Below are 53,668 nucleotides of genomic sequence, written 5' to 3'. Positions count from 1 at the left end.
GGCGCGTCCGGCACGGCCCAAGGGAAAGTCACGAAACAACGGTGACGTCCACCCGAAATTTTCCGGCCGTCAATCCTTCGGTGTCGACGGCGATGTACCAATGCCCGTCGGACGGGACTCGAATGTCCAGCTGTCGATTCGTCGCGACCCCGCCGACCATCCGATAAGCACTTCTCCGCCGATAGGATTCCACGTTCTCCGCGCTCAGCAGGCGAACGTTCACCACGGCGTCAAGACGCACGCGCACCACAGCCGCCCGGTGGACCCAACCCAGATCCACCACGACCGGTTCCCACCGCACCATAATCCCCACCGCGACGATTCATCACGCACCAGAGTCCACCCCGGAAAACGCCAATACCTTGTGCGTGTCGATCGCCATCGAATGTCGCGGTGTTACAAAACAAGAAGGGCGAAACAAACGAACCGGAGACGTGGAGTGAGATCGACCTCAGGCGACGTTCTCCGCCGGAAACCGCGCCGGCGTCAGCCCGCCTCACCCGGGAACGCACCCACTCCGTGTTCGACGAGGTCGAAGGCCTGGTCGACCACCGCCACCTGCTCCCGCCGGACCACTTCCGCGTCGTCGCCCGCGATGATCCGGCCCATCGCGTGCGCGAACACCGTCGTGATCGCCGTCGTCAGCAAGCCCGCCACCATCCGGGACCGGAACGCCTCACCCGTCTCCTCGACGAGCACCGAAGCGAACGCGTCCGCGATCTCGCGCTCCTGCTCGTACCACCGCGCCATCAGCGCCGGGCTCGAGGTCAGCACCCACCAGAAGCCCGGGCCACCGGCGATCGCGCCCGAGAGCGGGTGTCCTGTGGCCAGCAGCTCGTGCTGGTGACGACGCAGTGCTTCACACGGCGACACCCCCGCCGGCCGGGACCGCACCACCGCGGTCAGCTCCGCCAGGCGGTCCGCGTGGCGGTCGAGGAACAGGTCCTCCTTGCGCGGGAAGTAGTTGAACACCGTCATCTTCGAGACGCCCGCCGCCTCGGCGATCTCGGCCACGGTCACCTCCTCGAAGCCGCGCTCGACGAACAAGCCTGTGGCCACGTTGGAGATCAGCAGGCGGGTGGCCTGCTTCTTCCGCTCGCGCAGTCCCGGATCCGGCATGCCCAGAGTATAGACCGAACCAAAAGTTCGACTCGGTAAAAGTTTCCGGGCATCATCGGAGCCATGAACAGGGATGTGGTGATCTCCGGGGGCGGACCGGTCGGCTTGATGCTGGCCTGCGAACTGCGGCTGGCGGGCGTGGACGTGCTCGTCGTCGAACGGCTGCCCGAGCCGGACCAGACGATCAAGGCCGGGTCGGTCAACCTGACCACGGCCGAAGCCTTCTACCGGCGGGGGCTGCTGCCCGCAATGGACGAAGTCGTGCGGCAGAACTTCGCGCAGATCCAGAAGTTCCTCGAATCACGCGGCGGAGGTGGGCCCAAGGCCGTCCCGGTGGGGCACTTCGCCGGGATCATGGTCACCTCAGGCGGGGTCGACTTCACCGATCCCGCCTTCCGGGACGTCGGGCCCGCCGCCCGGGTGGTCGTCATCCAGCAGCAGGCCGTCGAGGCGATCCTCGCCGCGCGGGCCGCCGAACTGGGGGTCGAGATCCGGCGCGGTGTCGAGCTCACCGGGTTCGACGCCGACGACGACGGCGTGACCGTGCAGCTCGGCGATGGGGAAACCGTGCGCGCCGGGTGGCTCGCCGGGTGCGACGGGGGACGCAGCCGGGTCCGCAAGCTGGCGGGATTCGAGTTCCCCGGGACCGATCCGGCCATCACCGGGCGGCAGGCGATGGCCGAACTGACCGGCGCCGACGTGCTGCCCGCCGGGTGGCAGCACGGCACCGGCGGCCTCTACGTCGTCGGGCCGGTCCCCGGCCGGTTCCTCACCGTCGAATTCGACGGGCCGCCCGTGGACCGAGACGCGCCGATCACCGCGCAGGAGCTCGAAGACAGCCTCCGGCGGGTGTCCGGGGCGGACATCCGGGTGACGAAGGTCCACAGCGCGACGCGCTTCACCGACAACGCGCGCCAGGCGACCTCCTACCGCCAGGGCCGCGTGCTGCTGGCGGGGGACGCGGCCCACGTGCACTCCCCCTTCGGCGGGCAGGGTCTCAACCTCGGCATCGGCGACGCCGTCAACCTGGGCTGGAAACTCGCCGCCACCATCCACGGCTGGGCCCCCGCCGGCCTGCTCGACACCTACACGACCGAGCGGCACCCGATCGGCGAGTGGGTCCTCGAGTGGACCCGGGCGCAGGTCGCGCTGATGCGCAGCGACGTGCGGACGAAGGCGCTGCGCCAGGTCCTCACCGATCTCCTGCTCACCGGCGACGGCGCGACCTACCTCGCGAAGAAGCTTTCCGGGGTCCTGCACCGGTATCCGATCGACGGCGAGCACGACCTCACCGGCCGCGCCGCGCCCGACTTCGCGTTCGCCGACGGCACCCGGCTCGGCGAGCGTCTCCAGGACGGCAAGGCGCTCCTGCTCGACCTCGCCGACCACGGCGACCTGCGCGAGACGGCGAGCGGCTGGGCCGGCCGGGTCGGGGTGCTGACCGCGAAGTGCGACAGCGAGCCGGCGCTGACGGGCGTGCTGGTCCGGCCGGACGGGCACATCGCCTGGGCGCGCGAGGACGGTTCCACCGCCGGCCTCGACGCGGCGCTGCGCAGGTGGTTCGGCGCACCCGCCTGACGCACGGACCGGGCAGGATGGGCGGGTGACCGGACTCCACCCGCCCATCGAGCCCTACGCCCACGGGCTGCTCGACGTCGGCGACGGGCACCACGTGTACTGGGAGACCTGCGGGAACCCGGACGGCAAACCGGCGGTCGTGCTGCACGGCGGCCCCGGCCAGGGCTGCCCGCCCGGCATGCGGCGGATGTTCGACCCGGCCCGGTATCGCGTCGTGCTGCTCGACCAGCGCGGCTGCGGCCGGAGCCTGCCGCACGCGGCCGACCCCGCGACGTCGCTGCGGCACAACACCACGAACCACCTCGTCGCCGACCTCGAACGGCTGCGGGAGCACCTCGGCATCGAACGCTGGCTGGTGACGGGTGGCTCGTGGGGCACGACGCTCGCGCTGGTCTACGCCGAGCGCTTCCCGCACCGGGTGACGGAGATCGTGGTCAGCGCGATCAGCACCACGCGCCGATCCGAGATCGACTGGCTGTACCGCGGCGCCGGCCGCTTCTTCCCCGAGGCGTGGCAACGCTTCCGCGAGGTTGCCGGGGACGACGACGTCGTTGGCGCCTACGCCCGCCGGCTGGCGGACCCGGCCCGGCGGGACCGCGCCGCCCTCGCGTGGAACGCCTGGGAAGAAACGGTGCTGTCCCTCGAACCGGGTGCTCCGGAAAAGGTCCACAGTGGACCGCCGGACGACGCGCTGCTGGCGTTCACCCGGCTCACCACCCACTACTACGCGCACGCCGGCTGGCTCGAGGAAGGCGCGGTGATCCGCGACGCCGGGCGCCTCGCGGACATCCCCGGCGTGCTGATCCACGGCCGCCTCGACCTCAGCTGCCCGGTCACGACGGCGTGGGAGCTGGCCGAGGCGTGGCCGGGCGCCGAACTGCTCGTCGACGACCGGTCCGGGCACCGGGCGAGCGACGTCCAACGCGCCTGGAAGCTCACCACGTTGGACCGCTTCGCGGGCTGACCGCGGCGCCTAGGTGTTCTGTCCGGGGCGGTTGCGATCGTCGTGACACGTGATCGGACGATCCAGGTCTCGGTCTCCACCGCTGCGCGGTGGGCTGGTCGCGACCGCGACCTGGGCGAAGCCCGCGCGGCCGACCGGTCCGGGCACCGGGCGAGCGACGTCCAACGCGCCTGGAAGCTCACCGCGTTGGACCGCTTCGCGCGCTGACCGCGTGCCCTGTCAGGCCTGGCCCTCCGCGGCCAGCTGCACCGCGACGTCGATGATCATGTCCTCCTGCCCGCCCACCAAGGCGAGCTCGCCGCACCGGCGCAAGATCGCCTGCGCCGGGACGCCGTAGCGCTCCGCCGCGCGCTCGGCGTGCAGCAGGAAGCTCGAGTACACCCCGGCCCAGCCCTGGACGATCGCGTTGCGGTCCATTTTCGGCCAGCGGTGCAGGTACGGGCGGACCACCTCCTCCGCCGCGTCGAGCAGGGCGCCGACGTCGAGGCCCGTGTCGATCTCCAGGCGGTCGAACACCGCCGCCAGGACCTCCGTCGGCGAGTTGCCCGCGCCCGCGCCGAGTGCGCACAGCGATCCGTCGATGTACCGGACGCCCGCCTCGTAAGCCAGGACCGAGTTCGCGACGCCGAGCGAGAGGTTCTGGTGCCCGTGGTAGCCGACCCACGCCGTGTCGCCCACCTCGGCGACCAGGGCTTCGAAGCGGGCGCGGGCCTCGTGCATCAGCAACGCGCCCGCCGAGTCCGTCACGTACGCCGCCTGGCAGCCCGCGTCCACCATGATCCGGGCCTGCTTCGCCAGGTCTTCCGGCGGTGTCCGGTGCGCCATCATCAGGAAGCCGGCCGTCTCCATCCCGAGTTCGCGCGCCAGGCCGAAGTGCTGCGGCGAGACGTCGGCTTCGGTGCAGTGCGTCGCGACCCGGACCATCTCCGCGCCCGCGTCGAACGCGCGCCGCAGGTCTTCGGCCGTGCCGATCCCCGGCACGAGCAGCACCGCGATCTTCGCCTGCTTCGCCTCTTCACGCGCCGCCGAGATCAGCTTGAGCTCGTCGACGGCGGAGAAGCCGTAGGTGAACGACGAGCCGCCGAGGCCGTCGCCGTGGGTCACCTCGATCACCTCGACACCCGCGCGGTCGAGCGCGCGCACCGTGTCCCGGACCTGCTGCTCGGTGAAGCGGTGCGCCATCGCGTGGCTGCCGTCGCGCAGCGTCGTGTCGACGATCCGCACGTCGTGCTTCAGCTCCGGGCGGCGGGTGTCCACTGATTCGTTCGCCAGCTCACTCATGCCGGCACCTCCTGCTTCGCGCGGGCCATCAGCTCGCCCACCCGGGCGGCCGCGGCGGTCATGATGTCCAGGTTCCCGGCGTACTCGGGCAGGTAGTCGCCGTTGCCGCGGACCTCGAGGAAGATGCCGACCCGCGCGTTGCCGTCCCACTCCTCCCGCGCGTCGTCGAACTGCGGGTCCGCCCGCAGCGCGTACCCCGGCACGTACTGGCGGACCTGGTCGACCATCTCGTGGATCGACGCGGTGATCGCCTCGCGGTCGGCGTCGAGGCCGATCGCGCAGAACACCGTGTCCCGCATGATCATCGGCGGCTCGACCGGGTTCAGGATGATGATCGCCTTGCCCCGCCCGGCACCGCCGATCTCGGCCACCGCCTGCGACGTCGTGCGGGTGAACTCGTCGATGTTCGCCCGCGTCCCGGGGCCCGCTCCACGCGAAGCGACCGACGCGACGATCTCGGCGTACGGGACCGCGGTCACCCGGGAAACGGCGTGCACCATCGGGATCGTGGCCTGGCCGCCGCAGGTGATCATCGAGACGTTCGGCGCGTCGAGGTGCGCGCCGAGGTTCACCGGCGGGCACACCATCGGGCCGAGGTGCGCCGGGGTCAGGTCGATCGCCTGGATGCCGGCTTCGGCGTACCTCGGGGCGTTCGCGGCGTGCGCCTTCGCCGACGTCGCCTCGAACACCAGCTGGGGCAGCCGATCCTGGCGCAGCAGCCAGTCGACGCCTTCCGCGGACGCCTCGATCCCCTGGGCCCGGGCGCGCTCGAGGCCGTCGGACTCGACCACGCCGACCATGTAGCCGACTTCGATCACTTCACTGCGTCGCAGCTTCGCCAGCAGATCGGTGCCGATGTTGCCGGGGCCGACGATCGCCGCCATCACAGGAGCCATGTCCCCGACGGTCGCACCGTGGCCGCGGCGAACGACAGTCGGGCGTTCCGTTCACCGGAACGCCCGGTCCGGCGCCGGCCGGCCGGCGCCCTGAATCACCACCGCGGCGAGCAGGGCCGCGACTCCCCCGCAGGTCATCACGGCCGGGACCGACACCGCGTCGGCCACGAAGCCACCGGCCAGCGCGCCGGCGGAGAGCGTGGCCTGGAAGGACGCGGTGAACAGGACGGTGGCGGCTTCGGGTGTGTCCGGCGCGGCGCGGGCGAACCAGGCCTGGGAGTAGACCGGCACCGCGCCGTAGGCCACGCCCCACGCCACGAGGGTCACGAGCGCGCCGATCGGCCCGGTGTGCGGCAGGGCGAAGACCGCCGGCGCGATCACCGCCGCCGCGAGCGCGAAGCCCTTGCCGTGGCGCCCCGCCAGGAAAGTCCCCGCGATCCCGGCGACGCCGTACGCCAGCAGGTAACCGCTGAGCACCTCCGGCCGGACGAGGTCCCGCAGCAGCGGCGTGACGTAGGTGTAGGTGCCGAAGTGGGCGAGGACGACGAGGAAGGTCACCAGTAGTCCACTCCGGACACCACGGCGCCGCAGGAGTCCACTCAGGACGCTCAACCGGGTGGCTTCCGACGGCGGCAAGGGTGGGGTGAGGACGACCAGGGCGATGGCGGTCGCGAGGCTCAGGACGCCCAGGAGGAGGAACGCCGTCCGCCAGCCCGCAAGCTGCCCGACCAGGGTGCCGAGCGGCACGCCCAGCACCGAACCGAGGGGCACCGCGGCGAAGATCACCGACGTCGCTCGCGCGGCGGCGGCCGTCCCGACCAGCCGGGGCGCCAGGCCGGCGCCGAGCGACCAGAAGCCGCCGATGACGACGCCGACGAGGAACCGCCCGGCCAGCAGCACCCCGAACGCGGGCGCGGCGGCGGTGAGGAAGGCGGCGGCCGCGAGCAGGCCCAGGAGGCCGCCCAGCACCAGCCGCCGGTCGACCCGGCCGGCCGCGACGGTGACCACCGGCGCGGCGACGGCGGCGACGAACCCGGGCACGGTCATGGTCCAGCCGGCGGTCCCGGCCGAGACGCCGAACCCGGCCGCGATCGGCGTCAGCAGCCCGATCGGCAGGATCTCGGTCGTGACGATGGCGAAAATCCCGACGGTGACGGCGAAGACGGCCGGCCACCGTGGTGCTGGTGCGTTCATGCGGCCAGTCAACCGGTGGCGGATCGCCGAGGCTGGCAGGTTTGCGACGGCTTGATCGGCGCGCGGGGTCATGGCGGATTTCCGCCGGTTTGATCGACTCCCGGCCGGGGCAATTCCCGGACACACCTGATCGAGGAGGTTGCGATGGCCAAACGGCGTTGGCACTTCATCCCGGAAACGGCTGCGCTGTGCTGGATCTTTCTCGGCGTGGGGGCGGTTTTGCTCCTGTCGAGCATCCTCACCCTGACCGGCACCGAAGGCCGGGCGCCCGTCCCTGCGGTGATCGCGGCGGTGGCCGCGGTGGCCCTGATCGTCCTCTCCGCCGTCGGCCTGGCCCGCCCGAAGCTGCGCGGCCGCTGACCGGCCGGGCCCCGTGGCGGCGCCGGGGCCCGGCCGGAATTCCTTACAGCTCCTGGTGATCCGCGTGCTCGACCCGGGCCTCCGGCACCGGACGGCCGTCACTCACCCGGAAATCGGCCACGTCGTCGAGGACGAACGTCGGCGTGCCCGCCACCTGGTCCGCGCGGCCGTGGTGCACGTCGGCGTCGGTCACGTCCCGCAGGACGTACGCCGGTCGCGTGTCCGGCTTGCCGAACCGCACGTCCACGTTGTCCCAGCTGATTCCCCGGGCGTGCCGGACGAAGAAGCCGTACGCCGGGAGGGTGCCGAACATCGACGGCTCCGGGTACGCGGTTTCCAGCTCCGGCGGGTTTTGCACGGCGTCGCCCGGGGTGAGGCCGCCCGCGAGGTGGTGGCGGATGTTGCTCAGCTTGACGTCTTCGATCGGGTGACCGGGGATCCCGGCGAGGCACGACGGGTAGCGCGGGTCCGCGTCGATCGTCGTGACGTCGCTGATGCTCACCCGGCGCAGGAACCCGACCGGGATCCCCGCCGGCCCGCGCATCCGCGCGCCCAGCCGGAGGAACAGCGGCATCTGGACGTCGCGCATGGTCAGGTTGCTGATCGTGACGTCCTCCAGCCAGCCACCGTCGACCGTCTCCAGCGCCAGGCCGCGGCAGTGCTCGAAGACGACGTTCGAGATCGCGATGTTGCGGAAGCCGCCATTGGATTCGGTGCCGAACTTGACGCGGCCCGTGCGGCCGTACCCCGCGGTCTTGAACGTCCCGCCGACGAGCGTGCCGAGGTCGTAGCCGCTGACGAAGCAGTTGTCGATGGTGACGTTTTCGGTGTCGCGCACCTGGTTCAGCGCGTAGGTGCTCTTCAGCACGATGGCGTCGTCGTTCGGCGAGTTCACCGTGGTGTTGGCGATCCGGACGTTCTTGCAGCAGTCGATGTTGATGCCGTCGCGGTTGGTGTCGATCACCAGGCCGTCGATGCGGAAGTTGTCGACGCCGGTCGGCAGGATGCCGAAGTGCCCGCCGTTGACGATCGTGATGTCGCGGATCGCCACGTTGCGGCACAGCTTGAGCGCGATCGCCTTGTTCCCGTTGAGCGGCGCGGATTCCGCGCTGCCGCCGGCCACCAGGCCCTTGCCGTCGATCTTGCCGGGCCCTTCGATCGTGACGTCCTCGAGGTTCTCGCCCCAGATCAGGCTGTTGTGCCAGTGGCTGTGCCCGAAGTCCTGGTACGGGTTGCCCGCGCCCGGTTCGGCGGGGTCGTAGCCCTGGCCGCCGGCCGGCGCGGCGGCCAGGATCGTCGCGTTCGCGCCGAGGTACAGCGCGATGTTGCTCTTGAGGTGGATCGAATAGCTCGCGTACGTCCCGGCCGGGAAGTACACGGTTCCGCCGCGGGTGGCGGCCGCGTCGATCGCGCGGTTGATCGCGGCGGTGTCGATGGTGCGCCCATCGCCTTTCGCGCCGAACTTCGTGACGTCGAAGAAACGGCCGGGCGAGCTGCCCAGTTCGTCGGCTTCGGCGACCGGAGATGCGGCCAATGGCAGGGCGGCCCCCGCGGCGCCCGCGGCTCCCCAGGCGACGACACGACGGCGGCTCAACGCTCTTCCCACGAGATCTCCCTTGTCACGCAACGGCAGAAGCACTGCTTCCGACGGCGGATCGGGAACGCGACCCAAGCTAAAGGCAAAAGATCGGATGAGTCAAGCTGGTCCCCGCTCTCCGGGGAAAGCGGGGACCAGCCCGATCTTCAGTCGAGCACTTCGCGCACGGTGCCGGCGGCGACCGTCAGGCGGCCTTCGCGCATGGCGAACCCGAGGCCCGGGCTCATCGCGACCGGCTGCCCCAGCTCCACCGTCAGCGAAGCCGCTTCGCCCGGCCGGACGACCGTGACGCCCTCGGCGAGGGCGACCACCCCGACGACGTCGCTGGTGCGGAAGTGGAACTGCGGCCGGTAGTTCGCCGCGAACGGCGTCCGCCGGCCACCTTCGGCCGCCGACAGCACGTGGACGTCCGCGCGGAACCGCCGGTGCGGCCGGACGCTGCCGGGCAGGCAGACGACTTGGCCGCGCCGGACCTCGCCGCGCTTCACCCCGCGCAGCAGCACCGCGGCGTTGTCGCCCGCCTCGGCGCGGTCCATCGGCTTGCCGAACGTCTCGAGCCCGGTGGCCACGCTGCTCACCGCCGGGCCGAAGCCGATCACCTCGACCGCGTCGCCGACGGCGAGGGTGCCCTGCTCCACCGCGCCGGTCACGACGGTGCCGCGGCCGGTGATGGTGAGGACGTTCTCGATCGGCATCAGGAACGGCAGGTCGAGCCGCCGCGGCGGGATCGGCACGTGCTCGTCGACAGCGGCGAGCAGGTCGAGGACGCGCTGGGTCCACCGCGGGTCGCCCTCGAGCGCGCGCAGCCCGGACACCCGGACCACGGGCACGGCGTCGCCGTCGAACCCGTAGCGGGTCAGCAGCTCCCGCACCTCGAGCTCGACGAGGTCGAGCAGCTCCTCGTCGTCGGCGAGGTCGGCCTTGTTGAGCGCGACCACGAGGTGCTCGACCCCGATCCGGCGCGCCAGGACGACGTGCTCGCGGGTCTGCGGCATCGCGCCGTCCTGCGCCGAAACCACGAGCACGGCGCCGTCCAGCTGGGCCGCGCCGGTGATCATGTTCTTGACGTAGTCGGCGTGGCCCGGCATGTCGACGTGCGCGTAGTGCCGGGTCGGCGTCTCGTACTCGACGTGCGCGATGTTGATGGTGATGCCGCGCTCGATCTCCTCCGGCGCGCGGTCGATGCGGTCGAAGGCGACGTAGCGGTCGCCCCGCCCTGTTCGGCCAGGACCTTGGTGATGGCCGCGGTGAGGGTGGTCTTGCCGTGGTCGACGTGGCCCATCGTGCCGATGTTCAGGTGCGGCTTGGTCCGCACGTAGTGCTGCTTGGTCATGGGTTTTCCCTGCGCTGGGACGAAGAATGCGCGAAACCGGGCGGAGCGCGTCGACCCTCCCCCGGCGGTTTCGCGCCCTGGGCGGGGGAAATCGGGGAAGGGTCAGCTTCGAGCGCCGGTCAGCCGTGCCGACAGGGCGCTCGGCAGGGACAGGCCTGCGAGCGTCGCGCTATCGGACACGGGGAACATGACCGGAAGGGTGTCACGCCCGCCGGGGAGCTGTCATCCGGTTTTCCCGCGGCCGCATGATCAGCGCCGCAACGTGGTACACGCACGGATCTTCGCCTCGGTTGGCGTAGGCATGGTTTGCGTCGGCCGGAAAGTACACCGAATCGCCCGCCGTCAGGACGTACTCCGCGTCGCCGACACCGAGGCACAGCTCGCCCGACTCGACGGCGACGAATTCGTGGGAACCCGGGGCGTACGCGGGAAACACGCCCGCGTCGCAGCCCGGCGGCAGCGTCGTGCGGATCCACTCGAAGTTGACGCCGGGGACGACCGGGGTCAGGACCGTCCGGTGCCAGCCGCCAGGTTCGGCGATGTGGTCCTGCTCCGCCGCGCGGCGGACGATCACCCGGCCGGTCTCCAGGTCGGCGAGCAGCCGGGAGAGGGACAGCCCCAGGCCGTCGGCGATGCGGGACAGCACCACGACTGTCGGCGTCTTCTCGCCGCGCTCGATGGCCGACAGCATGCTCACGCTGACCCCCGCCTGCCCGGCCAGGGCACTCAACGCCAGCCCGCGCTCCGCCCGCAGGTCGTGCAGGTGACGGCCGAGGGAAACCGGGTCGATCATTCCTCTATAATAGCTACTATGTCCACTATAGCGGAAGCGACCGAGGCCGACGCCGACGGCATCGCCGCCGTCTTCGCGCCGTACGTCACCGATTCCGTCGTCACGTTCGAAACCACGCCGCCGACCGCGGAGCAGTGGCGCGCGAAGATCCGCGAGAGCGTGTGGCCCTTCCTCGTGCTGGCCGAAGCGGGCGAGGTCCTCGGCTACGCGCTGGCCGCGCCGTGGCGGCCGAAGCCGGCGTACCGGTTCTCGGTGGAGACGACGATCTACCTCGCACCCCAGGCGGCCGGCCACGGCCACGGACGGCGGCTGCTGGACGAACTGGTGAAGCGGTGCGCGGCCGCCGGAGCGCGGCAGGCGATCGCGGTCATCGTCGACTCCGGCAACCCGGCGTCACAGCGCCTGCACCGCGCGGCCGGCTTCACCGACGCGGGTGTGCTCCGGCGCGTGGGGTTCAAGCACGACCGCTGGCTCGACACCCTGCTGATGCAGCGCGAACTGGGCTGACGACGCACGTGCGAGGACGTGGCGCGCACGTTCGGCGCGCGGGATGATGGGCCGGTGGATGACCGCCCGGACAGCTCCACCACGATCCTCCTCGCCGAGTACGCGGCCCTCCGGAGCGAGGCCGAACGTCGCGCGACGGTCCAGTGGAACGTCTTCGCCCTGCAGATCGCCTCGGCCGGCGCCATCGTCAGCTTGGCGATCGCGTCCGCCACGAACGTCGCCTTGCTGCTCGTGGTTCCGCTGGTGTCGTACATGCTCGGCAATCGCTACATCCTGCACGACTTCCACCTGAAGCTGATCCGGCGGTACGTCCGGGACTCCCTGAGCTCCCGGCTCGCGGGGCACCTGCAATGGGAAAGCTGGCGGGACCGCGCCCTCGAACCCGCGGTCGCCCGCCGGCGATGGTTCACGGCGACCGGCTGGAACGCGATGCACCCGACCTGGCTCGCGTTCGCGGGGGTCGCCGCGCTGGCGCTGCTCGGCGCCTTGGTCGCCGGCGTCTTCCTGTGGATCGCCCGAGCACCCGCGTGGTACGCGATCACGGGGTTCGGGCTGGGCTGGCTGGTGGGCGCCGCGGCCACGGTGCGGTTGCACCTGACCTTCGATCGCGCCCGCGACGACCACGCCGGCGAGACCACGCGGCCCTGACTCAGCGCGGGCGCGACTTGGCCCGCAGGTGCAGCCGCTCCCCCTGCTTGCCGAACAGGCTGAGGATCTCCGCCGGGCGGCCGTCGACCGCGCCGAACCAGTGCGGGAGGCGGGTGTCGAACTCCGCCGCCTCGCCCGGGCCCAGCGTCATGTCGCGGTCGGCCAGAACGAGGCGCAGCCGGCCCGAGAGCACGTACAGCCACTCGTACCCCTCGTGGACCTGGGGATCCGGCTCGCCCGTCTCGGGCTCCAGGACCATCTTGAACGCCTGTGGCGCACCCGGCTGCCGGGTCAGGGGCAGCACCGTCATGGTCGCGCCGTTGTGGCGCGGGATGCGGCGCGCGGTCAGGCGGACCCGGGGGTCGCCGACCTCCGGCGCGCCCACCAGCTCGTCCAGTGGCACCTGGTGGGCCTGGGCGATCGGCAGCAGCAGCTCCAGGCTCGGCTTGCGCTGGCCGGACTCCAGCCGCGACAACGTGCTCTTGGAGATGCCCGTCGCCGCCGACAGGTCGGCCAAGGTGACCCGCCGCTGCGTGCGGACCCGCTTGAGCCGGGGGCCGACCTCGGCCAGGGCCTGGGTGATCGCGTCCGTCATGCTCCCAGGAAACCCGCTTGTCCCGGAAATGGCAACATTAGTTGTCGGATCCGCGAAGCCGGGTTCATGGTGGCGGCATGACCGAAAACAACAGCTTCGACGTACTGGTGGTGGGCGGCGGCGCCGCGGGACTCAGCGCCGCCCTGATGCTCGGCCGGGCGCGGCGGCGCGTCGCGGTCGTCGACACCGGTGCCCCGCGCAACGCGCCGGCGGAGCACATGCACGGCTTCCTCTCCCGCGACGGCCTGCCGCCGTCCGAACTGCTCCGGATCGGCCGCGACGAACTGCGCGGCTACGGCGTGGAACTCCTCGAAGACCGCGTGACCCGGCTCGACCACGGCTTCGCCGCCCGCTTGGCGAGCGGCCGGGAGCTGACCGCGCGGCGCGTGCTGGTCGCGACCGGCATCCACGACGACCTCCCGGACGTCCCGGGCCTGCGGGAGAGCTGGGGCACCGACGTGGTGACCTGTCCCTACTGCCACGGCTACGAAGTGCGCGACCAGCCCCTCGGTGTCCTCGGCACGCAGCCCGAGAGCGCCGAGCACGCGCTGCTCGTCCGCCAGTGGTCGCCGGACGTCGTGTACTTCGCGCACACCACGGAAGTGTCCGAAGAGGACCGGGAACGGCTCGACGCCCGCGGGATCCGTGTCGTCGACGGGGTGGTGACCGCGGTCCGGCGCGAACACGGCCACCTCACCGGCGTCGAGCTCGGGGCCCGGTTCGTGCCGCGGACGGCGCTGTTCCTCCGCACCCGGACCGTCCCGCACGACCAGCTGCTGCGCGACCTCGGCCACACCGAAGGCGACGTCGACGCGACCGGGAAGACCGGGGTGCCCGGCGTGTGGGCCGCCGGGAACGTCGTCGACGCGCGGGCGACCGTGATCGTCGCCGCGGCCCAGGGCGCGGGCGCCGCCGCGGCGCTGAACCACGACCTCGTCACCGAGGACGTCCGGCGGGCGGTCGGCACGTTCGGCGGCTTCTCCCCCGCCGCGGAACGCGCGGCCGCCGGCGCGCGCTGACGTCCTGGCTTCCGGCGGCCCGGCGTGCCAGGCTCGGCGGATGCGCCCGACGCTGTACGAATTCGCCGGCGGCGACCCCGCGTTCCGCGCGCTGGCCGCCGCCCACCACGAGCGATGCCTGGCCGACCCGGAGCTGAACCACCCGTTCTCGAAGCGCGATCAGCACCCGCGGCACGTCGACCGGCTGGCCTGGTACTGGGCCGAGGTCATGGGCGGGCCGCCGCGGTTCTCCGCGGAGTGCAGCGACCACTCGGCGATGCTCCGGATGCACGCCGGCAACGGCGACATGAGCGATCTCGGCCGCCGGTTCGTCGCCTGCTTCGTCCAGGCCGCCGACGACGCCGGCCTGCCCGCCGATCCGGAGTTCCGCACCGCCCTGCGGTCCTACATGGAGTGGGCGGTGGCCGAGGTCCTGACCTATCCGGGCCCGCCCGGGGAGGTGCCCGCCGGGCTGGCGGTGCCGCGCTGGTCCTGGAACGGGTTGCAGCCGGTGTAACGACCGGGGCCGTCACCGCGTCTTGCAGGCGACGACCGGCTGTGGAGGTCCGTCGCCAGAGCCGGTCCGGGCAGGTTCCCCCCACCCGTCCGGACCGGCTCGTTCACCACGTCCGATATCCGCGAGCGGCGCCGCCGCGGACCGGGCCAGACTGGCCGCCATGCTCCTCGACCGCTTCCTCCTCGCCTCCCGGGGCTTCGAGCACCACCTCCGCGGCGTCCCGCCGGACGGCTGGGCCGCGCCGACACCGTGCACCGAATGGGACGTGCGGGCGCTGGTCAACCACATGACCCGCGGCAACCTCAACTACGTCGGCCTCCTCCGCGGAGCGACCCGGGAGGAGTTCCTGGCCCTGCGGGACGCCGACGCGCTCGGCGACGACCCGGTCGCCGCGTTCACCGGCTCGGTCCGGGCCTGCGCGGCCGCGTTCGCCGAGGAAGGCGCGCTGGAGCGCGTCGTCGACTACCCCCTGGGCAAGCTCACCGGACGGCGGGCACTGGCCGTGCGCACGACGGACAGCACCGTGCACACCTGGGACCTCGCCCGCGCCGTCGGCGCCGACGAAACCCTGGACCCGGGCCTGGTGGCGTGGATCGACGAAGACTACGAGGCCATTTTCGCCGGTCTGGCCCTGGGCCCGCGGTTCTTCGCCGAGCCGCCGCCCGCGGCGGCCGGCGCGTCCCGCCAGGACCGGCTGCTCACGCGGTTCGGCCGCGATCCTCGCCCAGCCGGCTGACCAGCTCGGTCAGCGCGGGCCCGAGCGGCCGGTCGACCCGCACCGAGGCGTAGCGGTCACCGCGGGTTTCGCCGCGGTTGACGATCACGACCGGCTTGCCCGCGTTCGCCGCGTGGCGGACGAACCGGAGCCCGGACATCACGGTCAGGGACGAGCCGAGCACCAGCAGCGCCGCGGACTCGTCGACCAGCCGGTAGCACTGCTCGACCCGCGGCCGCGGCACGTTCTCGCCGAAGAACACGACGTCCGGCTTCAAGACACCCGCGCAGACCGCGCACGGGACCGGCTGGAAACCGCGCACGACGTCGGCGGGCAGCTCGACGTCGCCGTCCGGGTTGATCCGGGTGGCCGCGCCGGTGAAGCCGGGGTTGGCCGCCCGCAGCCGCCGGTCGAGCTCTGCGCGCGGGCTGGTGCGGCGGCAGTCCAGGCAGACGACGCGGTCCAGGCTGCCGTGCAGCTCGACGGCGTCGGCGGTGCCGGCCGCCTGGTGCAGGCCGTCGACGTTCTGGGTGATGACGCCCGAGACGTAGCCGCCGTCGCGCAGGGTGGTGACGGCGCGGTGGCCGTCGTTGGGGTCGGCGCGGGCGATCGTGCGCCAGCCGAGGTGGCTGCGCGCCCAGTACCGCTGCCGCCCTTCGGCGCTGGTCACGAACTCGTCGTAGGTCATCGGCGTGTGCCGGCGCAGGCTGCCGCTCTCCCCGCGGTAGTCGGGGATCCCGGATTCGGTGGACAGCCCGGCGCCGCTGAGCACGGCGACGCGTCCACGAGCGACGACGGCGGTCAGCTCGTCGAGGCTGGACGTCCGCGGCAGCGGCGCGTCCGCCGAAGTCCAGGAGAGGGTGGGCCGGGTCCGCACCAGACCAGGGTACGGGGGCCGGGCAGGATCTTCTCGGACCGGTGATCGGCGTAGTGCTCGTCGTTGAACGGCGTGACCTCCCGGCCGGCCCGCGGCCGCGCGCCGGCGGCGCCACCCACATCCGCTTGATCTCGGCGGGCGCGCCGCCGTGGGTTCCGGGTCGAAGCCGGGGTCGAACCGGCCGGCCGGCTCGGCGAAGTGGGCACGCAGGCAGAACCGGGCATCGGCGGGACCCGGCGGGCACGGAGCGACCTCGACCGTCGAAGCCGTCAGCAGCCGTTCCACCTCGGCCATGGCAGCGCAGCGGCAGGAACGTGCCGGGATGAACAACCGGTTGCCCGCCGGGATCGAGGTGGCTTGACCACCGGATGGGTCGCCGTATCCTCGGAAGGGACCGAGGCCGTGGCGGTGGGTCGTGGAGGGGTTGCTGTGCCTGAGCCTGTACTGGTGTCCGTGGCCGCAGCTGCCGCGGGGCGGGTCGTCGTGGGGTTGTACGACCTGATCAAGACCAAGTTCGCCGGTGATCCCGCCGCGTCGGCCGTGCTGGCGGCCGCGGAGGGGACGGCGCAGGATTCACCGCAGGTCCGCGCGCTGGCCGAAGTCCTGGAAGCCGAGCAGGCGGCGGATCCGGCGTTCGGTGAACGGCTGCGCGCCGAATGGGAACGGGCGGCGGACGGGCAGCGGGCCGAGTCCGGCGGCGTGACCAACCGGATCTCCGGCAGTGTCGGCGGGAACGTCCTGCAAGCACGCGACATCGAGGGCGACATCACCTTCTGAAGCAGGCGCTCCTCCCTGCCCGCCGCCGGAACCGACCGGCGCTCACCCGACGGGCCCGTCCCAGACGGAGTCCGCGTCCGCAAAAGACTTCAGCAGCGTGGTCAAGCCGGGATCGCCGCGGTCGTTCAGCTGGTCGGAGGCGATGCGGCGGGCGACTCCGGCGAGGAAGTCGGCGATCTGGACCCGGGCGTCGGAGCGGGAGTCGACGAAGCGCACGTCCGCCAGCCGAGGGCCCAGGGTGGCCTTGAGCTGCAGCACGCGCTCGGCGGTGAGGGCCAGCTGCTCGTCGTGGATCACGGCGACCGGGGTGTCACCGGTGCTCCAGTGCCGGACCGTGTGGATCACCGCGGGCACCAGCGGATCCAGCACCGGCACCAGGCTCGGGTCGCTCGCCAGCCGGGCCCGGTAGGCGGCCACGCGCTCGCCGCCACCGCGGAACCGGCCGACGATCTCGCCGGCTTCGCCCGGGACGGCGGCGAGTTCGTCCACCAGCGCGAAGAACTCCGGCGGCGACGTCGTCACGCCGCGCCGGGGCTTCAGCCGCAGCACGCTGGTGAACGCGGTCAAGGCGAATTCCCAGCGGGCGGCGCCGAAGGCCGCCGGGCCCGTGCGGTGGAGGGTGCGGGCCATCGCGTCCGTGCCGTCCTCGGCCAGCAGGTCGACCGCGGCCCGCACGGCGAAGAACGTCTTGTCGGTCAGGTGCACGTGCCCGCGGCCGGCGAGCGGGCCGTCCGGGGCGAGCAGCCATTCGAGCACCGCGCGGTGCTTGGCGCGGAGCAGGTGGTTCGCCTTGTACTCCTCGGCGGGCGAGCCGATGCGGGCCCGGATCTCGCGGACGCAGGCGGCCGCCTCCTCCGGCGTGAGCCGCACGCCGGCGTGGGCGAAGACGTCCGTCTCGCCGCCGAGGAGGTTCTCGCCCTCGGAGCCCGACTCGTCGCAGGCGATCTCGACCGGGCGCACCGGCCCGATCATGCCAGACCGGGCCCGGTCCCGGCGACCGGATTCCCCGGCCCGGCGCCCCGCCGTGGAGTCCGCTGTGGACGATCGACCCACGACCGTCATCCGGCCTACGCTTGAGCGAGCGTGATCTTGCCGTTCGCGACCGTGATCGGCTTCTTCTCCAGCGGCTTCGACGCCGGGCCGTTCGCCACCGCACCGTCGGCGATGGTGAACTTGCTGCCGTGGCACGGGCAGTTGATGGTGCCGTCGGCGACGGTGTCGACCGCGCAGCCCTGGTGGGTGCAGATCGCCGAGAAGGCCGCGTAGGTCCCCGCCGCCGGCTGCGTCACCACCACCCCCTTGTCCGCGAACACCTTGCCGCCGCCGACCGGCACGCCGGCGGACGCGCCGAGTTCGGTGCCGGCGGGCGCCGGGGCGGCCGACGTCCCGCTCGGACTGCCGCCGTAGGTGCTGCAGCCGGCCGCCAGCCCGGCACCGAAGACCGCGAGGGCCGTCCGGCGCGCCAGCACCGGGTCCGTTTCGTCGTCGCGCACTTTTCGTCCTCCGAGAGCAATACAGCTAGAAGGTCAAGCCGGACCGGGTGAAGAACCACAGCGACGCGCTCAGCCAGAGCCCGACCAGCGCGGTGAAGGCCAGACCGCCCACCAGCGGGAGCGACCAGCCGGGCGCGCCGTCCTTGCGCAGCAGGAGCATCTTCGCGACGAACACACCGTAGAAGAAGCACCCCAGCAGGGAGTGCAGGAGGACGCGGGTGTCGAACGCCTGGAACCCGAGCGCGTAGAGGCAGTGCATCGCCACCGGGATCGACACGAGGAAGGCCAGCCGTCCGGACCACCGGTGCACCGGCGCGACCCACGCGGGCGCGGCTCCGCCGAGCTTGCCGTACATCGCCAGTGCCGAGCCGAGCTGGACGAGGGCGAGCACGACGACGACCGTGGCGAGCCACGCTTTCACCGCCTGCGGACCGGAGAAACCCGCCACGTTCACCGCGACCCCGGTCGGCGTGTGCAGGCTGCCGTAGACCCCGAGCGCCACCGAGACGACGGCACCGGCCACCAGCGGCACCACGAGCGCGACCGCGGCGCGGTGGCCCGCCGCCGGGGCGGTGGCCATCAGAAGTCACCGGTCCCGGCCAGGCCGCTGACCGCCTCGGCGGTCACCGGGGCGCCGTCGACGGTCGCGGTGGCCGCGGCCGGATCGAGCGGTGGAGCGGCCGCCGGGCCGTCCTCCGTCGTGAGGATGCCGACCTGGCTGCCGTCGGGCTGCACGATCCAGCCGGCCTTCGCCGCCTTGCCCTTCACCTTCGGTGCCGCCCGGTAGAGGCCCGCGGGTTTCTTCGCCGCCGGCACGGTGAACCGGTACGTCTTGCCCGCCGCCGTCACGGTGCCGGTGGCCGAAGTGGCGTCGAAACTGCCCGTCAGGCCGGCGTCGGAGGCGCCCTTGAGGTCCAGCTTCCCCCCGACGGTCACACCCTGGAGCCAGGCTTCGAGCTTCTTGCCGTCGCAGACGTAGGCGATGGCGTGGCCGTCGCGCGCCGACACCGCGATCGACGCGCCGCCGCCGGTCACCTTCCCGGCGAAGTCCGCCCGCGCGGGCACTTCGGGTTTCGGCGGCTCCGATGTCGTCGCGGTCGTCGCGGGCGGTGCGGTCGTCGTGGTGCTCGCGGCGCCCACCGCGCTCGCGGCCCCGGCGACCGACGGCGCGCCGGTCCCGGCCGCCAGGTCGGCGATGCTGATCCCGACGGCGAGCAGCGCACCGGCGAGCAGCGTGAGCAACGGCCCCGGATGTCTCATGGTCTTCCCCGCTTCTCCCGGTCCACCACCGTGTCCGCCACACGGACTTCGGGCCGAAACGGCTCAACGCTACGCGCCGAAAAGAGGTATTGCTTAGCCCGTGCAACCGGGTGGCCCGTGGTTGACTGGCCGCATGCTTCCCTGGGACGCCGAACTCGCCGGCCGGCTCGACCGGCACACCGTGACTTCCACGCTGCTGCGCGGCAATCCGCTCGGCGACCCGCACGATCGGCCGCTGTGGGTGTACGTCCCGCCCGGCTACGACGACGGCGACGAGCGCTTCCCGGCGGTCTACGTCATCCAGGGCTACACCGGGCACCTGGCGATGTGGGCGAACCGGACTCCGTTCCGGCAGCCGTTCGTGGAGACGGCCGACGCCGTCTTCGCCGCCGGCGCGCCGGGGTGCGTCGTGGTGTACGTCGACGCGTGGACCGCGTACGGCGGCTCGCAGTTCGTCGATTCGCCGGGGACCGGCCGCTACCACTCCTACCTGTGCGACGAGATCGTCCCGTGGGTCGACGAGCACTACCGGACCCTCCCCGGCCGCGAATCCCGCGCGATCGCGGGCAAGTCGTCGGGCGGGTTCGGCGCGATGATCACGCCGATGCTGCGGCCGGAGCTGTTCGGCGCGCTGGCGACACACGCGGGCGACGCGCTGTACGAGCTGTCCTACGTCCCCGACTTCGGCAAGGCGGTCCGCGCGCTGCGCGGGTACGACCAGGACATCCAGGCGTGGTGGGCGGACTTCCGCAGCCGCCCGGCGTTCACCAAGCCCGAAGACGCGACCCTGCTCACCATGCTGGGCGTCTCGGCGTGCTTCTCGGCCCGGGACGACGGGACGCCGGAGCTGCCGTTCGACCCGCTGACCGGCGCGCTGCGGCCGGAGCAGTGGCAGCGCTGGCTCGGCTGGGACCCGGTCCGGATGGTGGCGGGCCACGCGGAGGCGGTCCGTTCGCTGGGCGCGGTGTGGATCGACGCGGGCACGAGCGACGAGTACTTCCTCGACATCGGCGCGCAGGCGTTCCGGGCCGAGGTGGCCCGGGCGGGCCTGCCGGACGACCGCGTCCACTTCGAGCTGTTCGACGCAGGCCACGGCGGGATCGACTACCGGTACCCGCTTTCGCTGGCCTGGCTGGCGGATCGGCTGGCCCGCTGACGCGGATTCAGCCGCCCGCGGCGAGTTCCCCGGCGGCCTGGCCGCGCTGAGCCGGGTGCCGGGGATGCACCGCCACCTCGGCCGGCGCGGTCTTGCCTTGCCGGCGCAGGGACCGCCCGAGGCGGTCGAAGTTCGCGGCGTCGGTCAGCCGTGGGTCGCCGCCCGGTTTTCGTGACAGGCTTCGCTAGGCTCGGCCCATGGTCACCGAGGCCGATCTGGCGCTGCCCGGCGGACGCACCCTGCACGTCTACGACACCGGCGGCCCGGCACGGCTCACCGTCTTCTGGCACCACGGGACACCCAACACCGGGGCGCCGCCCGGGCCGTTGCTCCCCCTGGCCGCGGAGCTCGGGGTCCGGTTCGTGTCCTTCGACCGGCCGGGCTACCGCACCTCGACGCCGGTGCCCGGGCGGACCGTCGGGAACGCCGCCGAGTGCGTCACCGCCGTGGCGGATGCGCTCGGGGTCGGTGCGTTCGCCCTGATGGGGCACTCCGGGGGCGGCTCGCACGCCCTCGCCTGTGCTGCCCTGCTGCCGGAGCGGGTCCTCGCCGTCGCGAGCATGGCCGCCGTCGCGCCGTTCGATGCCGGCGGGCTCGACTGGTTCGGGGGCATGGCCGCCGCGAGTGCCGGCTCGCTGCGGGCCGCCACCGAAGGACGGGCCGCCAAGGAAAAGCACGAAGCGGCCGCCGAGTTCGATCCGGACGTCTTCACCGAAGCCGACCTGGCCGTGCTCGGCGGGTCGTGGTCGTGGCTGGACGAGGTCGTCCGCGCGGCGCTCGCGGACGGGCCCGGCGGGCTGATCGACGACGACCTCGCCTACGTCACGCCGTGGGGCGGCGACCCCGCGCTGATCACCGCGCCCGTCCTCCTCCTGCACGGCGAGCGGGACCGGATGATCCCCGCCACGCACAGTGCGTGGCTCGCCGGGCGGTGCCCGGACGCCGAGTACCGGCCCGTGCCCGGCGAGGGCCACCTGTCCGTGCTGCGCCACGCCGCCGGCGCGCTCACCTGGCTCGCCGATCAGGGCAGCAGGGCCAGCGAAGCGACCACCGGCGCGAGGTAGAGCACCGGGAACGCCAGGTGCGTGTACGCCCGCGCCCGGGCCACCGTGACCAATGCGCCGCTGAAGTACAGCACCAGGCCGATCGCCGCCGCGATGCCGATCGGCGCCCAGAAGAGCCCGGCGAGCAGCCCCACCGCGCCGGCCGCCTTGGCCGTGCCGAGCAGGTTCCACCACGACCGGGGCACGCCGTACTCGGTGATCGGCTCGACGACCCACTTGGCGCGGGTGAACATCGAGACGGCCGAGAAGCCGACCCAGGCCGCGGCGGCGATGGTGACGATCAGGTGAGCGGTGTGCATCGGAACTCCTCGGGGTTCACGGGCCCCGGGGTCGGGGTCCGTCACCCCCACGACTCCGCGGTCCGGGCCGATGTGACAACCCCCCACGTGACGCCCGTCACTGCTGCCCGAAGTGCGCCACGACCATTTCGGCCAGCGCCGTGACGTCGGCGTCGACCATCGGCTCGCCGGTCATGCCCATCCGGTGCAGCAGCGCGCCGACCACGACGTCGACGAAGAACAGCACCCGGCTCTCCGGTTCACCGAGGGCGTCCTGGAGCGCGAGCCGGTACGGGTCCTGCAGCCGCGAGGAGAGGACCACGCGCAGCGCCGGATCGCTGACGGCGTCGCTGAACACGCCGGCGAACGCGTCGCCCACCCCGGGTTCGCCGATCTTCGCGGCCGCCCAGCGGATGGCCGCGGTCAGGGTTTCCGCCCGGCTCCCCCCGGCCAGCGGCGCCGGGCCGAAGGCGTCCAGGAGGCAGTCCACGATCAGCTCGCCCTTGGACGGCCAGCGCCGGTAGATCGTCGTCTTCGCGACGCCGGCCGCCGCGGCGATGCGCTCGACCGTGGCCTTCGCGTAGCCGAGCTCCTCGACCGTGCTCAGCGTCGCGGCGAACACCGCGTCGTGGACGCCGGCGCGGGGCCGGCCCGGCGGCCGGGTGGAAGAAGCCATGGCGGGAGCCTACCTGTTTTCGCTACCGTAGGTTTCGATACCTCAGGTTTCGAAACTAGGGAGTGATCGTGACCGGACAGCCGATCGTGCAGCGCCCGCCGGAGCCGGACTGGCCGGCGATGACCACCGAAGAACTGCTCTCCTACCGCGCGGCGGAGAACCGCTTCCGGGCGTCCGCCGCGGCGCGGGCGATCACCGGGGAACCGGACCCGGACACCGTGATCGAGTGGCGGGAACTGGCGCTGCCCGGCCGTGACCTGCCGGTCCGGGTGTACCGGCCGGCCGCGGTCGACGGTGTCGCGCTGCCGCTCGTGGTCCACGTCCACGGCGGCGGGTTCGTGGGCACGGCGGTGCAGAGCGACTGGGTGAACAGCCGGCTCGCCGCTCGGCTGCCCGCGGTCGTCGTCTCGGTCGAACACCGGCTCGTCGCCCCGGACCACCCGCTCCCGGACGCGGTCGACGACGGCTGGGACGTGCTCCGGTACCTGGTCCGGGACGCCGGGGCATGGGGCGTCGACCCGGCACGGGCCGCCGTCTTCGGCGAAAGCTGCGGCGGCCTGATCAGCGCGCTGGCCGCGATCCGGGCCCGGGAGGCGGGGCTGCCCCTGCGGGCCCAGGTGCTGGTCAACCCGGCGGTCGACGCGACCGAAGCGCTGTTCGACCACCCCTCGGTCACCGAGTACGCCCACACGCCGACCCTCAGCGTGCCGGTGCTGCGACTGTTCCGGCGGCTCGCCGTCCCACCGGGCACCGACGCCCGCGCGGTTTCCCCGCTGCACGCCGACGACCTGGGCGGGCTCGCCACGGCGCTGGTGGTGGTGCCGACGCACGACCCGCTGGCCGATCACGGCCGCCGCTACGCCGGGCGCCTCGAGGCGGCGGGCACCGCGGTCCGGCTGTCGGAGTACGCCGGTGCCGGGCACGCGTTCCTCAGCATGCCCGGCCTGGTACCGCGGGCCGAGGCCGCGGCGGCGGAGATCCTCGGCTTCCTCCGGACCTCGTTCGCGGCGGAGCAGGCGTGAGCGCGGCGCCGAAGAACGAAGAGGACCGGATCGACGGCGAGGCTCTCGACGGCGTGGCGGCCACCTGCCTGTGGACGCTGCGCAACCGCGCCGAGGAGTCGCGGCACCCCGGCTCGGCCTTCGCCGACCCGCTCGCCGAACGCCTCCACCGCCGCATCTCCTACGACTACGCGCGGTTCGGCAAGCCGGACCAGATCCACCCGCTGCGCGCGGTCGCCCTGGACTTCGCCATCCGCGCCTACCTGGACCGGTATCCGGCCGCCACGGTGGTCGCCCTCGGCGAGGGCCTGCAGACCACCTACTGGCGACTGGGGCGGCCCGCCGTCGACTGGCTTTCGGTGGACCTGCCGCCGGTGATCGACCTGCGCCGGCGCCTGCTGCCGCCGGAGCCGCGGATGACCGCGCTCGCCGCCTCGGCCCTGGAGCGCGACTGGCTGGACGTCCCCGATCCGGCGAGGGGCGTGTTCATCTCGGCCGAAGGCCTGTTCATGTACCTCGACCGCGACGAGGTGTTCGCCCTGATCGCCGACTGCGCCGCGCGCTTTCCCGGCGGGCAGCTGTTCTTCGACTCGATCCCGCCGTGGCTCAGCAAGCGGACGCTGAAGGGTGCGCCGCGGGGGCGCCCCCCGTTTTCCACGCTACCGGCCGGCACCGACAATTCCGGCCTGCGCCTGTCGGCCCGCTACACCGTCCCGCCGATGCCGTTCGGCCTGACCGTCTCCGAAGCGGCGCGCCTGCCCGGCCGGATTCCCGGGGTCGCCACCGTCGAAGACGTGCAGCCGCCACCCGGCCGAAAGGCCTGGCGGCCGGGAACACTGCGGAAGCTGGCGAACCTGCCCGGCCTGCGTGACCTGCGCCCGTCGATCAGCCTGGTGAGCTTCGCCGGCCCGCGGTGAGCGCGGTGCCGTGCCGGGGAGCCGGCACGGCACCGTCCACTGTGGAGATTCAGCGGGCCGGAAACAGCGGCAGCAGTTCCTGGTGGCGGCCGGCGCGGCGCAGCACGGGCGAGCCCGGCCGGTCCGGTTCGCGGACGCCGGCCCGCAGCGCGGCCAGGAAGCGCACGACCTCGCGCGGCGGCGGCAGGATGTCCTCGCCGCCGAGGTAGGACAGCACGATCATCTCCTCCCCGCACGCCGCCTCGACGGCGGCCGCCCAGCCGTGCACCTCGTCCCAGAGCAGCGCCACGTCGCGCTCGGGGTACCGGCGCAGCCGCCAGTCCACCGCCAGGTACGCCGACACCGGGACGTCGACGTCCACGGTGCAGGATTCCAGGCCGAAGCCGAGGGCGCGCGCCACCTCGCCGAGATACGCGCGCAGCCCGCGCTGGAACCAGAATTCGAGATCGGCGTCGATCAGGCCGGACACCCGTTTCCTTTCGTCACGTTCGACAAGACCGGCAACGGCCGTCACATCATTGTCTTTCGCCACCGCGACGGCTGTCGCGCTTCGTGCACAGCACCGTACCGACTTCGCGGACTTAGGCGCACCGCCGAACATCCGCACTTGCGGGTCGTGCAGCGACACGCCCGTCTGCACGTGCAGCAATCCACTGTGGACGATCAAATCCGCAGGTGAAGCCGTTTTCCCGCAATTCTCCGGAAACACGCCCGCGCAAGCGGTACTAATGGTGGTTGCCGAAGTTCAGCCGAACGCAGGAATCGGGACGCGGGTGCGTTCCAGATCGGCAAACAGATCTCCGAAGTCCTCGACGCGCGCCAGGACGTCGCCCGCGGTGAACCTCAGGTGCGTCACGTGCCGGCAGGCTCGGACCTCGTCCCACGTGACGGGAGCCGACACCGTCGGCTCGTCACGCCCGCGCAGCGAGTACGGCGCCACCGTGGTCTTCACCGGGTTGTTCTGGCTCCAGTCGATGAAGACCTTGCCCGGGCGCAGGTTCTTCGTCATCCGCGCCACGACGAGGTCCGGCGTCTCGGCGGCGAGGCGCTCGGCCAGCGCCTTGGCGTACTGCGACGGCTCACCGCCGTCCGTCGTCAAGACGCCCGCGTACAGCTGCATGCCCTTGGAGCCGCTGGTCTTCGCCACCGGGGTGAGCCCGTCCTCGACGAGGACGTCGTAGAGCCGTTCGGCGACCCGGCAGCAGTCGACGACCGTCGCGCCGGGTCCCGGGTCGAGGTCGAACACCAGCCGGTCCGGGGTGCCGCGCTCGTCACCGGGCCCGACGGTCCACTGGTGGACGTGCAGTTCGAGAGCGGCGAGGTTGGCCGCCCACACGAGCTCGGGCAGGTCGTTGATCAGCGGGTACGCGATGATCTCGGGATCCTTGCCGCGGCCGCCGACGCTCAGCCGCGCGGTGCGGACCCAGTCCGGGGCGTGCCGGGAGACGTCCTTCTCGAAGAACGAGCTGCCGGTGACACCCTCGGGGTACCGCACGAACGTCATCGCCCGGTCGCGAATGTGCGGCAGCAGCACCGGCGCGATCCGCGTGTAGTAGTCGAGCACCTCGCCCTTGGTGAAGCCGGGCCGCGGGTAGAGCACCTTCTCGAGGTTCGAGAGGGTCAGCTGCCGCTCGCCGACCCGGACCGTGATCCTGCTCCCCGCCACGGCCCCACGCTACCTCGGCAGGACGTGCCCGGAGACCACCCGCGCGACGAACCGCTCCGCGACCTCGCGCAGCTTGACGTTCTCCCGCTGCGACTGCTCCACCAGGAGGGCGAAGGCGTCGTCGGCGTCGACCTGGCGGATGGCCATCAGCATGCCCTTGGCCTGGTCGATGACCGCGCGGGAGGTCAGCGCCGTCCGGAGGTGCTCCGCGGTCTCCCGTGCCTTCAGGTACCGGTGGTACACGCGGAGGATCGCCGCCACCGCGGCCGTGTAGAGCTCCAGCAGCTGGGCTTCGACCTCCTCGAAGCCGTCGTCCTGCCGTCCGTAGCAGTTGATCGCGCCGGAGAACCGCTCATCGGCCACCAGCGGCGCGGCGAGGAAGCTCCCGAAGCCCGCCTCCCGGGCGCCGCCGGCGAACCGCGGCCAGCGCTCGACCGCGTCGGACACCGTCGTGCGGACGATCTTGCCGCCGCGGACCGCCTCCAGGCAGGGACCGTCGCCGATCCGGTACTGCTCGCCGTCGAGGTCGTCCACGACCGCGCTCGTGGCGGTCGCCGTGTGCGGCACCTCGCCGGTCACCAGGGTGACCGAGGCCTCGTGGACGCCGGGGACGGCGTGGCGCACCTGCAGGCAGATGTGCTGCAGCAGGATCCGGAAGTCGTCCTCCTCCCGCAGCACGGCGGTGAGGGCTTCCAGCGCCCCGGTGACCTCGTCGAACAGCGGCGAGACGGGTGCGGTGCGGTCCGGCCGTTCCATGTGAGCTCCTCCCGCTCGGGCGCGAGTGCCCCCGGGTACCCATTCCGCCGTCGTTCCATGTCCGCCGGCGTGCGGGTGTGGTTCAGACCGCTCGGCGCGCGACGACCACGGTCTCCTAGTGTCGCGCGTCGCAAGTTGTTTGACGTCCGGGAAGAGCGGGGACCGGGCCGCTGTCACTGAACTTCGGACGCGCGACACTAGTCGCCGAGAAGCGCCCGCCGCAACGGCTCGCGCCACCCAGCACGCTCCACGTCGTAGGCACCGAAATCGGTGCCGAACTCCCAATAAGCCCAGCTCAGGCCCAGTCGCTCGGCCTCGGCCCGGACGAACCCCGTCCACCGCGCGCGGGAGGCCATGTCCGCCGCGGAGAACGCACCGAATTCCCCGATGAACACGGGAAGCCCGTGCTCTCGTCCCCAGGAGGCGACCTCGGCCAGATCGCCGCGCACGGCGGCCTCGTCGGCGGCGCCGCCCCAGGTGCGGCCGAGCCAGCGGCCGGCGCCGGATACCCAGCCGGCGCCTTGGTGGGTGAACTCGAACGGCGCGTAGTAGTGGATCGTGGCGATCAGGTTGCCGTCGGCGGGCACGGTGAGCACGGAGAGCGCGTCGAGGCCGTTCATCCCGGCGGGCCCGATGATCACGGTACGGCCGGGGTCGGCCGCCCGGACGACGGCGAGGGCCTCGGCCAGCACGGCGTTCCACCGGGCCGCCGTGAGCTGATCGCGGGGTTCGTTGAGCAGTTCGAAACAGAGCTCCCCCGGATGGCCGGCGTAGCGGGTGGCGATCTGCCGCCACAGCGCGAGGAAGCGGGGCCGCTGCTCGTCCGGCGCGGCACAGAGCTCGTGGTAGTGGTGGACGTTCACCACCACCCGCAAACCGCGGTCGAGCGCCGCCGCCACGCCGGCGTCGACGCGCCGGGCGAACGCCGGGTCGATCGTGTGCGGCGGCCCGGCCTGGGCGTGCGCCGACCACCGGACCGGCAAGCGGACGGTGGTGAAGCCGGCCTCGGCCACCTCGTCGAAGTACCGCCCGTCGAGAGGGAGCTCCGGGCCGTCGCCCAGCGCGTCGAGCGCGTTGCCGAAGTTGATTCCCCGCCCCAGCCACCGGTTCACCGGGCCAAGCTACCGCGCCCGGATCCGCAGGTCGGGTTTACGAGTGACCCCGGATTGGTAATCAGCGGCCATGTCGTCGGAACAGGCCTCGCCGGGCGAGCTTCCGCTGGACGGTGAGCTGGCCGCGGTCGCCGCCCGGATGTCCGGGTTGCTGCTTTCGCGGGACACCGTGGATTCGGTGCTGGAGCTGATCGTTTCGCTGGCCGGGACGACGATCCCCGCCGCGGCGGGCGTGGGGGTCACCCTCGTCGACGCCGACGGCGGCTTCGTCACGACGAGCGCCTCGGACCCGCTGGTGAGCGAGGCCGACACCCTGCAGTACGAGCTGGGCGAAGGACCCTGTCTGGCCGCGCTGGCCGGGGGCTCGCCGCAGCGGATCGACGACGTCACCACGGAACGGCGCTGGGCCCGGTGGTGCGCCGCGGCCGCCGGCTCGGGGCTGCGGTCGGTCGTCACCGCCCCGATGGTCACCGACGGCGGCTGCCACGGCGCCATCAAGATCTACGCGACGGTCCCCGGCGCCTTCGGGCCCGTCGACGAGCGCGCGCTGGTGACCTTCGCCGACCGCGCCGCGGTCCTCGTCGCCAACGCCCGCGCCCACGAACGCGCCGGCCGGTTCAGCGACCGGTTCAAGGACACCCTGCGCGACCGGGACCTCGTCGCCATGGCGAAGGGCTTCCTCATGGGCCGCGACGGGCTCGGCGAGGACGCGGCGTTCGACCACCTGCTCTCGCTGGCCCGTGCGCACGGCACCAGCCCGGCCGAAGCCGCCGCCCACCTGGTCGGCCCCGCTCCGCGGGAAGGGTGAGCGCATGCGTTTCCTGCCCGAGGAGGAACAGCGGCGGCTGATCGCCGCGTGCTTCGCCCGGAGCGACCTGACGCTGGAACAGCTGTGGATGCGGTACTTCGCGCTCGGTGGCAGCCTCAGCCTGCTGGAACTGGACGCCTACCTCAACGCGCTGGTCACGCTGCCCCGCGTCGACCGCGACATGGTCGCCCATGCCGTCAACGAACGGCTCGACGAGGTGACCGGGCCGGCCCGCGCGCCCTACAGCCACTCGATCCAGGACGCGAAGCCGTTGCACGGCCCTCTGAAGGCGCTCGTCGACCTGCTCGAAGGTGCGCACCGCGCACCGCCCGAGCGGCTGCCGGCGGTGGTCGCCGAGGCGGGCCGCGCGCTCGACCTGACGATCGGCGTCTACCTCGCCGACTACGACCAGCGCACGCTCGTGCCGCTGCGGCCGGGCGCGGCGGAACTGGACATCGACACCACCGTCGGCGGGGACGTCTACCGCCGGGCCGCGACCCTGACCTGCGACGGTACATTGTGGACAGTGTTGCTCGACGGCGTCGAACGGCTCGGGGTGCTCGAAATCGTCCCGTCCGGCGACGCCGACCCGGACGACCCGGCGCTGCGGGAGCAGTGCCGGTGGCTGGCCGCGCTGCTCGGGCACCTGATCACGATCACGACCCAGTACGGCGACGGGCTGGACCGCCGTCGCCGCCACCGTCGCCGCGGCTCCCCCGCCGAGCTGCTGTGGCAGAGCCTGCCGCCGCTCACCGGCGCCACCGAAAGCGTCGTCGTGGGCGTGAGCGTCCAGCCGGCGTACGACCTGTGCGGCACCGTGTTCGACTACGCACTCTCGGAGGAGCGGGCGCAGCTGGCGATGTTCGACGCCGGCGTGCGCACCGGCAGCGCGAACACCGCCGTCGTGTCCGCCCTCGCCGCCCACCGCGCCGCCCGCCACGGCGGCGCCTCCCTCGGCGAGCAGTTCGCCGCGGTCGCCGCCGAGCTGGCCAGCATTCAGGACGCGCCGGCCGTGAAGGGCGTGCTCGCCGAGCTGGAGCTGGACACCGGCCTCCTGCGCCTGCTCGGCGCCGGGCAGGCACCCCTGGTCGTCCGCCGCGGCGAGGCGCTCCCGCTCACCGCGCCGGCCGCCCCGCGCTTCTCCCCGGCCGGCGAGCCACCCCCGGTCACTGAGCTCCGGCTCCAACCGGGCGACCTGCTCGCACTGTGCTCACGCGGGGTCGCCGAAACCGTGGACGGCGCCGGGCAGCCGTTCGGCCGGGCCCGGATCACCGGGCACCTCGGCCGGGACGCCGCCGAACTGCCCCCGGAGATCGCCCGCCGCCTCACCCGCGCCGTCTTGACCCACGGCGGCGGCGAGTTCCGGCAGGACGCGGGTGTGCTGGTCGCCCGCTGGACCGCCCGCCGAGCGTGGCCGGCGGGCGAGCTGGGGCACGGTGTGGGCTCGCCGATCGCTCGCTGAGCCGCTCGGCCCGCTCAGCTCGCTCAGCTCGCTCGGCCACTCAGCCGCTCGGCTCGCTCAGCAGGCGGGCTCGTGCACCTCGGCCGCCAGCCCGGTGATCCAAAACAGCCGCGCCAGCGTCCGGTCTGTTCGCCGCTACCCCGAACCGCCGACCCGCCGCACCCGCCGCGGCCAGTGCCAGCCCGCCGCACCAGCCCCTCAGCCCGCTCAGCAGGCGCGCTCGTGCACCTCAGCCGCCAGCCCGGTGATCCAAAACAGCCGCGCCAGCGCCCGGCTGTTCGCCGCTACCCCGAACCGCCAACCCGCCCCGCACCAGCCCGTTCAGCCGCCGCGGCCAGAGCCCGCGCGCCGCTCAGCCGCTCAGCCCACTTCAGCAGGCGGGCTCGTGCACCTCGGCCGCCAGCAGCTCCCGCAGCGCATCCGACAACGACGCGAACATCGGCACCACCGCCGCCAGCCCGGTGATCCGGAACAGCCGCGCCAGCGTCCGGCCGCTCGCCACCACCCCGAACCGCCGGCCCGCCGCACCCGCCCGCTCGGCCGCCGCGGCCAGGGCCCGTGCGCCGGCCAGGCCGACGAAGGCCACCTGGGTGAGGTCCACCACCGTCGTTCCCGGTGGAGCCGATCCCAGCTCGCGCTCGAGGATCGGCAGGGTCAGCGCGTCGATTTCGCCGGTCAGGGTGAGCACCAGGAAACCGGGGCGGTACTCCGTCCGGCGCGCGGTGAGGGGCGCGGACCGGGTGGGGACCGGAAAGGTGGGGGACACGGGTTCAGTTGGCCTTCCGCGCCGGCGTGGTGCCGGCGACGCAGTGACGTATCAAGGACAGTGATCAAGGACGGGGTCTTGATACCCAAACACCCGTCCGGGAAACGCTCCCCCTATGGAGAGACGCTCGTGAAGGCCGACCAGAGCTGCTCCGCGGCGTGGTGGGCCGGGGCGCCGGGCCGGATCTCGCGGAGGCCGTCGGGCGAAGCGGGCAGCCGGCCCCCGAGGTGCTCGACGAGCGCGACCGCCAGCTCGCGGACCTTGACGTTGAACTCCTGGCTGGCGCGGCGCAGCGTCTGCCAGGCCTCTTCCGGCGAGCACCGCCGGACCGCCATGATCGCGCCCTTCGCCTGCTCGATGGCGGCGCGGGACGCCAGCAGGTCCAGCATCTGATCGGGGTCGCCCGCGGTGGCGGTCTCGGCGACCACCAGCGTCATCTCGGTGAGTTTCGCGTAGCGCCGCAGGACGTCCAGGGTTTCCGTACCCGGTGGCCGGTCGAGCGTGACCGACAGCACGAAGGCCCCGTCTTCGTCCCAGAACCCGGGCAGCGCGACGGCGCCGCGGATGGCCGCGACCGCCGGGCCGCCGTCGAAGACGGTTTCGCGGGTCAGTGCCGGCCAGCGCTCGTCGCCGAAGAGGCGGTCCGTGACGACCGGCTCGCCGGTGGCGTGCGCGACGGGAGCCGGGCCGCCGTGCGCCAGCTGGGCGGGCAGCACCTGCTCGCCGGCCCCCACGGCGGCCAGCACCCGCAGCGGCAGCTCGCCGCGGCTGACGGTCAAGCCCGCGCCGAGCCAGCCGGGCAGCTCCCCGGCGATGCGCTCGAGCAGCGCCTGCAGCAGTTCGGCCAGGGGTCTCCAGCGATCCGCCGCGTTCATCAGAGTCTCGGTCACCGCACCTCCACCGGTCTGGGTTCCCTTGATTTACCGCACGGCGCGGCCGTCCGCCTCCGACGCGGCCGGAGTTGTGGGACCGGCCACGCGGAAAGGCGAACCGGCAGGGCCGTCCGGGGGAACCTGATCACCCGGCTGCGGTCAGCAGCGGTCCAGGAGTTCCTGGTCCCGCACCACCGGCAGCGAGAGCGTCCGGTAGCCGACGTCGTCGAAGAGGACGGTGAGCTTGTCGTCCTCGACGGTCATCACGACGCCACGGCCCCACTCGGCGTGCCGGACGACGTTCTCCGCGCGGAACTCCCCCGCGGGCGGCCGGTCCTCGGCCGCGGCACCGGCTTCACAGGTGTCACAGTGACCGCACGGCTTCGCGAGTTCCTCGCCGAAGTACCCGAGCAGGTACCGGCGGCGGCAGCCGGTGGTCTCCGCGTAGGCGCGCATCATCTCCACCCGCGAGCGGACGAGCTCGGCCGCCCGCTCCGCCGCTTCGAGCGCCCGCCTGATGACCGCACCGGTGGCCGCGCGGCCGGCGGTGAGCGCGCACCGGCCGTCCGGCCCGGTGACCACGTCGCCGCCGCGTTCGAGCAGGCCGAGGGCGCGGGTCCGCCGCACGGCCGGGCCGGGGACGGCCTCGGCGAGCTGCCGGCGGCCCAGCGGTCCCGGCCGCAGCGCTTCGACGACCGCCCGCAGCTCGGCCTCCGGCGGCGCGGACCGGGTCAGGAACCGTTGCCGCGCCAGGTCTTCCGGCCGGTAGCAGAGCAGTACCTCCGCCGGTTCGCCGTCCCGGCCGGCGCGGCCGATCTGCTGGTAGTACGTGTCGACCGAGTCCGGGACCGAAGCGTGCACGACGAACCGCACGTCGGGTTTGTCGATGCCCATGCCGAACGCCGAGGTCGCGACCACGACGTCGGTCTCCCCCGCGGCGAACCGCTCGTGCACCGCGTCGCGGTCGGCGGCCTTCATCCCGGCGTGGTAGGCGAAGGCACGGACGCCGCGGCCGGACAAGGCCTCGGCGTAGTCCTCGGTCTCCCGGCGGCTCGCGGTGTAGAGCAGGCCGCTGCCGGGCATCGCCGCCACCCGCTCCACCACCGCCGCGCGCTTCGCGGCGTCGTCGGTGAACCGCGCGACCGCCAGGTGCAGGTTCGGCCGGTCGAAGCTCGCGGTCACCCGCACCGGGTCCCGCAGGCCGAGTGCCGCGACGATGTCGTCCCGGACCGGCGCGGCCGCGGTGGCGGTGAGGGCGACGACCGGTGGCCGCCCGAGCCGCTCGACCACCGGGGCCAGGCGCAGGTAGTCGGGCCGGAAGTCGTGGCCCCACGCCGAAACGCAGTGGGCCTCGTCGACGACGAACAGCGACACCGCCGCCGCGGCCAGCCCGGCCACGACCTCGTCCTTCGCCAGCTGTTCCGGCGACAGGAAGACGTACTCCGCCGTTCCGCCCCGGATCGCGTCCCACACGTGGTCCCGCTCGGCCGCCGACTGCCGCGAATCGAGGGCCACGGCGTCCGGCACGGCCGCGGCGTCGAGGCCCTCGATCTGGTCCCGCTGCAGCGCCAGCAGCGGCGAGACGACCACCGCCGGCCCGGGCAGCACCAGCGCCGGCACCTGGTAGATCGCCGACTTCCCGGCGCCGGTGGGCAGTACCACCAGCACATCCCGCCCCTCGCTCGCCGCGCTCATCGCCTCGGCCTGCTCGGCGGACAGCTCGGCCCAGCCGAAGCGGTCCGCGGCCAGCCGGCGCAGCTCGGCCACCTTCCGGTCGCTCATGGCGGCAGGGCTACCCCGGACAGCGCCCGGCAACCACCGACCCGAACGAGCGGTTTACCCGGCGGCGCGGCCGGGGTAGCCGATCGGTGAGCCGAGGAGGCGCCATGACCCACCGGTGGTCCCGATGATGTTCAGCGAAGTCGTCGTCGCCGGGCAGATCGCCCGCGACCTGGTGATCGAAGTCCCCGACGCGCCCGATGCGGACTCGTCGGCGCCCGTGAAGCACCGGCAGGAGCTGCTCGGCGGGAAGGGCGCGAACCAGGCCGTGGCGCTGGGCCAGCTCGGGATGTCGGTGTCGCTGGTCGGCGTCGTCGGCCGCGACCGCACCGGGGACGCGCTGCTCGCCCAGGCCCGGGCCGACCGGATCGGCACCTCGCACGTGATCCGCCGGGCGGGCACCGAGACGGCCCTGCTCGTCGACGTCGTCGAGGACCACGGCCGGCGCCGCTACCTCGAGCACGTCCCGGAGGGGACGCTGCTCACCGAGGAGGACGTCTTCGCCGCGGCGGCCCCCATCTCGGCCGCCGCCTCCCTCATCGTGCAGCTGCAGCAGCCCGCACCGGTGGCCCTGCTGGCGGCCCGGCTGGCGCACACGGCGGGCACCCGGGTGGTGCTGGACGGCGCACCCCAGGACGACGCGCTGACGCCCGGCCTGCTCGCCCTCGCCGACGTCGTGCGCGCCGACGGGCACGAAGCCGAGCTCCTCACCGGGCAGCCGGTGGCCGACGTCGCCGCGGCCGCGCGGGCGGCCGCCGACCTCCGGCGGCGGGGGCCGTCCCTGGTGGTGCTCGAAGTCTCCGGCCAGGGCAACCTGTTCGCCGGGCCGGAGGGCACCTGGTTCGTGCCGGACGTCGAGACCGACGTCGTCGATCCGACCGGCGCCGGTGACGCGCTCGTCGCCACCCTGACCGCGGCGCTGACCCGCCGCCGTCCGCTGGAGACGGCGGCGAGCCTGGCCGTCGCGGCCGCGGCGGCGACGACCGGGCACGCGGGTGGGCGCCCGCACCTGTCCCGCGCGGAACTCGACCGGCTGCAGCCGCGGGCGCTGGAAACCGTCCGGGCGTGAGGCCTACAGGCCCGGCAGCTTCTGTTCGAGACCCAGCAGCACCGAGAACGGGTCGCCGTGCTCGGCCAGGCGGCCCGGGAGGTCCCGGATCGTCCAGCGATCGGGCGCGAGCCGCGGGTCGTCCAGCTCGTCCCACTCCAGCGGCACGGAAACCGGCGCGCCGGGCCGCGGCCGGACGCTGTAGGGGGCGACGAGCGTCTTGTTCAGCACGTTCTGCGTGTAGTCGAGCCGGGCGCGGCCGCGGCGCTTGTCCTTCGTCCAGGCCCAGCTGACCAGGTCGGGCAGCACGCGCCCGATCGTCCGGGACACCGTCTCCGCCCAGGCGCGGGTCTGCTCGAACGTGCAGTGCGGGGCGATCGGCACCCACACCTGGACGCCGCGCTGCCCGGTCACCTTGGGCCGGCCGGTGAGGCCCAGGTGCTCGAGCGCGGTGCGGTGCAGCCGCGCCAGCTCCAGGACCTCTTCGAACGTCGTCTCCGGGCCCGGGTCGATGTCGAACAGCACCCACGTCGGGTGGTCGACGTCGGTGGCGCGGGAGGTCCAGGCGTGCAGCTCCAGCGCGCCGTAGTTCGCCAGCCAGGCCAGCGTCGCGACGCTGTCGGCGACGACGTACCGCTGGCTCTCCCCCGGCTCGGCACGCTCGTTGCGCCAGGTGGTCAGCCAGTCGGGCGCGTGCCGCGGGACCTCCTTCTGCCAGAAGCCCGGCTCGGTGACACCTTGCGGGAACCGGTGGGTGTTGAGCGGGCGGCCGGCCAGGTACGGCAGCATGACCGGGCCGACGGTGGCGTAGTACCGGATGAGGTCCCGCTTCGTGACGGGCTTCCCGCCGCCGGCCGCCGGGAAGAGCACCTTGTCCAGGTTGGTCAGGGCCAGCTCGCGGCCCGCCACCGACCACCGGCCCTTCACGCCCAAAGCGTCGAGGGCGGCCAGTTCGTCTTCGGTGGGGGCCTGCCAGCCGCCGACGGATTCCTCCGCCTCCGCGGCCGGGCGGTCGCCGTGCCACAGGGCGTCGGGAGCGGCCGCTACCTCGTCGTTGGTGCGGCCGCTCTTCACCGAGCGCGGGTGGTCTTCGGCGTCCCAGCCGGCCTGCGCGTGCTCGTCCTGCTTGTGCAGGAGGAACCACTGGTCCTTCTCGCCGCGGCTGGTGCGGACGAGGACGAACCGCCCGGCCAGCTTCTCGCCCTCGAGGTCGAAGTGCAGCGTCCCGGCCTCGATCGCGCGGGCCGGGTCGGGTTCGACCGGCCGCCAGACGCCGCGGTCCCAGACGATGACGTCCCCGCCGCCGTACTCGCCGCGCGGGATGACGCCCTCGAACCCGGCGTACTCGATCGGGTGGTCCTCGACGTGCACGGCCAGCCGGCGCGCCTTCGGGTCCAGCGTCGGGCCCTTCGGCACCGCCCAGCTGACCAGCACGCCGCCGAGTTCGAGGCGGAAGTCGTAGTGCAGCCGGCGCGCGCGGTGCCGCTGCACCACGAACCGGTGGCCGTCCGGACCGGCGGACCCGCCGGCCGGCTCCGCGGTCCGGTCGAAGTCGCGCATCTCCTGGTAGCGCCGCAGTTTGCGGGCCGGGTCTGCTGCCATGCCCGGGGAGTACCCAGTCAGTCCGGTGACGACCAGGGTGGGTTCTTCTTCGCCAGCTCCTCGTATTCGGCGACCTCCTGCGGGGTCGGGTCGGTGCCGGCTTCCTCGGCGAATTCCTCCGGATCGGTGACGTCGTCGCCGGGCTCGGTCACGCCTCAGCCTCCCAGCGCGCCGCGGATGAGGTCCCGCGCCCGGTCCATGATCGCCGCGGGCGCGCCCAGCAGCAGGTTCGCCTTCGCGCTCTCGACGCCGGGGTGCGGCCGGGTCGGCCCGACCGCTTCGGCCACCTTGGCGGTCGCGGCCATCGCCCGCAGCCGCTCGGGCGGGCGGTGGGCCCGCAGCAGCGGGAACTCGTCGCGCTCTTCGTGCTCGGCGTGTGCGAGGACGTCCTCGCGCAGCTGGACGAGCAGGGTGTCGAAGCCGTCGGCTTCCGGGCCCATCTTCTGCAGGGTGGTCAGCAGTTCCTTCGCCCGGTGCTCCTCACCCAGCCGCGCCTCGACGACCGGCTTCGCCGCGGGCTCGAGGTCGCGGATCTCGGGGTGCACGACCAGTTCCTCGGCGGTCTCGTGCACGGCGAGCAGCCGCACGAGGTCGTGGAACAGGTCCCGCCGCCGGTCGCCTTCCGCGGTTTCCAGCGCGGCGAACAGCTCGCGGATTTCCCGGTGCTGGCGCTGCAGGAACTCGATGACGTCCTCGTCGTGTTCCGCCATGGAACGGCCTCCTCCTGGCTCGATACTCGGTCGGAAGCGGCGTTCCCCGTCCCGGACGGGTTACTCGTCGCGAGGGGCGACTGTGAGCCACAGCGCGCCGGCGACGGCGACGACGAGCCCGGCGACGGTCCACCAGGACCACCAGCCGAAGAATGCGACGACGAGCCCGACGGCGAGCAGCACGCTCCCACCGACCGACGCGGTGTCCTGGTCCCCGGCCCGGGCGGCGAAGGCCATCAGCCCACCTGCCCGTCGACGGCGGCCACGACGAGCGCGGCGCACCGCGCCACGGTCACGCCTCTTTCTTGGGCCATCGAAACGAGGGCGGCCTGGGCGGCCGGACGGCTGAGTCCTTGCGCGGCAAGGACTTCCAGCGCCAGGCCGGTGACATCACGGGCGGGCGGGGCGGCGGCGCGCACGGGCATCGGAAAACCTCCGGCTGGTTCGGCGGCGGAAAGAATGCGACCGGGTACCCCGCCGCGCCGGGTTTCACACCCCTTCACTGATCCGGGTGGAGCCGGGCGGGTTCAGCTCCCGGCGAGCCTTTCCGTCCGGCCACGGCGACCACCGCCGGGTCTCGCCGGGCCGGTCGCATCGCCCGCTCTCCCCCGGCGAGCCACACCCGCGGTCCGTCCACGACCGAAGTACCTACGCTGAAGACGTGACCGACGCGTGGGAATGGGACCCGTCCCTCTATTCGGGCAGCGCGCCGTACTACGCGCGGGGCCGCGTGGCGTATCCCGCGGAGCTCGCCACGGCCTTCGCCACCGAGCTCGGGCTGGACGGATCGGGCCGGCTGCTCGACGTCGGCTGCGGACCCGGGTCGCTGACGCTGCCGCTGGCCGGGGCGTTCGAGGAAGCGGTCGGGCTCGACGCCGACGGGGACATGCTCGCCGAAGCGGCCCGGCTGGCGGCGGCCGCCGGGATCGGGAACTGCCGGTGGGTGCACCGGCGCGCGGAAGAACTGCCCGCGGGGCTGGGCTCGTTCCGGGTGGTCACCTTCGCGCAGTCGTTCCACTGGTTCGACCGGCCCCGCGTCGCCGCCGCGGTGCGCGGAATGCTCGTGCCGGGCGGGGTCTGCGCCCACGTGCACGCGTCGACGCACGAGATCGTGCACCCGGCGATCGCGGAGCTGGTGCGCGAGTACCTCGGCCCGGTGCGGCGTGCGGGACGCGGCTCGCTGCCGGACGGCACGCCCGGCGGCGAGGCGGCGGTCTACCGCGCGGCCGGGTTCCACGGCCCGCGGCGGTTCGAGCTGCCGGGGCGGGTCGTCACCCGGACGGTCGACGAGGTCGTCGCCGGGGTGTTTTCGCTGTCGAGTTCGGCACCGCACCTGTTCGGCGAGCGGCGGGCCGGGTTCGAGGCGGACCTGCGGCGGCGGCTGGCGCCGGCGGAGACGTTCACCGTGCGGCTGCCCGAGGTCGCCGTCGACCTGTGGTTCACCAGGGGTTGTTGAAGTCCTCTTCCTCTTCGGCGGCGGTGCGGGGCCGCCGGGCGGCCCGCGGCTCGTCCCGCGCGGGCCGCGGCGCCGGTTCGAACCCGCCGGGGCCCGGATACGCCTCCGCGTCGAAGGCGGAGGCCGGTTCGGCGTGCGACCGGTCGGTGCTCCACCCGGACTTGGTCTTGCGCTGGGCCATCTCGCGGACGTGCTGGACGTACCGCTCCGCCGCCTGGACCTGCTTGGTCATGTACTCGTGGGACCGGGCCTTGATCTCCTCGCCCTGCTGTTCGCGCAGGGCACGGCGATCGGCCTGTTCGCGGACGAGGCCGTCGAGCTCGGCCCGCATCCCGGCGATGTCGGTCATGCGTCCTCCTACCTGGTCCGCGGGTCTTCGTCGTCCAGGGAACCGATGATCCGCCGCCCGGGCTCACCGAGGTTGTCGAAGACGGCGCCGTCGATGCGGTAGGCGGACGCGCGGCGCTCGGTGTCGCCGCCGCCACCGCCATGGCCACCGCCCATGGCCCCCATGCCGGGCATCCCGGACATCGACGAGCCGGCCGACCCGGCTGAGCCGGGCGCACCGGACGCCGCCGCGAAGGCGGCCGCGGGCTGCGGCTGCGCGGCGGCGCCGGAGTGGGCACCCCCGGAGACGGGGGCGTCCCCGAGCCCGGAGGCGGCCGGGTCGAAGCCCGCGCCCGAGACGCCGACGTGCGCGCCGCCGCCGATCCCGGCCATCGAGGGGCCGGAGTGTGCACCGCCACCGCCGCCGCCGGAGTGCGCGCCGCCGGGCGAACCGTCGCCAGCACCATGTGAACCGTCGCCGGCGCCGTGGTGCGAGCCGCCGGTGTCGCCGGGCGAGCCATGCCCGCCGCCGTGCGAACCGTCGCCACCGCCGTGGTCCGAGCCGCCGTGGTGCGAGTCGCCGGCGGGTGTGCCGGTGTCGTTCGGCGCGAGGTCCTCGAGGGTGCCTCGGTGGGTGGGCAGGTCGTCGAGCTGCTTCTCGGGCGTGTCGCCGAGGGCCCGGTCCGGCTTGTCTTCGTCGCCCAAGGTGTATGTCGTCGGGGTGCCCTTGCCGTCGTCGACGGTCACCGTCGTCGGGCCGTCCGGCCCGTCGGGGCGCTCGGCGGTGATCTCGAGGCCGCCGTCCTTGATGTGGATCTTGCCGTCCGGGCCGGGGCGGAAGGTGTCCGTGTCCGTCCCTTGTGGACCGTCGGTGGGCTTGCCGTCGCCGGACCAGTCGAGCTTGAAGTCCTTCGGTTCGCCGGGGCCGTCGCCGACCTTGATGTCCATCTTGCCGTCGTGGTCCGGCTCGGTCATCTCGAAGGTCTTGTCGCCCTGCTTGACCTTGAGGACATCCCGATCGTCGTCGCCGAGCAGGCTGTCAGGCTTGTCACCGGGCTTGTCACCGGGATCCGTCTCGATGCCCGGGCCGCCGAACTCCTTCAGCGCGTCCGCGGCCTTCTTCTTCGCGTCCTCCGCGGCCTGCTCGGCCGCGGCCTTGCCGTCTTCGCCCGAGCCCGAGCCCGAGCCCGTGTCGCTGCCACCCGAGCCCGAACCGGAACCGCCGCCCGCACCATCGCCGGAGTCGGTCTCGATCCCGGGACCGCTGAACTCCTTCAGCGCGTCGGCAGCCTTCTTCTTCGCCGCTTCGGCAGCCGCGACCGCGGCGTCCTGGCCGCTGTCGGACGGCGGCGTCATCGACGACGGTGCCGTGCTGTCGGATCCCGGCCCCGAACCACCGCCGGAGCCCGAGCCACCGCCCGAGTCCGCACCGCCACCCGAGCCCAGGCCCGCTCCGGCGCCGGAGTCGGTCTGGATCCCTGGGCCGCTGAACTCCTTCAGCGCATCCGCGGCCTTCTGTTTCGCCGCCTCGGCCGCCTGAGCCGCCTGCTGCTTGGCCGCTTCCGCGGCCTGCTGCTTCGCCGCCTCCGCCGCGGATCCGTCGTCCTGGCCGGGCGGCGAGTCCGAGCCACCACCGGCCGAGCCACCGCCCCCGGAACCACCGCCCGTGGAGCCGCCGCCCGACGCCGCGGCCCCGTCCGGGATCGGCGGCACCTGACCACCGCCACCGCCCGCTCCCGAGCCGCTTCCGGAACCGGAGCCGGCGCCGCTCGGCAGGTCGGCCCCGGCGCCGCCACCGGCTCCCGAACCGCCGCCCGGCGCACCGGCACCCGAGCTCGTGTCGGGAATCGGCGGCACCTGACCGCCACCCCCGCCGGCCCCCGAACCACCGGAACCAGAGCCCGAACCACCGGCACCCGAACCACCGGCTCCGGAACCCGAGCCCGACCCCGAACCGCTACCGGACCCGCCCGAACCCGAACCCGAACCACCGGCACCGCCGCCGGACCCGCCGGCCGTACCGGCTCCCCCGGTCCCGGACGCACCCGGAGTGCCGGACCCGCCGGGCAGCGACACGCCCTCGAACTCGTTGCGGATCCCGCCCATCACCTTGTCGAGCGCGTCGTACGCCTGGTCGACCAGGTCCTTCGTGTCCTTGCAGGTCTTCGCGAAACCCTGGTACAGCCGGTCCCACATGTCGGGGTTGAACTGGTTCTGCACCCACTGCTTGGCCAGGTCCTGGCCGTGCTTCTTGATCTCGTCGCCGTCGCAGCAGCCCTGGTCGTTGAGCGTCTTGACCAGGTTCGTCCCGAAGTTCAGGTCCATCCAGCCCGCGATCTGGGCGAGGTCCTGCTCGTTGCCGTGCTCGCCGTTGGCGACGGCGACGACCTTCTGCGCCATCGTGTAGTCGGCCTTGCCGACCAGGTCGGTGTACATCCCGATGACGGCGTCGGCCTTGCCCTTGCACAGCTGGAACACCGTCGTGGCGGTGCTCAGCGTCGCCTCGCTCGCGCTGCCGAGCGTCTGGGACAGCTTGGCCGCCTTCGGCTGGATCTTGTCGTTGTAGGTGTCCGACGCGGCATCGGCACCCGCGCCGCTCCAGCTGCCGAACAGGGTGCCCAGCTGCGAGCCGGTGTCCTGCTCGGTCCGGTCCACCGTCTCCGAGCCGCGCTTGAAGTGCCCGGCGTCCGCGACGAAGTCGGCGAAGCTGATCCCGCGCTGCTCGTCGAACGGCGCGCGGATGTCCTTGTCGAGGTCGATCGCGCGGGTGTTGCCGCGGCAGTCGGCCGGGATCTTCGCCAGCAGCGAACCGAACGTCTCGAACAGCTTCAGCGCGGGCGCGGCGGCGTCGAAGATCTCGTCGGACGTCTTCGTCCCGGTGGCGCCGGCTCCGTCGTCGGCGGCGGCGGGCGGCTTCGTCTCGTCGAGCTTCTTCTTGCCGTCGTCGACGGCTTTCTTTTCCTGGTCCTCGTTGTAGCTGTTCTGGTCGCCGCTCGCCTTGGCCTTGTCGTAGGCCTCGTCGACCGACTGGCCGGCGAACAGCGGGTTCGCCGCGTAGGCGTGCGCGTACTTCTCGGCTTCCTGCCGCTTCTGCTTGATCTCGTCCGGTTCCTGGTCGGCCAGGAACGGCGGCGGTGGCGGGTTTTCCCGCAGCCAGCTGCTGATCAGCGCGCTCTTCTGCCCGGCGGGCACGCTCGGGTCGTCGAGCAGCGCCTTGACGTCGGACCACTTCTTCTTCTCGGCCATCAGAGCGAGCCCCCGGCGTTCGTGATCGCGCCCGCCTGGTTGTCTTCGTTGGCGCCGTAGCTCGAGCCGGCGGTGCCGAGGTTCGTGCCGAACGAGCCGAGGGTGCTGCTGTAGCCGGAAACCGCGGCCCACAACGCCTGGGCGCCGGCGGTGTACTTGGTCGCGTGGGCGCCGTGCGCCCGGCCGAACTTCTCCGCCGTCACCTGCGGCGTCTGCAGGTCCGGGTTGTCGTCCAGCAGGTTTTCCGCCAGGTCGCCGATGGTCTTGGACGCCGCCGACAACGCTTCGGTCGTCGCGGTGTACCCCCCGCCGCTCATTTCAGCGCCTCTCCTGAAGATCCTCGAGTTCCCAGTGCTTCCGCGAGCACGCCGGCCACGGACCCGACGTCGGTGAACCGGTCGAGCCGGTCCAGGTCGATCGTCACCCCGTAATAGATCTCCAGCGCCGCCAGCAGCTTGATCCGCCCCTTCGAGTCGATGCCCAGCTCCTCCAGGGGCGCGTCGGGCTCGACGAGAGCCGGGTCGAGCCGGAAGGTGTCGCAGACGACCTTCGTGACCTCGGCGCGGTGATCACCCACGGTCGCCACCATAACGTGCTTTCGCGGCCGACCGGGCGACCTTGCCGCTCGATGTGCGCGGAAGTCCACCGGAAGGGACCAGACGTACCGCGCGCAGCGTGAGACCGTGTTCGCGCGACACCGCGCGCAGCACCGCCCGGGTCACCTCCCGGTCGTCGGCGTCGGCGCCGCGCACCCGCTCCGCCACCACCACCGCGCCCTCGCCGCCGGAGTCGGCGACGCCGAACGCGGCGACGCGGTCGCGGCGGATCGCGGGGTGGGCCTCCGCGGCCGCCGCTTCGATGTCCTGCGGGTGGAAGTTGCGGCCGTCGATGACGATGAGGTCCTTGAGCCGTCCGGTGACGTACAGATCGCCGCGGTGCACGACACCGAGGTCGCCGGTGCGCAGCCAGCCGGCGAGGCCGCCGAGCTCGGCACCGAACGCCGCGGCGTCGCCGCGGCCCCAGTACCCGGTCGCGACGTTCGGGCCGTGCACCCAGATCTCGCCGACCAGGCCTTCGGGCTGTTCCCGGCCGTCCCGGACGATCCGGACGAGCTGCCCGACGGGACGGCCGACGGACACGAGTTCCTGCCCTCCGTCGGTTTCGACGGCCCGGCCCTGCGCGAGGGCTTCGCGGTCGAACACGGCGCCACGCGGCCCCTCCTCGCCCGCGCTCGCGACGTACACGGTGGCTTCGGCGAGCCCGTACGACGGCCGGTGCGCCTCCCGCCGGAAGCCGCGCGGCCCGAACACCTCGTGGAAGCGCTCGATCGTGGCCGGCCGGACGGGTTCGCTGCCGTTCAGCGCGACCCGGACGTCCGACAGGTCGAGGTCCTCGACGGCGCCGGCCTCGGCGGCGAGGTCGTAGGCGAAGTTCGGCGCGGCGGTGAACACCGCGGGGTACCCGGCGAGCTGCCGCAGCCAGCGCGCCGGCCGGTGCACGAACTCGGCCGGCGCCATGAACACCGATCGCCCGCCGGAGAAGACGGGCAGGCACAGCAGCTGGATCAGGCCCATGTCGTGGAAGAACGGGATCCAGCCGGCGCAGGTGGTGCCCTCGTCGACGGCGTAGGCGAGACTGCCCTGCCAGCAGGCGGCGACGATCGCGCGGTGCGGGATCACCGCGCCGGCCGGCTCGCGCGTCGAGCCGGACGTGTACTGCAGGTAGGCCGGGCTGTCCGGCGGCACCGGCACCGGATCGGCGCCGGGCCCGGTGAGCTCGTCGACCACCACGACGCTCTCGTGCGCGGGCAGTCCCGGCGCCGCGGCCGACGACGTCAGCCACACCCGCGCGCCGCTGTCGGCGAGGACCCCGGCGAGCCGCCCGGCCTGCGCGGGACTCGACGGCGCCATCAGCGGGACGGCGATCAGGCCGGCGGCCAGCGCGCCGAAGAACGCCAGCGGGTAGGCCAGCTCCTGGCCCGCGAGGATGGCGACGCGCTCGCCCGGCCCGGCCACCCGGCGCAGCTCGCCGGCCACCACCCGGACCCGGGCGGCGAACTCCGCCCACGTCAACGTGTGCTCCACGCCGCGAACGTGGTCCTGGTGGGTGAACAGGGGCCGGTCGTCATCGGCGCGGGCGAACAGGCACGCCACGATCGACGTGCGCAGCACGGCCTCGGGCACGGTCGCCGGCGCGGTCGGACGAGGCACGCAGCGCAACCTACCGGTGCGCCGAAACCCGGTTCACCCCCGGGGCGAGCGCGGGTACGGTCGCTGACCATGGCCTCCCCGGAAGCGCTGGTCTCCGCCCTCGCGGACCCGGACCGGCTCCAGCTCTTCGCCCGCATCTGCACCGCCCCCGACGGGCTCGAGGCGAGCCAAGCCACCGCCAAGCTCGCGAAGCGGCTCGTCGACGCGGGACTCGTCACCGTGACCGAGGGCCGCTACCGGGCCGTGCCGCCGGTGTTCCGCGACGCGCTCGCCAAGGCCCCGGTCGATCCGCTCGACGCGCTCTTCCGCCACGGACGGCTCGTCTCGATCCCGCATTCGGGCCGGCGGCGGCAGCTGCTGCTGGCGTACCTCGCCGAGCGCTTCGAACCCGGCCGGCTCTACAGCGAGCAGGACGTCCGCGAGAAGCTCTCGATGATCCACGACGACCACGCGACACTCCGCCGCTACCTCGTCGACGACGGCCTCCTGCAGCGCAGCAACGACGGCGGCGCCTACGGCCGTCCGTCGGAAGCGCGCGCCGCCGGCTGAGTCGCCGGGAGGTCGAACAGCGCCAGGACGTCCGCATCGGCGAACACGACGTTGTGCGCGACCCGCCCGCCTCGCACGGTGAGCACCTGCAGCGTGTGCAGCCGGAACACCCCGGCGTCGTCGCGGCAGTAGGCCACGAGCGCGGGCCGTCCGTTGGCGGCCGTGCGGGTCATGCGCCACTCCGTGCCCCGCATCCCGTACATCCGTTCCAGGAACCGGCCGTAGTCGCCGCGGCCCCGGAACCACAGCGGCACCGGCGGCATCTCCATCACGACGTCGTCGGTGAGCAGCTCGACGAGCCCGGCGACGTCGGCGCGTTCGAACGCGCGCAGGTAGCGGTCCACGACCGCTTCGACCGCGGTGTCGTCCGGCTCGGGCACCTCGTCGGCCGACAGCCCGCCCAGCCCCGCGCGGGCGCGCTGCAGGGCGCTGTTGACCGCGGCCGGGGTCGTGTCGAGGAACCCGGCCACTTCCGCCGCGCTGAACTCCAGGACGTCCCGCAGGATCAGCACCGCGCGCTGCTTCGGCGGGAGGGTCTGCATCGCCGCGAGCAGCGCCAGCCGGAGCGTGCCGCGGCGGGCCAGGCGCAGCCCGGGGTCGTCGAGGCGGGCGTCCGGGAACGGCTGCAGCCAGGGGATTTCGAACGACGGCGTCAGCGGGGCGCCCGGGTCGTCGCCCGGGCCGCCGAGCCCGGACGGCAGCGGCCGCCGGGCCCGTCCTTCGAGAGCGGTGAGGCAGGCGTTGGTGGCGATGCGGTAAAGCCAGGTGCGCACCGAGGCGCGGGCGGGGTCGTAGCCCGCCCACGCCTTCCACGCGCGGACCAGCGTCTCCTGCACCAGGTCCTCGGCCTCGTGGAGCGAGCCGAGCATGCGGTAGCAGTGCGCCAGCAGCTCACGCCGGTGCGGTTCCGTGCGCGTCGCGAAGTCCTGCATCGTTCTCCCGTCCGGACGGTTTCCGGCAGGTGTACCGGTGCCGAGGCCGGAATTCATCGCCGGCGGGAGAAATCTTCCTACAGGTCGTCGAAGTCCTCCGGCCGCAGGCCGTCGAGCTCGGCGCGGAACCGGGCCACCTCGGCTTCGGCGTCCAGCACGTCGGCGGCCGGCCCTTCGGCTTCCTGTTCGACCTCGAGCTGCACGGAAGCGACGTCCAGCACCTCTTCGGCGACGCGGATGGGCGCGCCCTGGCGGAGGCCGAGCGCGACCGCGTCGCTCGGGCGAGCCGAGACGCGGGTGCCCGAGGCGAGCACGAGGTCGGCGTAGAAGATGCCGTCCCGCACCTCGGTCAGCTCGACCGCGGCGAGGCCCTGGCCGAACGCGGCGAGCACGTCGCCGAGCAGCTCGATGGTGCCCGGGCGCGGCTGCGCGATCTGTTCCCGGGCGCGCACGAGGGCCTCCGCCTCGCCGTACCCGATCATGATCGCCAGCCAGCGGCGCGCGCCCTCCGGCTCGCGCAGCAGCATCAGCGGCGCCTCACCGGGCACGGGAACGGCCATTCCCACCACTTCGATCGGAATCACGCTGACCACCGCCCCGTCCGTTTCGAGGGACTCCTCCGCGCGCCAAGTACCCACAACGGCGGGTCGGCAACCCGATCCGGCGGCCCGGTTTTCCGGCAGCGGCCTCTTCTCGGCTGCGGAGTCCACTCCGGCGCCTTGCCCGGCGGCGGCGGCCGCTGTCACCGTCGGGGCGTGGAACCGACGATTTCGCGCAGTGTGCCCGTCTCCGCCGACCCGGACACGGTGTGGGCGTGGGTCACCGACCTGCCGCGGATGGGCGAGCTGAGCCCGGAGAACGTCGGCGGCCGCTGGCTGGACGGCACCGGCCCGGCGCTCGGCGCGCGGTTCCGCGGCCGCAACCGCAACGGCGAGCTGCAGTGGTGGACGCGGGTGCGGGTGGTCGCGTTCGAGCCCGGCCGCCGGTTCGCCTTCGACGTGCGCACGCCGCTCGGCTCGCGGGTTTCGCGGTGGGAGTACGTGCTGACGCCGGCCGCCGACGGCTGCGTGGTCACCGAGAACTGGTACCGGATCGGCAGCTGGGTGGTGCGGAAGTTCATGGGGCCGCGCGTCACCGGCCGCGCCGACCGGCCGGGGTACAACGTCCGGTCGATCGAGCACACCCTCGCGGCGCTGCAAACCCGGGCCCGGCGGGCCCGCCAGGTGACCTGAGTCGCTCCGAACAGGCGGGTCTCTTGTTAGGACCCACTCTGTCCAGCTAGGTTGCTTTTTCGAACCTAGGAGGACCATGCCCCCCAGCGCGCCGAAGCCCGGCCTCGTGCTGCTCGTCGTCTCGACGGCCGCGTTCCTCGCGAGCCTGGACACCTTCATCGTCACGATCGCCTTCCCCGGCATCCGGGCCGCGTTCCCCGGCGACGACCTGGCGACGCTGTCGTGGGTGCTCAACGGCTACACGGTGCTGTTCGCCGCCTGCCTCGCCCCGGCCGGGCGGCTGGCCGACCGCTACGGCCGCCGCCGGTTGTTCCTCGCCGGCGTGGCGGTGTTCACCCTCGCTTCGGCGGCCTGCGCGGCCGCGCCGTCGATCCCCGTGCTGATCGCCTTCCGCGCGGTGCAGGCGATCGGCGCCGCGCTCGTCATGCCGACATCGCTGGCGCTGCTGCTGACGGCGTTCCCGCCGCACCGGCGGCCGATGGCGGTCGGGGTCTGGGCGTCGGTGGGCGCGGCGGCCGCGGCCCTCGGCCCGCCGGTCGGCGGCCTGCTCGTCGAGGCGTCCTGGCGCTGGGTGTTCCTGGTCAACCTGCCGATCTGCGCGGCGACCCTGCTGGCCGGGCCGCGGGTGCTGCGCGAGTCGCGGGACACCGCCACCGGTGTCCCGGACGTCCTCGGCGCCGCCGGGCTGCTGGTGGGCGTCGGCGCATCGGCGTACGCGCTGGTCGAGGCGCCCGGCCGCGGCTGGGGCGCGCCACCGGTGCTGCTGGCGTTCGCGGTGGCCGCCGTCGCGCTGGCCTGGGTCCCGCTGCGCTCGGCGCGGCATCCGGTGCCGGTGCTGGACCTGCCGGCCCTGCGCGTCCCGACGTTGTGGCTGGCCTGCCTGACCACCGGCGTGTTCGCCGCCGGGTTCGCGGCGATGCTGTTCGGCAACGTGCTGTTCCTGACGTCGATTTGGCACGACTCGATCCTGGTGGCCGGGCTGTCCCTGGCGCCGGGCCCGCTGGTGGTGGTGCCGGTGTCGATCCTCGGCGGCCGGTTCGTGCACCGCTTCGGGCCGGGCCCGGTGGTCGCCCTCGGCGGCGTCGCGTTCGGAGCCGGCGTGCTGATCTGGGTGCTGAACATGGGATCGGTGCCCGGCTACGTCGCGTCGATGCTGCCGGGCCAGCTGCTGACCGGCCTCGGCGTCGGGCTGATCCTGCCGAGCCTTTCGGGCGTGGTGGGCACGGTCCTGCCGCCGCCCCGCTGGGGCGCGGGCTCCTCGATGGTGAACACGGCCCGGCAGATCGGCACGGTCCTGGGCACGGCGGTGCTGGTCGCCGTCTTCGCCGGGACGCCGGACCTGGCGGACTTCCGGCGGGGCTGGCTGCTGATCCTGGCCACGGCGGCACTGACGAGCGCCGGCGGTTTGCTGATCGCCACCCGGCGGCGCACGGACCACTACACCGAGCCCCAGGCCTCGTCCAGCACCGCGAGCCCGGCGTCGATCCCGGCCGGCGGGATCGAGCCGTAGCCGAGGACCACGCCTTGGCGCGGGAAACCGCCGCACAGGTCGGAAAGCGTCTGGATCGCCGCCCCGGCCGCGGCCGCGCGGGCCACGATCGGCTCCAGGTCCGTGCCGTCCTCGGCCAGGGCGCACAGGTGCAGGCCCGCCGCCGACGGCACCGGGCTGAGCCGGCCCGCGAAAACCCGCTCCAGGGTCGCGGTGATGCGCTCGTGGCGCTCCGCGTAGACCTTCGTCGCGCGGCGGAGGTGCCGGGCGAACAGGCCTTCGTCGATGAACCCGGCCAGCGCGGCCTGCGCGGGCAGGTCGCCGTGCCAGCCCGACAGCTGCCGGGCGTGGTGCAGCGCGTCGCGCAGTGAGGCCGGGGCGACCAGGAAACCCAGGCGCAGCATGGGAAGCAGCGTCTTCGAGAACGAGCCGACGTAGGCCACGCGGCCGTCGCGGTCCAGGCTCTGCAACGGTTCCAGGGGCCGGTCGGAGAACCGGAACTCGCTGTCGTAGTCGTCCTCGACGACGACCGCGCCGGCGCGCGCCGCCCACGCCAGCAGCGCCGTGCGGCGGGCGAGGGACATCGGCGTGCCGAGCGGGAACTGGTGCGACGGCGTGACGTAGACCAGTTTCGTGCGCGGCGGCAGCGCGGCGACGTCGAGCCCTTCGCCGTCCACCGGCACGCCGACGACGTCGGCGCCGTGCGAGGCGAACAGCTGCTTCGCCATCCGGTAACCGGGCTCCTCGATGGCGACGCGGTCGCCGGGTTCGAGCAGCACGCGGCAGAGCAGATCCAGGGCCTGCTGCGCGCCTTGGGTGACGAGCACGTCGTCGGCGCCGGCGCGGACCGAGCGCGAGACGCCGACGTGCCGGGCGATCGCCGCGCGCAGGCCGGGGTGGCCGCCGGGTTCGGCGTAGTGCGCGAACCCGGCGGTGTCCCGCAGTTCCCGCGCGAGCAGGCGGCGCCAGGTGTCCAGCGGGAACAGCGTGGCGTCGGGGATGCCCACGCGGAAGTCGAACACCGGGGCGGGAGCCACGGCGGCCGGGGCCGGCAGCGACCGCCACACCGCCTTCGGCTGCGGCCCCTTTTCCGACGGCGCGGTGCGCGGTTTCGGCGTCGGGAGTTCCCCGCTGACGTATGTTCCGGCGCCGACGCGGCCGGTGAGGAAACCGTCGGCGGTGAGGCGGTCGTAGGCGACCGCGACGGTGTTGCGCGAGACGGCCAGGCGCCGCGCGAGCTCCCGGGTCGGCGGCAGCCGCTCCCCCGCGCGCAGCCTGCCGTCCAGGACGGCGTCGCGCAGCTGGCGGTAGATGCGGACGCTGAGGTCGCCGCGGCCGGCCAGGCTGACGTGGAAGTCCATCCGGCGAGGCTACATTGGCCCAATCCGGTTGGTCGGAATTGGATCTGGGATCAGGCCAAAGACCGCTCTACCGTTCTTCCCATGACAGCGCTCCTCGAACGTCCGAAGACCCGGCGCCCCGGCCGTCTGCTCGCCGCCGCCCAGCTGGCCGGCTCGCTCGGCGACGGCGCGTTCCTGACCTGCTCGGCGCTGTTCTTCACGCGGATCGCCGGGCTCACGCCGGCGCAGGTGGGACTCGGGCTCACGCTCGGCTGGGCGGTGGGCTCGGTCGCGGGGGTGCCGCTCGGGCGCCTCGCCGACCGCCACGGCGCCCGCGGCGCGGCGATGCTGCTGGCGCTGGCGACGGGCACGTCGATCCTGGCGTTCCTCGTCGTGCGCTCGCCGGTGCTGTTCGTGCTGGCCGCGTGCCTCTACGGCAGCTGCCAGACCGGGCTGGCCGCGGTCCGCCAGGCGCTGCTGGCCGCGCTGGCCGATCCGGAGCGGCGGACGCGCATCCGGGCCCACCTGCAGTCCGCGGGCAACGCCGGGCTCGCCGTCGGCGCCGGCCTGGGCGGCCTCGCCCTCTCGGCCGACACGGCCTCGGCGTACTTGACGGTGTTCGTCCTCGACGCGGCGGCCTTCGCGGTGACGGCGGCGCTGCTGCACCGGCTCCCGGCGGCCCCGCGCTCTTCGGGGCGCCCGGGAGCACCGAAGTCCGCCGTGCTGCGCGACCGGCCGTACGCGCTGGTGACGCTGCTCAACGCGATCCTGCTGCTGCGCATGCCGCTGCTGAGCGTTGCGATCCCGCTGTGGATCGTCGACCACACCGCGGCGCCGGGCTGGACGGTGTCGGCGCTGTTCGTGCTCAACACGATCGTGGTGGTGGTCCTGCAGGTCCGCGTGGCGGGGCGGCTGTCCTCGCTCGGGTCGGCGTCGCGGATGGTGCGCCGGTCGGGCGTGGTGCTCCTGGCTTCGTGCGTGGCGTTCGCGCTGTCGGCACTGGGGACGTCCCCGGCGGTGGCGTTCGCGGTGCTCGTCGCGGGGGCGCTGGTGCAGGTGCTCGGCGAGCTGCTCCAGTCGGCGGGCTCGTGGGAGATCGGCTTCGCGCTGGCGCCGGCGGACAAGCAGGGCGAGTACCAGGGCTTCTTCGGCACCGGGACGTCCGTGGCCCGCGCGGTCGGCCCGGTCCTGCTGAGCACGGTGGTGGTCGGCGGGGGCATCGCGGGGTGGCTCGTGCTGGGGGCGGTGTTCGCGGGCGCGGGCTGGGCAATGGGCCCGGCGGTCCGCTGGGCCGCCGCGACTCGCTGACGCCGAGCGCCCCGAGGCCGCCTTGGCCGCTTGGCCGCTCGGGCGCCTGGCTCCCTCGGGCCGCTTCGGCCACTTGGGCCCCCTGGACCGCCTGGACCGCCTGGGCCGCTCAGGCGCTCGGGCCGCCTGGCTCGGGCCGCTTCGACCACCTGGGCAGCCTGGCCCGCTCAGGCGCCTGGGCCGCTCGAGCCGCCTGGCTCGCTCGGGCTGGTTTGGCCGCTTGGCCCGCTTGGCCGGTTGAGCCGCTCGGCCGCGTGGGCAGCTCGGGCCGCTCGACCCCTCGGGCCGCCTCGGCCGCTTGAGCTGCCTGGGCTGCTCGGGGCGCCCGGGCCGCCTGGCCCGCTCGGCCGCTTGAGCCGCTCGGCCACGTGGGCCGCTCGGGCCGCCTGGCCCGGTTGGGCCGCTTGGCCCGGTCGGGCCGGTCGGGCCGCTTGGCCCCTTGGGCCGCTCAGGCCGCTCAGGCCGCTTGAGCCGCTCGGCCACGTGGGCCGGTCGGGCCGCCTGGCCCGGTTGGGCCGGTCGGGCCGCTTGGCCCCTTGGGCCCTCGGGCCGCTTGAGCCGCTCGGCCGCTTGAGCCGCCTAGTGTCGCGCGTCCGAAGTTCAGTGACAGCGGCCCGGTCCCCGAGCGCCCCAATGTGGCCTTGGTTGCGTTGAACGCACCCAATGTGGCCTTCGGTGCGTTCAACGCACCGAAGGCCACATTGGGGCGCTCTTCCCGGACGTCACACAACTTGCGACGCGCGACACTAGCCGCTTGGCCGGTTGGGCCGCCCCGGCTACTCGCTGACCTGGGCCGCCGCGGTCTGGTGCAGGGAAAGGTCCTGGCCCGCCGCCGGGTCCTGGGTCCAGGCGCCCGATTCCGCCGTCCACGTCTGGCCCGCGAAGCTCACCTTGTCCACGCCCAGCGCCTCCGCGCGGCCGACCAGCCAGGTCGCGTACGTCCAGCCCTGGGCCGCCGGGTGAGGGCCGCTGAGGGTGGCCGTGCCCAGCTCCGCCGTCGCCGTCGCGGCGACGTCCGCGGGCGCCGCCAGGGTCAGGTTGCGGCAGGTCAGCGCGGCCGGGAACTGGCCGTTGAACGCCGCCGCCATGGTGCGGGACTGCGCCTCCCACTGCGCGTACGCGTCCGGGGCACCCGACCGCTGGACCGCCTGCGCGGCCTCGGTGATCGGCAGCGCCTCCCAGTTCGACAGCTTCTCGAGCTTCTCGTAGAACTCCGTCGCCGCGTAGACCGGGTCGCGCAGCTGGGCGATCGTGCCCCAGCCCTGGCTGGGCCGCTGCTGGAACAGCCCGACCGAGTCGCGGTCACCGCCCTCGAGGTTGCGCAGCTTCGACTCCTGCAACGCCGTTGCCAGCGCGACCGTCGCCGCGTGGGCGGGCAGCCCGAGCTTGGTGCCGACCGCCGCGATCGTCGCCGCGTTGTTCATCTGCTCCGGGGTGAACGTGGAGCTGGACGCCTTGTCCCCCGGCCGCCCCACCGTGCACCCCGGCGTCCGGATCTCACCGCGCGTGTACGCCACCACCACGATGATCCCGGCGGCCAGCACGACGACCGCCACCAGGACCATGGCCAGCTTCAGGCCACAACCGCGCACCCTGCCTCCCCTTCACCCGTTCGCACCAGTCTGCCCAATAGGAGGACGCGGTGCGCCGGGCGGGGTTCAGTGGGCGGCGCCGAGGAAGATCGGGTTGGACATCGCCACCATGGCGTTCGGCACCGTGGTGTTCGGGCCGCCGGACGGGCGACGGACCTCGACCCGCACCCAGCGGCTGTAGCGCGGGTACGTCGTCCAGGTGACGGTGGCCGCGCCGGAGTCGTCGATCGGCTCGGTGTGCTCCGGGCCGAGCTGGTCGAGGAACGTCACCGTCGTCCCCGGCACGCCGGCAACGACCGCCTTGACCGTCACCGGTGTCCCGGTGCCCGCGGCGAGCCGCTCGCCGATGCCCGCGCTCGCGCCGCCGCCCGAGACGGTGAAGTCCAGCTGCACCGACGCCGATTCCGCCAGCCACGAACGCCCGGCCGCCAGCCCGGCCAGGAGTTCCTGGCGGCGCAGCCGGCCGGCGAGCACGACGGTGTGCGGCAGGGCCACGCGCTGGTCCGGGTTGTGCGCGTCGGAGTCGCCGATCGCCGGGATGAAGCGGCCGCCGCGCAGGAGCCCGTCCCAGTGGATGACGCTCGCCTCGTCGTCCTGCGTCCAGGGGCCGTTCCACACCTCGACGAGGTCGGCGATGTCGTAGGCGAATTCGTAGGTGCAGCCGAAGCAGTTGGCGAACGGGTGCGCCGCGGTGACCAGGCCGCCGGCCCGGTGCACCTGGTCGGTGAAGCGCCGGAAGTCCCGCGGGTCGGCCGCGCGGTAGCGCCAGTCGATCCAGGTGCCGGCGGGCAGGCCGATCGCGGGCCAGTGCC

General features: G+C 73.4%; 59 protein-coding genes and 1 pseudogene (1 of these 60 only partly in view). 22 read left to right on the top strand and 38 right to left on the bottom strand.

Going from position 1 to position 53,668, the window contains the following annotated elements:
• Positions 1-28: 28 nt before the first annotated feature.
• Positions 29-283 (bottom strand): DUF1883 domain-containing protein, encoded by a 255-nt coding sequence (locus AB0M30_RS05305; RefSeq protein WP_364580116.1) that lies wholly within the window; start codon positions 281-283, stop codon positions 29-31.
• 203 nt (positions 284-486) lie between these two features.
• Positions 487-1,119 carry a TetR/AcrR family transcriptional regulator gene (locus AB0M30_RS05300; protein WP_364580113.1) on the bottom strand — a complete coding sequence of 211 codons (633 nt, stop codon included), beginning with the start codon at positions 1,117-1,119 and terminating at the stop codon, positions 487-489.
• A gap of 63 nt (positions 1,120-1,182) precedes the next feature.
• Between AB0M30_RS05300 and AB0M30_RS05295 the strand changes: the two genes are divergently transcribed.
• From AB0M30_RS05295 to AB0M30_RS05285, 3 genes are read left to right on the top strand one after another with little or no spacing between them, the layout of a single operon-like run.
• Positions 1,183-2,697, top strand: coding sequence for an FAD-dependent monooxygenase (locus AB0M30_RS05295; protein ID WP_364580110.1), 1,515 nt, complete (start codon positions 1,183-1,185; stop codon positions 2,695-2,697).
• A gap of 25 nt (positions 2,698-2,722) precedes the next feature.
• Positions 2,723-3,661: a prolyl aminopeptidase gene (gene pip / locus AB0M30_RS05290; protein ID WP_364580107.1), complete on the top strand. Its 939-nt coding sequence runs from the start codon at positions 2,723-2,725 to the stop codon at positions 3,659-3,661.
• A 42-nt stretch (positions 3,662-3,703) separates the two neighbouring features.
• A complete protein-coding gene (locus AB0M30_RS05285; RefSeq protein ID WP_364580104.1) occupies positions 3,704-3,868 on the top strand; it encodes a hypothetical protein in 165 nt (54 codons plus the stop codon).
• Positions 3,869-3,880: 12 nt separating this feature from the next.
• Here the strand turns inward: AB0M30_RS05285 and dmpG are convergent, their stop codons facing one another.
• The 3 genes from dmpG to AB0M30_RS05270 are packed head-to-tail and all read right to left on the bottom strand — an operon-like array spanning position 3,881 to position 7,032.
• Positions 3,881-4,942: a 4-hydroxy-2-oxovalerate aldolase gene (gene dmpG / locus AB0M30_RS05280; RefSeq protein ID WP_364580101.1), complete on the bottom strand. Its 1,062-nt coding sequence runs from the start codon at positions 4,940-4,942 to the stop codon at positions 3,881-3,883.
• Entirely contained in the window at positions 4,939-5,838 is a 900-nt protein-coding gene (locus AB0M30_RS05275; protein WP_360175219.1) for an acetaldehyde dehydrogenase (acetylating), read from the bottom strand. Before AB0M30_RS05275 ends, dmpG begins: the two co-directional genes overlap by 4 nt.
• Positions 5,839-5,889: 51 nt before the next feature.
• Positions 5,890-7,032, bottom strand: a complete 1,143-nt coding sequence (locus AB0M30_RS05270; protein ID WP_364580098.1) for an MFS transporter — start codon at positions 7,030-7,032, stop codon at positions 5,890-5,892.
• 144 nt (positions 7,033-7,176) lie between these two features.
• On the opposite strand from AB0M30_RS05270, the gene AB0M30_RS05265 reads away from it, so the two are divergent.
• Positions 7,177-7,392, top strand: a complete 216-nt coding sequence (locus AB0M30_RS05265) for a hypothetical protein (RefSeq protein WP_364580095.1) — start codon at positions 7,177-7,179, stop codon at positions 7,390-7,392.
• 43 nt (positions 7,393-7,435) lie between these two features.
• Here AB0M30_RS05265 and AB0M30_RS05260 read toward each other — a convergent pair whose 3' ends face one another.
• The 3 genes and pseudogenes from AB0M30_RS05260 to AB0M30_RS05250 all read right to left on the bottom strand — a co-directional run bounded on the left by AB0M30_RS05260 (position 7,436) and on the right by AB0M30_RS05250 (position 11,115).
• Entirely contained in the window at positions 7,436-8,893 is a 1,458-nt protein-coding gene (locus AB0M30_RS05260; RefSeq protein ID WP_364580500.1) for a glycoside hydrolase family 28 protein, read from the bottom strand.
• A 242-nt stretch (positions 8,894-9,135) separates the two neighbouring features.
• A pseudogene (tuf, locus tag AB0M30_RS05255) lies at positions 9,136-10,322 on the bottom strand (elongation factor Tu).
• A 202-nt stretch (positions 10,323-10,524) separates the two neighbouring features.
• Positions 10,525-11,115 carry an XRE family transcriptional regulator gene (locus AB0M30_RS05250; RefSeq protein ID WP_364580092.1) on the bottom strand — a complete coding sequence of 197 codons (591 nt, stop codon included), beginning with the start codon at positions 11,113-11,115 and terminating at the stop codon, positions 10,525-10,527.
• Positions 11,116-11,133: 18 nt separating this feature from the next.
• Between AB0M30_RS05250 and AB0M30_RS05245 the strand changes: the two genes are divergently transcribed.
• Together AB0M30_RS05245 and AB0M30_RS05240 are read left to right on the top strand one after the other, a co-directional pair.
• Complete coding sequence (locus AB0M30_RS05245; protein WP_364580089.1) at positions 11,134-11,622, top strand: N-acetyltransferase family protein; 489 nt, start codon at positions 11,134-11,136, stop codon at positions 11,620-11,622.
• Positions 11,623-11,676: 54 nt separating this feature from the next.
• Positions 11,677-12,270, top strand: coding sequence for a hypothetical protein (locus tag AB0M30_RS05240; RefSeq protein WP_364580086.1), 594 nt, complete (start codon positions 11,677-11,679; stop codon positions 12,268-12,270).
• 1 nt (position 12,271) lies between these two features.
• Here the strand turns inward: AB0M30_RS05240 and AB0M30_RS05235 are convergent, their stop codons facing one another.
• Positions 12,272-12,865, bottom strand: a complete 594-nt coding sequence (locus AB0M30_RS05235) for an XRE family transcriptional regulator (RefSeq protein WP_103338914.1) — start codon at positions 12,863-12,865, stop codon at positions 12,272-12,274.
• A gap of 77 nt (positions 12,866-12,942) precedes the next feature.
• Between AB0M30_RS05235 and AB0M30_RS05230 the strand changes: the two genes are divergently transcribed.
• The 3 genes from AB0M30_RS05230 (at position 12,943) to AB0M30_RS05220 (ending at position 15,116) form a co-directional block, all read left to right on the top strand.
• Positions 12,943-13,884, top strand: coding sequence for an NAD(P)/FAD-dependent oxidoreductase (locus tag AB0M30_RS05230; RefSeq protein ID WP_364580083.1), 942 nt, complete (start codon positions 12,943-12,945; stop codon positions 13,882-13,884).
• Between the two features lie 40 nt (positions 13,885-13,924).
• The gene (locus tag AB0M30_RS05225) at positions 13,925-14,380 is read left to right on the top strand and encodes a group II truncated hemoglobin (RefSeq protein ID WP_364580080.1); all 456 of its coding nucleotides are present in this window, start codon (positions 13,925-13,927) and stop codon (positions 14,378-14,380) included.
• 160 nt (positions 14,381-14,540) lie between these two features.
• Positions 14,541-15,116: a TIGR03086 family metal-binding protein gene (locus AB0M30_RS05220; RefSeq protein ID WP_364580076.1), complete on the top strand. Its 576-nt coding sequence runs from the start codon at positions 14,541-14,543 to the stop codon at positions 15,114-15,116.
• Here the strand turns inward: AB0M30_RS05220 and AB0M30_RS05215 are convergent.
• Positions 15,079-15,972, bottom strand: a complete 894-nt coding sequence (locus tag AB0M30_RS05215) for an NAD-dependent protein deacetylase (RefSeq protein ID WP_364580073.1) — start codon at positions 15,970-15,972, stop codon at positions 15,079-15,081. The genes AB0M30_RS05220 and AB0M30_RS05215 overlap by 38 nt on opposite strands.
• A 429-nt stretch (positions 15,973-16,401) precedes the next feature.
• Between AB0M30_RS05215 and AB0M30_RS05210 the strand changes: the two genes are divergently transcribed.
• The gene (locus AB0M30_RS05210) at positions 16,402-16,749 is read left to right on the top strand and encodes a hypothetical protein (RefSeq protein ID WP_364580070.1); all 348 of its coding nucleotides are present in this window, start codon (positions 16,402-16,404) and stop codon (positions 16,747-16,749) included.
• A gap of 42 nt (positions 16,750-16,791) precedes the next feature.
• Here AB0M30_RS05210 and AB0M30_RS05205 read toward each other — a convergent pair whose 3' ends face one another.
• The 4 genes from AB0M30_RS05205 to AB0M30_RS05190 all read right to left on the bottom strand — a co-directional run bounded on the left by AB0M30_RS05205 (position 16,792) and on the right by AB0M30_RS05190 (position 19,502).
• The gene (locus tag AB0M30_RS05205) at positions 16,792-17,709 is read right to left on the bottom strand and encodes a DUF3800 domain-containing protein (protein ID WP_364580067.1); all 918 of its coding nucleotides are present in this window, start codon (positions 17,707-17,709) and stop codon (positions 16,792-16,794) included.
• Positions 17,710-17,816: 107 nt separating this feature from the next.
• Complete coding sequence (locus tag AB0M30_RS05200; RefSeq protein ID WP_364580064.1) at positions 17,817-18,242, bottom strand: Rieske 2Fe-2S domain-containing protein; 426 nt, start codon at positions 18,240-18,242, stop codon at positions 17,817-17,819.
• A gap of 25 nt (positions 18,243-18,267) precedes the next feature.
• Complete coding sequence (locus AB0M30_RS05195) at positions 18,268-18,822, bottom strand: DUF6529 family protein (RefSeq protein WP_364580062.1); 555 nt, start codon at positions 18,820-18,822, stop codon at positions 18,268-18,270.
• On the bottom strand, positions 18,822-19,502 hold the full coding sequence (locus tag AB0M30_RS05190) for a hypothetical protein (RefSeq protein WP_364580059.1): 681 nt from the start codon (positions 19,500-19,502) through the stop codon (positions 18,822-18,824). The genes AB0M30_RS05195 and AB0M30_RS05190 overlap by 1 nt, the downstream gene beginning before the upstream one ends.
• A 133-nt stretch (positions 19,503-19,635) precedes the next feature.
• On the opposite strand from AB0M30_RS05190, the gene AB0M30_RS05185 reads away from it, so the two are divergent.
• On the top strand, positions 19,636-20,658 hold the full coding sequence (locus AB0M30_RS05185) for an alpha/beta hydrolase-fold protein (RefSeq protein WP_364580056.1): 1,023 nt from the start codon (positions 19,636-19,638) through the stop codon (positions 20,656-20,658).
• A 197-nt stretch (positions 20,659-20,855) separates the two neighbouring features.
• Positions 20,856-21,722, top strand: coding sequence for an alpha/beta fold hydrolase (locus tag AB0M30_RS05180; RefSeq protein ID WP_364580053.1), 867 nt, complete (start codon positions 20,856-20,858; stop codon positions 21,720-21,722).
• Here AB0M30_RS05180 and AB0M30_RS05175 read toward each other — a convergent pair.
• Together AB0M30_RS05175 and AB0M30_RS05170 are read right to left on the bottom strand one after the other, a co-directional pair.
• Entirely contained in the window at positions 21,680-22,021 is a 342-nt protein-coding gene (locus AB0M30_RS05175) for a DoxX family protein (protein WP_364580050.1), read from the bottom strand. The genes AB0M30_RS05180 and AB0M30_RS05175 overlap by 43 nt on opposite strands.
• A 97-nt stretch (positions 22,022-22,118) precedes the next feature.
• Positions 22,119-22,676, bottom strand: coding sequence for a TetR/AcrR family transcriptional regulator (locus AB0M30_RS05170; RefSeq protein ID WP_364580048.1), 558 nt, complete (start codon positions 22,674-22,676; stop codon positions 22,119-22,121).
• A gap of 68 nt (positions 22,677-22,744) precedes the next feature.
• On the opposite strand from AB0M30_RS05170, the gene AB0M30_RS05165 reads away from it, so the two are divergent.
• Together AB0M30_RS05165 and AB0M30_RS05160 are read left to right on the top strand one after the other, a co-directional pair.
• Entirely contained in the window at positions 22,745-23,698 is a 954-nt protein-coding gene (locus AB0M30_RS05165) for an alpha/beta hydrolase (RefSeq protein ID WP_364580045.1), read from the top strand.
• A complete protein-coding gene (locus AB0M30_RS05160) occupies positions 23,695-24,594 on the top strand; it encodes a class I SAM-dependent methyltransferase (RefSeq protein ID WP_364580042.1) in 900 nt (299 codons plus the stop codon). Before AB0M30_RS05165 ends, AB0M30_RS05160 begins: the two co-directional genes overlap by 4 nt.
• 49 nt (positions 24,595-24,643) lie before the next feature.
• Here the strand turns inward: AB0M30_RS05160 and AB0M30_RS05155 are convergent, their stop codons facing one another.
• The 4 genes from AB0M30_RS05155 to AB0M30_RS05140 form a co-directional block, all read right to left on the bottom strand.
• Positions 24,644-25,063, bottom strand: coding sequence for a DUF6292 family protein (locus AB0M30_RS05155; protein ID WP_360175288.1), 420 nt, complete (start codon positions 25,061-25,063; stop codon positions 24,644-24,646).
• 276 nt (positions 25,064-25,339) lie between these two features.
• Positions 25,340-26,260 carry a non-homologous end-joining DNA ligase gene (gene ligD / locus AB0M30_RS05150; RefSeq protein WP_364580039.1) on the bottom strand — a complete coding sequence of 307 codons (921 nt, stop codon included), beginning with the start codon at positions 26,258-26,260 and terminating at the stop codon, positions 25,340-25,342.
• 9 nt (positions 26,261-26,269) lie between these two features.
• Complete coding sequence (locus AB0M30_RS05145) at positions 26,270-27,016, bottom strand: GAF and ANTAR domain-containing protein (protein WP_364580037.1); 747 nt, start codon at positions 27,014-27,016, stop codon at positions 26,270-26,272.
• 197 nt (positions 27,017-27,213) lie between these two features.
• On the bottom strand, positions 27,214-28,128 hold the full coding sequence (locus AB0M30_RS05140) for a glycoside hydrolase family 5 protein (RefSeq protein ID WP_364580035.1): 915 nt from the start codon (positions 28,126-28,128) through the stop codon (positions 27,214-27,216).
• Positions 28,129-28,198: 70 nt separating this feature from the next.
• Here AB0M30_RS05140 and AB0M30_RS05135 point away from each other — a divergent pair, with 70 nt between their 5' ends.
• Both AB0M30_RS05135 and AB0M30_RS05130 read left to right on the top strand, forming a co-directional pair.
• The gene (locus AB0M30_RS05135; protein WP_364580033.1) at positions 28,199-28,936 is read left to right on the top strand and encodes a GAF and ANTAR domain-containing protein; all 738 of its coding nucleotides are present in this window, start codon (positions 28,199-28,201) and stop codon (positions 28,934-28,936) included.
• Positions 28,937-28,940: 4 nt separating this feature from the next.
• On the top strand, positions 28,941-30,398 hold the full coding sequence (locus AB0M30_RS05130) for a PP2C family protein-serine/threonine phosphatase (RefSeq protein WP_364580030.1): 1,458 nt from the start codon (positions 28,941-28,943) through the stop codon (positions 30,396-30,398).
• Positions 30,399-30,768: 370 nt separating this feature from the next.
• On the opposite strand, the gene AB0M30_RS05125 is transcribed toward AB0M30_RS05130, so the two are convergent.
• The 3 genes from AB0M30_RS05125 to AB0M30_RS05115 form a co-directional block, all read right to left on the bottom strand.
• Positions 30,769-31,164, bottom strand: coding sequence for an STAS domain-containing protein (locus tag AB0M30_RS05125; RefSeq protein ID WP_364580027.1), 396 nt, complete (start codon positions 31,162-31,164; stop codon positions 30,769-30,771).
• Positions 31,165-31,277: 113 nt separating this feature from the next.
• The gene (locus AB0M30_RS05120) at positions 31,278-32,054 is read right to left on the bottom strand and encodes an ANTAR domain-containing protein (RefSeq protein WP_364580024.1); all 777 of its coding nucleotides are present in this window, start codon (positions 32,052-32,054) and stop codon (positions 31,278-31,280) included.
• A gap of 141 nt (positions 32,055-32,195) precedes the next feature.
• Positions 32,196-33,818 (bottom strand): RecQ family ATP-dependent DNA helicase, encoded by a 1,623-nt coding sequence (locus AB0M30_RS05115; RefSeq protein ID WP_364580021.1) that lies wholly within the window; start codon positions 33,816-33,818, stop codon positions 32,196-32,198.
• 124 nt (positions 33,819-33,942) lie between these two features.
• Between AB0M30_RS05115 and AB0M30_RS05110 the strand changes: the two genes are divergently transcribed.
• Positions 33,943-34,884 carry a PfkB family carbohydrate kinase gene (locus tag AB0M30_RS05110; protein WP_364580019.1) on the top strand — a complete coding sequence of 314 codons (942 nt, stop codon included), beginning with the start codon at positions 33,943-33,945 and terminating at the stop codon, positions 34,882-34,884.
• 3 nt (positions 34,885-34,887) lie between these two features.
• Here the strand turns inward: AB0M30_RS05110 and ligD (AB0M30_RS05105) are convergent, their stop codons facing one another.
• From ligD (AB0M30_RS05105) to AB0M30_RS05085, 5 genes are read right to left on the bottom strand one after another with little or no spacing between them, the layout of a single operon-like run.
• A complete protein-coding gene (gene ligD / locus AB0M30_RS05105) occupies positions 34,888-36,465 on the bottom strand; it encodes a non-homologous end-joining DNA ligase (protein WP_364580016.1) in 1,578 nt (525 codons plus the stop codon).
• A 17-nt stretch (positions 36,466-36,482) separates the two neighbouring features.
• A complete protein-coding gene (locus AB0M30_RS05100; RefSeq protein ID WP_255410548.1) occupies positions 36,483-36,617 on the bottom strand; it encodes a hypothetical protein in 135 nt (44 codons plus the stop codon).
• A gap of 3 nt (positions 36,618-36,620) precedes the next feature.
• Positions 36,621-37,175, bottom strand: coding sequence for a hemerythrin domain-containing protein (locus AB0M30_RS05095; protein WP_364580013.1), 555 nt, complete (start codon positions 37,173-37,175; stop codon positions 36,621-36,623).
• Between the two features lie 60 nt (positions 37,176-37,235).
• Positions 37,236-37,412, bottom strand: a complete 177-nt coding sequence (locus AB0M30_RS05090; protein ID WP_364580011.1) for a hypothetical protein — start codon at positions 37,410-37,412, stop codon at positions 37,236-37,238.
• On the bottom strand, positions 37,412-37,600 hold the full coding sequence (locus tag AB0M30_RS05085) for a hypothetical protein (RefSeq protein WP_364580008.1): 189 nt from the start codon (positions 37,598-37,600) through the stop codon (positions 37,412-37,414). The genes AB0M30_RS05090 and AB0M30_RS05085 overlap by 1 nt, the downstream gene beginning before the upstream one ends.
• A gap of 236 nt (positions 37,601-37,836) precedes the next feature.
• Between AB0M30_RS05085 and AB0M30_RS05080 the strand changes: the two genes are divergently transcribed.
• The gene (locus AB0M30_RS05080; RefSeq protein WP_364580005.1) at positions 37,837-38,631 is read left to right on the top strand and encodes a class I SAM-dependent methyltransferase; all 795 of its coding nucleotides are present in this window, start codon (positions 37,837-37,839) and stop codon (positions 38,629-38,631) included.
• Here AB0M30_RS05080 and AB0M30_RS05075 read toward each other — a convergent pair.
• From AB0M30_RS05075 to AB0M30_RS05055, 5 genes are read right to left on the bottom strand one after another with little or no spacing between them, the layout of a single operon-like run.
• Positions 38,615-38,980 (bottom strand): hypothetical protein, encoded by a 366-nt coding sequence (locus AB0M30_RS05075; protein WP_364580002.1) that lies wholly within the window; start codon positions 38,978-38,980, stop codon positions 38,615-38,617. The genes AB0M30_RS05080 and AB0M30_RS05075 overlap by 17 nt on opposite strands.
• 8 nt (positions 38,981-38,988) lie before the next feature.
• Positions 38,989-42,204 (bottom strand): WXG100 family type VII secretion target, encoded by a 3,216-nt coding sequence (locus AB0M30_RS05070; RefSeq protein WP_364580000.1) that lies wholly within the window; start codon positions 42,202-42,204, stop codon positions 38,989-38,991.
• Positions 42,204-42,521, bottom strand: a complete 318-nt coding sequence (locus AB0M30_RS05065; protein ID WP_103338882.1) for a hypothetical protein — start codon at positions 42,519-42,521, stop codon at positions 42,204-42,206. The genes AB0M30_RS05070 and AB0M30_RS05065 overlap by 1 nt, the downstream gene beginning before the upstream one ends.
• Positions 42,518-42,781, bottom strand: coding sequence for an acyl carrier protein (locus AB0M30_RS05060; RefSeq protein ID WP_230468895.1), 264 nt, complete (start codon positions 42,779-42,781; stop codon positions 42,518-42,520). The genes AB0M30_RS05065 and AB0M30_RS05060 overlap by 4 nt, the downstream gene beginning before the upstream one ends.
• The gene (locus AB0M30_RS05055) at positions 42,774-44,414 is read right to left on the bottom strand and encodes a fatty acyl-AMP ligase (protein WP_364579996.1); all 1,641 of its coding nucleotides are present in this window, start codon (positions 44,412-44,414) and stop codon (positions 42,774-42,776) included. Before AB0M30_RS05055 ends, AB0M30_RS05060 begins: the two co-directional genes overlap by 8 nt.
• A gap of 69 nt (positions 44,415-44,483) precedes the next feature.
• Here AB0M30_RS05055 and AB0M30_RS05050 point away from each other — a divergent pair, with 69 nt between their 5' ends.
• Positions 44,484-44,963 carry a DUF2087 domain-containing protein gene (locus tag AB0M30_RS05050; protein WP_364579993.1) on the top strand — a complete coding sequence of 160 codons (480 nt, stop codon included), beginning with the start codon at positions 44,484-44,486 and terminating at the stop codon, positions 44,961-44,963.
• Here AB0M30_RS05050 and AB0M30_RS05045 read toward each other — a convergent pair.
• Positions 44,927-45,895: a sigma-70 family RNA polymerase sigma factor gene (locus AB0M30_RS05045; RefSeq protein ID WP_364579990.1), complete on the bottom strand. Its 969-nt coding sequence runs from the start codon at positions 45,893-45,895 to the stop codon at positions 44,927-44,929. The two genes, AB0M30_RS05050 and AB0M30_RS05045, sit on opposite strands and share 37 nt — an antisense overlap.
• A gap of 77 nt (positions 45,896-45,972) precedes the next feature.
• On the bottom strand, positions 45,973-46,488 hold the full coding sequence (locus tag AB0M30_RS05040; RefSeq protein ID WP_103339416.1) for a bifunctional nuclease family protein: 516 nt from the start codon (positions 46,486-46,488) through the stop codon (positions 45,973-45,975).
• A 162-nt stretch (positions 46,489-46,650) separates the two neighbouring features.
• On the opposite strand from AB0M30_RS05040, the gene AB0M30_RS05035 reads away from it, so the two are divergent.
• Positions 46,651-47,127 carry an SRPBCC family protein gene (locus AB0M30_RS05035; protein ID WP_364579987.1) on the top strand — a complete coding sequence of 159 codons (477 nt, stop codon included), beginning with the start codon at positions 46,651-46,653 and terminating at the stop codon, positions 47,125-47,127.
• Between the two features lie 76 nt (positions 47,128-47,203).
• Positions 47,204-48,637 (top strand): MFS transporter, encoded by a 1,434-nt coding sequence (locus AB0M30_RS05030; protein ID WP_364579984.1) that lies wholly within the window; start codon positions 47,204-47,206, stop codon positions 48,635-48,637.
• Here the strand turns inward: AB0M30_RS05030 and AB0M30_RS05025 are convergent.
• Complete coding sequence (locus AB0M30_RS05025) at positions 48,565-49,977, bottom strand: PLP-dependent aminotransferase family protein (RefSeq protein ID WP_364579981.1); 1,413 nt, start codon at positions 49,975-49,977, stop codon at positions 48,565-48,567. The genes AB0M30_RS05030 and AB0M30_RS05025 overlap by 73 nt on opposite strands.
• An 81-nt stretch (positions 49,978-50,058) precedes the next feature.
• On the opposite strand from AB0M30_RS05025, the gene AB0M30_RS05020 reads away from it, so the two are divergent.
• The gene (locus tag AB0M30_RS05020; RefSeq protein ID WP_364579978.1) at positions 50,059-51,264 is read left to right on the top strand and encodes an MFS transporter; all 1,206 of its coding nucleotides are present in this window, start codon (positions 50,059-50,061) and stop codon (positions 51,262-51,264) included.
• Between the two features lie 776 nt (positions 51,265-52,040).
• Here AB0M30_RS05020 and AB0M30_RS05015 read toward each other — a convergent pair.
• Positions 52,041-52,829 (bottom strand): hypothetical protein, encoded by a 789-nt coding sequence (locus AB0M30_RS05015; RefSeq protein ID WP_364580497.1) that lies wholly within the window; start codon positions 52,827-52,829, stop codon positions 52,041-52,043.
• A 93-nt stretch (positions 52,830-52,922) separates the two neighbouring features.
• On the bottom strand, positions 52,923-53,668 hold the 3' end of the coding sequence (locus AB0M30_RS05010; protein ID WP_364579976.1) for a CehA/McbA family metallohydrolase. Its footprint extends 763 nt past the window's final position; 746 of the gene's 1,509 nt are visible here — the last part of the coding sequence; its start codon lies beyond the right edge, outside the window — the gene reads right to left on this strand; the stop codon is at positions 52,923-52,925.

The sequence above is a fragment of the Amycolatopsis sp. NPDC051716 genome, assembly GCF_040681595.1.
Classification (GTDB): domain Bacteria; phylum Actinomycetota; class Actinomycetes; order Mycobacteriales; family Pseudonocardiaceae; genus Amycolatopsis.
This window is presented reverse-complemented; position numbering and strand designations above follow the sequence as displayed.

Excerpts from the sequence above, each read along its gene's own strand:
- AB0M30_RS05130 (WP_364580030.1), top strand. The coding sequence starts at position 28,941 with ATGCGTTTCCTGCCCGAGGAGGAACAGCGGCGGCTGATCGCCGCGTGC.
- AB0M30_RS05115 (WP_364580021.1), bottom strand. The coding sequence starts at position 33,818 with ATGAGCGACCGGAAGGTGGCCGAGCTGCGCCGGCTGGCCGCGGACCGC.
- AB0M30_RS05145 (WP_364580037.1), bottom strand. The coding sequence starts at position 27,016 with ATGGAACGGCCGGACCGCACCGCACCCGTCTCGCCGCTGTTCGACGAG.
- AB0M30_RS05175 (WP_364580050.1), bottom strand. The coding sequence starts at position 22,021 with ATGCACACCGCTCACCTGATCGTCACCATCGCCGCCGCGGCCTGGGTC.
- AB0M30_RS05265 (WP_364580095.1), top strand. The coding sequence starts at position 7,177 with ATGGCCAAACGGCGTTGGCACTTCATCCCGGAAACGGCTGCGCTGTGC.
- AB0M30_RS05275 (WP_360175219.1), bottom strand. The coding sequence starts at position 5,838 with ATGGCTCCTGTGATGGCGGCGATCGTCGGCCCCGGCAACATCGGCACC.
- AB0M30_RS05135 (WP_364580033.1), top strand. The coding sequence starts at position 28,199 with ATGTCGTCGGAACAGGCCTCGCCGGGCGAGCTTCCGCTGGACGGTGAG.
- AB0M30_RS05235 (WP_103338914.1), bottom strand. The coding sequence starts at position 12,865 with ATGACGGACGCGATCACCCAGGCCCTGGCCGAGGTCGGCCCCCGGCTC.
- ligD (WP_364580016.1), bottom strand. The coding sequence starts at position 36,465 with ATGGCAGCAGACCCGGCCCGCAAACTGCGGCGCTACCAGGAGATGCGC.
- AB0M30_RS05180 (WP_364580053.1), top strand. The coding sequence starts at position 20,856 with ATGGTCACCGAGGCCGATCTGGCGCTGCCCGGCGGACGCACCCTGCAC.
- AB0M30_RS05295 (WP_364580110.1), top strand. The coding sequence starts at position 1,183 with ATGAACAGGGATGTGGTGATCTCCGGGGGCGGACCGGTCGGCTTGATG.
- AB0M30_RS05270 (WP_364580098.1), bottom strand. The coding sequence starts at position 7,032 with ATGAACGCACCAGCACCACGGTGGCCGGCCGTCTTCGCCGTCACCGTC.
- AB0M30_RS05030 (WP_364579984.1), top strand. The coding sequence starts at position 47,204 with ATGCCCCCCAGCGCGCCGAAGCCCGGCCTCGTGCTGCTCGTCGTCTCG.
- AB0M30_RS05075 (WP_364580002.1), bottom strand. The coding sequence starts at position 38,980 with ATGACCGACATCGCCGGGATGCGGGCCGAGCTCGACGGCCTCGTCCGC.
- AB0M30_RS05070 (WP_364580000.1), bottom strand. The coding sequence starts at position 42,204 with ATGGCCGAGAAGAAGAAGTGGTCCGACGTCAAGGCGCTGCTCGACGAC.
- AB0M30_RS05110 (WP_364580019.1), top strand. The coding sequence starts at position 33,943 with ATGATGTTCAGCGAAGTCGTCGTCGCCGGGCAGATCGCCCGCGACCTG.
- AB0M30_RS05195 (WP_364580062.1), bottom strand. The coding sequence starts at position 18,822 with ATGGCCACCGCCCCGGCGGCGGGCCACCGCGCCGCGGTCGCGCTCGTG.
- AB0M30_RS05245 (WP_364580089.1), top strand. The coding sequence starts at position 11,134 with ATGTCCACTATAGCGGAAGCGACCGAGGCCGACGCCGACGGCATCGCC.
- AB0M30_RS05225 (WP_364580080.1), top strand. The coding sequence starts at position 13,925 with ATGCGCCCGACGCTGTACGAATTCGCCGGCGGCGACCCCGCGTTCCGC.
- AB0M30_RS05020 (WP_364579978.1), top strand. The coding sequence starts at position 50,059 with ATGACAGCGCTCCTCGAACGTCCGAAGACCCGGCGCCCCGGCCGTCTG.
- AB0M30_RS05230 (WP_364580083.1), top strand. The coding sequence starts at position 12,943 with ATGACCGAAAACAACAGCTTCGACGTACTGGTGGTGGGCGGCGGCGCC.
- AB0M30_RS05170 (WP_364580048.1), bottom strand. The coding sequence starts at position 22,676 with ATGGCTTCTTCCACCCGGCCGCCGGGCCGGCCCCGCGCCGGCGTCCAC.
- AB0M30_RS05300 (WP_364580113.1), bottom strand. The coding sequence starts at position 1,119 with ATGCCGGATCCGGGACTGCGCGAGCGGAAGAAGCAGGCCACCCGCCTG.
- AB0M30_RS05025 (WP_364579981.1), bottom strand. The coding sequence starts at position 49,977 with ATGGACTTCCACGTCAGCCTGGCCGGCCGCGGCGACCTCAGCGTCCGC.
- AB0M30_RS05050 (WP_364579993.1), top strand. The coding sequence starts at position 44,484 with ATGGCCTCCCCGGAAGCGCTGGTCTCCGCCCTCGCGGACCCGGACCGG.
- AB0M30_RS05220 (WP_364580076.1), top strand. The coding sequence starts at position 14,541 with ATGCTCCTCGACCGCTTCCTCCTCGCCTCCCGGGGCTTCGAGCACCAC.
- AB0M30_RS05015 (WP_364580497.1), bottom strand. The coding sequence starts at position 52,829 with ATGGTCCTGGTGGCGGTCGTCGTGCTGGCCGCCGGGATCATCGTGGTG.
- AB0M30_RS05185 (WP_364580056.1), top strand. The coding sequence starts at position 19,636 with ATGCTTCCCTGGGACGCCGAACTCGCCGGCCGGCTCGACCGGCACACC.
- AB0M30_RS05250 (WP_364580092.1), bottom strand. The coding sequence starts at position 11,115 with ATGATCGACCCGGTTTCCCTCGGCCGTCACCTGCACGACCTGCGGGCG.
- dmpG (WP_364580101.1), bottom strand. The coding sequence starts at position 4,942 with ATGAGTGAGCTGGCGAACGAATCAGTGGACACCCGCCGCCCGGAGCTG.
- AB0M30_RS05090 (WP_364580011.1), bottom strand. The coding sequence starts at position 37,412 with ATGGCCTTCGCCGCCCGGGCCGGGGACCAGGACACCGCGTCGGTCGGT.
- AB0M30_RS05085 (WP_364580008.1), bottom strand. The coding sequence starts at position 37,600 with ATGCCCGTGCGCGCCGCCGCCCCGCCCGCCCGTGATGTCACCGGCCTG.
- AB0M30_RS05045 (WP_364579990.1), bottom strand. The coding sequence starts at position 45,895 with ATGCAGGACTTCGCGACGCGCACGGAACCGCACCGGCGTGAGCTGCTG.
- AB0M30_RS05190 (WP_364580059.1), bottom strand. The coding sequence starts at position 19,502 with ATGAGACATCCGGGGCCGTTGCTCACGCTGCTCGCCGGTGCGCTGCTC.
- AB0M30_RS05095 (WP_364580013.1), bottom strand. The coding sequence starts at position 37,175 with ATGGCGGAACACGACGAGGACGTCATCGAGTTCCTGCAGCGCCAGCAC.
- AB0M30_RS05065 (WP_103338882.1), bottom strand. The coding sequence starts at position 42,521 with ATGAGCGGCGGGGGGTACACCGCGACGACCGAAGCGTTGTCGGCGGCG.